This window comes from uncultured Slackia sp. (genome assembly GCF_934630525.1).
Lineage (GTDB): Bacteria > Actinomycetota > Coriobacteriia > Coriobacteriales > Eggerthellaceae > Slackia.
Genome location: NZ_CAKTVX010000004.1, coordinates 115,344 through 173,014, shown reverse-complemented (window position 1 = coordinate 173,014; position 57,671 = coordinate 115,344). Strand labels below are relative to the sequence as shown.

Here is a 57,671-nt window from a genome sequence, read left to right as displayed (position 1 = left end):
ACGGCCGCTCTTCTTGGCAAGCTCCACGAGCTTGGGATCCTCGCCGCACACGACAACGGCGCCTTCCTCGGGCACCGATTGCATGAACCGCAGAAACGTCGCGCGAATTTCTTCGATGCCGCCCGTGTAGTGATCCAAATGGTCGGCCTCGACATTGGTGACGAGCGCGACATAGGGAGACAGGTTCAAGAACGAACCGTCGCTCTCATCGGCCTCGACAACGTAATAATCGCCCTTGCCCGAAACGGCATTGGTGTGATACGCGTCCACGATGCCGCCCACGACGAATGTGGGCTCAAGGCCCAAGGCGTCGGTCGCGGTGGCGAGCATCGAAGACGAGGTGGTTTTGCCATGGGTGCCACAGGCAGCAAGCGTTTTCTTGCCGCGACCAAGCTCGGCAAGCATATGCGCGCGGTGCCAAACGGCAATGCCCAACTCGCGCGCGCGAGCAAGCTCGGGATTGGTTTCGGGGATGGCGGTAGAAATGACCACGGCATCGATGTCGTCGGTCACGTGCTTGGCATCGTGGCCGATGAAAATAGGAATGCCGGCGGCAACCAGGTCGTCGGTATAGCGCGACGACTTCATGTCGGAGCCGCTCACGCGCATGCCCGCATCAGCCGCAACGCGAGCGATGCCGCTCATGCCCACGCCGCCAACGCCGATAAAATGCACGCGTTTGCAATTATCCGTCATTTGTTTATGCCTCCTCGAACCGAACGGGCGCATAAGCGCCCCGTATTTCAGCAATCGGTTATTCTATCGCAGCGCGCCGCGCATCGCCGCATCAACCACAACATCAGCCAATTTCGCTGCGGCGTTTTCGGTCTCGAACGTTGCGGCGGCAGCGCGCATGCGATTGCGCAAATCCGCGTCGGTCACCAGAGCGAGCACCTTGTTCGCGAATTCTTCGCTATCGAGCTCGGAATCGGCCATCATTTCCGCCGCGCCGCGCTCAACGTACGCGCGCGCGTTGGTGGTTTGGTGGTCTTCGGCCGCATAGGGAAACGGCACGAGCAAAGCAGGCAACCCCAGCGCCGAAATCTCGGCGAGAGACGTGGCGCCTGCGCGCGAAATCGTGCAGTCGGCCGCACGCAGGGTTTCGGCCATGCGGTCCTGGTACGGCATCACGGTCCAGCGAGAAGCCTCTTCATCGGTCAAAGCGAGCTCTGCGCGCGTCGCCTCGTATTCCTTCGGCCCCGTGATATGCACCACATACAATCCGTCAATCGCGAGCAGCTGCTTTTTGAGCGACGAGATAGCGGCATTGATGTGGCGCGCGCCCAGGCTGCCGCCGAAAACGAGCAGCATCGTGGCATCTTGCGGAATGCCCAGCATTTCCCTGCCCTGTTCGCGCGTAGCGGAAAGCACCGAAGAACGCACCGGATTGCCCGTGACGATGAGCTTGGATGCGTCGGCGATGTCTTTGCCGGCAACCTCATAGGTGAGCGCGACGGCAGCGGCCTTCTTGCCCAAGAATTTATTCGCCATGCCCATGACGGAATTCTGTTCATGCACAACCACCGGCACGTTCAGCTGCTCGGCCGCCATGCCCACCGGAATGGACACATATCCCCCAAAGCCGACAACGGCATCGGGTCGAACTTCGCACATCCACGCCTTCGCCTTGCGGGCCGAGCGCAAAATTTTCAGCGAAGAGGTGACGAGCGTATGGGGACGCTCGCGATCGAACCCCGAAGCCTCGAAAGCCACGAACGGAATGTCGGTTTGACCGACCAAGCGCGCCTCAACGCCCTGCGGCGTGCCAGCGAAAAACACTTCGTGGTCGCATTCTTGCAAAATCTCAGCCAGCGCAAGAGCGGGGTTGATGTGGCCGGCCGTTCCGCCGCCCGTAAGAACGAATTTCATCGTGAGTTCCTTCCGCTGCCGCGACGATTGGCGCCGCGCTCCATTCCAGAATCATTGCGTCGCGACGCCCGCGAGCCCAAAGAAGCATTTCCCTCTGGGCGAGACGAGCCCCGCGAAGCGTTTCTCGATGCGCCGCCGCGCGGAGCCATAAGGCCGCCAAACGGGTCGCCATGAGAGTGCCTCGAACGAACCGGGGCATCGACGACGGGCGCCGATTCAGACGAAGAGAAGCGCGAACGCGCTGGCGGTTCGTCTTCCACGCGAATATAGTTCAGGTTCGCGCGGCGTCGCTCGGCGCTCGCGCGATGCGGCGTAAGCGCTTCTTCGCCCGCCACACGCGAAACCGACATGATGATACCCACCATCAAAAGCGACGCCACAACCGACGATCCGCCCGACGAAATGAACGGCAGGGGCTTGCCCGTCGTGGGGAACAATCCCGTAGCGCAGGCCATATTCAAAAACGCCTGGCCCACAAGCATGCAGGTAAGGCCGCCGGCAATCATCGTGCCGAAGTCGTCGGCGGCGCGCTTGGCAATAAGCAAACCGCACACGAGCACCGCCACAAAAAGCGCGATGACGAACAGTGCACCAACAAGACCGAGCTCCTCGCCGATAATCGAGAAAATGAAGTCGGTTTCAGCCTCGGGCAAATACAAGAACTTCTCGCGAGAATTGCCCAAGCCAACGCCCAGAATGCCGCCTTCGGAAAACGCGAAGAACGAGCGAATCATCTGGTAGCCCGTATCGTACTGGTCGCTCCATGGGTCAAGCCATACCGAAACGCGGTCGGCGCGATATCCTACGATGCCGAATACGCCGCCCACCACGACAGCTATGCCGAGCACAGCGACGAAACGCCCAGGAAGCCCGCCGAGCCACATAACCACGAACGCTCCCACGAGAATGACGACGGCAGAACCCATGTCCGACTGCGTTTTGTACAAAAAGAGAAGCGGGAGCAAGACGAGCGCAAAAGCGGCAATGAGCGCCTGCTTCATATCGCGAATCTGATCGCGATATTCAAGAAGCACCTTCGCCGCGGCCACCACAAGCATGATTTTGGCGAATTCCGTCGGCTGCACGCTGAAACCACCGATATAAATCCAACGCGTGGCGCCAAGAATGTTCGTGCCAATAACAGGAACGGCCAAAAGCAGAGCGGCGCATATGCCCCAAAACACCCAAAAGTAGAGGCCGCCCTGCAACGATCGGTAATCGCGCGCATACACGAACAGAGCCAGAGCAGAGCCGAACACGGCGAATATCGCCTGCTTCACAACGTACGAGGTAGCCGACTCGCCATTGTGGATCGCCTCAACTGTCGATGCCGAAAACACCATGACAATACCGATGAGCACAAGCAGAACAACCGCGACCAGAAGGCCCAAACGCGGCATCATGATGTCGGCGGGCACACTGCCCCGTGCACCGCCTCTTCTATTCAATTCAGGGAAGCCGGCAGACGAGCCGGCACGCGTCGCTCGAGCCACCGACTACAACCTAGCGGGCATTGTTGGCACGAAACGCAACGAGCTGTTTGAAGACTTTGCCGCGGTGCTCGAACGAATCGAACTCGTCAAACGACGAACAGGCAGGAGAAAGCACGACCTCATCGCCGGGCTGAGCCATGGAAATCGCCGTATCGAGCGCGTCTTCCATATGCTCGGCGCGAACATGTTTCACGCCCGCATTCGCGAACGCATTGAAGAAGCGCTCGCCCGCCGCGCCAAAGCACACCACAGCCTTGCATTTCGCGTCGCACGCCTCAACGAGCTCGTCAAGGTCGGTTCCCTTGTCGTTGCCGCCGAGCAAGAAAATGGCGGTGTGGGGAGCAAACGCCGAAAGCGCCTTCAGCGTGGCGTCCACGTTGGTCGCCTTGGAATCGTTCACGAACTTCACGCCGCCGATTTCGCCGCACGGCTCCAGGCGATGCTCGAGCGGCTTAAAGGACACGAGGCCCTCGCGCACCTGAGCGGCGTCAACGCCGCACGCAAGCGCGGCCGCAGCCGCCGCGAGCGCGTTGGACACGTTATGCTCGCCCTTAATCAGAAGATCGCCTTCGCCCACGAGCTCCACTTCTTCGCCCTTGAAATCGACGCGCAGCATATTGCCATCGAGGAATGCGGCGTTTTCAGACCCGCAAGCCTCCTTCATGGAATGGTCGATGCCCGCGGCGCACCCTACGGGAATGTAGCCGAAAGCTCGCTTGGGGTCGTTCTTGAATTCTTTCAGGCAATCACGCGTCACATCGCACACGGCGTCGATGACGAGCGTGCCCTGGTTCTTGCTCAGGTTCGCATACACCTGCTTTTTCGCCTCGGCATACGCCTCGAACGTCATGTGCCAATACAGATGGTCGGGCGTAATGTTGAGCAGCACGGCGACCTCGGGCGCAAACGCCTGGCAGCTCGCCAGCTGGAACGAGCTCGCCTCGCACACATACACGTCGGCCTCGCCGTTGCCCACGGCCTCGATGCACGTATTGCCGATGTTGCCCACGGCGGCAACGCGCTCGCCGGCGCACTTCAAAATATGCGTGATAAGCGACGTCGTGGTAGTTTTGCCATTGGTTCCCGTCACAGCAACCCAGCGACTATCTGCGGGGCTTTCGCGCCAAGCGAATTCCACCTCGGAAATGACCTCAGTCGAGGCTGCCTTCGCATTTTCGTAAAAACGGGAGAACTGGGAAATGCCCGGGCTCACGATGCACACGTCATAGGTGCCTTTAAACGTATACATGTCGAACACCACATGAGCGCCAAGCGCCTCGCAGTGCGCGGCGAACTCGAGCGCAGCATCGTTTTTCTCGCCAGCCGCGATGGTCACGCTCTCCACGCGGCCACCGAGCAAATTCAAGCAATACGACGCAGCGGCTTTGCCGCTCTTGCCCAAACCCAGAATAAGCACGTCGCCCCAACACGTTGGCGCGGCCTTGGTTCCTTCGATGATAGAAGCGCCCATGACACTATCCCTTTCCGTCGGCGTTTAAGCGACCATGCCCATGACGATGGGCTGAATGAAGAACAGCACGAAGCCAAAACCGGCAAGCGCGCCCGAAACAATCCAGAATCGAATGACGACCTTCGTTTCGCTCCAGCCCTTCTTCTCGAAGTGGTGGTGCAAAGGCGCCATAAGGAACAAACGCTTTTTCGTGCGCTTGTAATGCACGACCTGCAGAATAACCGAGCACGCCTCGGCGACGAACAGGCCGCCGATGATGAGCGAGAACACCTCGGTTTTCGTGATGATGGCGATGCAAGCAAGCGCCGAGCCCAGCGCGAGCGACCCCGTGTCGCCCATGAAAATGTCGGCCGGATACGCGTTGAACCACAAAAAGCCCACGCATGCGCCCGCCATGGTGGCGGCGAACACGGCCATGGGGAGCATATTCTCGCGATACGCGATGGCGGCCATGACGATCATGACGACCATGACCGTTCCGGCGGCCAAGCCGTCGAGGCCGTCGGTCAAATTCACCGCATTGGACATGCCGATGATGAGCAAATAGCAGAACACGAGGTACAGCCAGGGAATATCAAGCGAGCCATCGGGGCAGATGGGGCACGGGATAGACGTGGTGAGCACTCCGAAATCCCACGGCTGCAAAAACGGGATTTGCACGGTGGGGGCAATGCCGAGCCAATTCACGACATAAAGCGTGAACAGCGTGGCGATGGCGAACTGGCCGATGAGCTTGCCTTTAGGCGTCAAGCCCAAAGAGCGCTCATGGATGACCTTTTCGGCATCGTCGAACAGGCCCAAAGCCGCGGTGCACAGCGTCGCAAGAAGCGCCGCGACGAAGCTCCACGAAGGAGGCACCACCAAAAGCACGGTAATCACGATGGCGATGAGCATGATGACGCCGCCCATGGTAGGCGTGCCCTGCTTCACCAAGTGGCTTTGCGGGCCGTCGGCGCGCACCTGCTGGCCAATATGCGTGCGGGTAAGCAGGCGAATCCAGGCCGGCATGAGCGCCATAGTCAAAGCCGTGGCGACGATGAAGCCCAGAAACACTAGAAACGACGGGTATGCGGAAAACAGCGAGCTCAGCATTATTCGATGATCCCTTCAACGACTCGATCAAGGCCCATATAGTGCGAGGCTTTCACCAATACGGCGTCGCCTTCGGAAATGGTTTTTGAAACGTAGGCGAGAGCCTCGTCGGCATCGTTCACGCAGACGATATGTCCGTGCGGCATGCCGGCCTCTTCAGCGGCGCGAGCCATGCCCCGCGACAGGTCGCCCGTGCACACGAGCACATCGATGCCCGCCTCGGCCGCGGCGCGACCGGCCTTCGCGTGGCCCTCGATGCTCGATACGCCGAGCTCGCCCATATCGCCGAGCACCGCGATGCGACGGCCCGCGGTCTCATACGACGCAAGCGTGGCAAGAGCGGCGCACATCGATTCGGGAGCAGCGTTGTAGGCGTCGTTGAACACCACGGCTCCGCACTTCGCGCGCACGAGTTCAGCACGGCCCGATTCGGGCTGAGCCTGAGCAAGGGCTGCTGCGACTTCGGAAAATTCCATGCCCGCCGCCATGCATACCGCCACGGCGCCACATGCGTTCGAAACGTTTTGCGCGCCACGCAAAGAAAGCGCAACCTGCTCGCGGCAACGCTCGCCGCCCACAAGCGCGCCACGCGCGCACAATTCGAACCGCGGACGGCCCTCGGGGTCAATCGCGACATTTTCGGCCCACACGGCGCTGTCGGCAGCCCATGCGCCCAAAGAGGCATCAGGCTCGCCGAGCGCGGAAAACGCGCAAACATTCACACCGCGCTGAAGAAGGCGCGCATGCTCTGCCATAAACGCCGATTTATCGCAGCCGGCATTCAAAAACGCCCAGCCGCCCTCGGGCAGCGCATCGAGCAGCTCCGCTTTCGCGAGCGCGATGTTGTCACGCGTTTTCAGGTATTCCAAGTGCGACGTTCCCACGATGGACACGACGCCCAAGCTCGGCTTCGCCATGGCGGCAAGGTGCGCGATTTGGCCCGGGCGATCCATGCCCATCTCGACGACGAGCATCTGGGTCGACGCGGGCGCCGTAAGCACCGTATAGGGGGCGCCGAGTTCGTTGTTGAAGTTGCCCTTCGTCGCCCAGGTTTCATATTTCGTAGAAAGGATGTCGCGCACGAGGCCTTTGGTGGTGGTCTTCCCCACCGAGCCGGTGACGCCGATCACCGTGGCGGAAAGCGTTGCGCGCCATGCAGCGGCGATTTCGGCGATCGCTTCCGCTGCATCGGCAACCATGAGCACGCAAGCGCCGGCGGCACGGGCCGCTTCAAGCGCCGCATCGTCAAGCTCGCGCGTGCACAGCACCGCGACAGCGCCCGCCTCAATCGCAGAAGCCGCGAATGCATGTCCGTCGACGCGCTCGCCAACGATGGCCGCATACACAAAGCCCGGTTTCACCTCGCGAGAGTCCCACGTAAGGCCCAAGGCCGCGACATCGCGGCTCACGGGTTCCACGAGCACGCGAGCATTGCATGCCTCAATTACACGTCCTATTTCGAGTTCCATTCAATCCACCTCAACGGAATCGCTTAATCAGGCAAAACGCCGCACGAAGGCGGCGTTTACTTCTGCGCGATTTTATATCGGCTACTTGCTTCGGTCATTATATCTTTAAACACCTCGCACGTATTTCGCTCGTAAGGCACATGGTTCACACCGACAAAACACACCAGATTCGAAGTCGCGTTTGGCAGGAAACCAACAAAGTCGAGGTTGTACATGTTCTTCACGTAGGAGCCGGAATCGTCGGCGTATTCCGCCGTACCGGTTTTGCCCGCCGTCGTATAGCCCTCAACAGCGGCCGTCTTGCCCGTGCCGTTTTCCACAACGCCTTCCAGCATGTCCGTAAGCGGAGCGATGGCGTCGGTGTTGTCGATGATCTGCTCGCTATCCCACGTGACCTCTTCTCCCGAAGAGGGCTTCGAGATAAGGAAGTGCGGCGTATGGGCAACGCCCGTGCCATTCGCGATGGCCCCGTAGAAGCGCGTGATCATAAGCGGGCTCAGCGAAATGCCTTGGCCGAACGTCACGTTGTACGACTGGATGAGCGACCATGTGCCCACATTAGTCAAATAGCCCTCGGCCTCGCCGGGGTAGTCGACGCCCGTGGCATCATTGAGGCCGTATTTGCGAATCTTGTCGTACAGGTCGTTGAAGCCCAAATGCTGCTGCACGAGAAGCGACGTGCCGACGTTCGACGATTGCGCGAGCACCTCGGCCGCGGTCATCGTAGTTGCAGCGCGTTCATGGGCGTCAGAGATTTTGTACTCGTCCGCCTCAAGATACACCGGGCAGTCCACCGTGGTTTGGGCGGTAATGCCGCCCGCCTCGAGCATCGCGCAGAACGACGCGGTCTTGAAAATGGAGCCCGGCTCGAACTGCGTGGTAATGGCTTTCACCGACGTAGCGCCCTCTTCGATGTTGCTGCGGTCGGAGGGGTCCAAGTAAGGCGTTGAGGCGATAGCGATAATGTCACCCGTATCGGCGTCGTAAAGCACAACCGAGCCGTCTTCGCCGCCAATGTCGCTCACGCCCTGCGCAAGGCGCTCTTCGACATATTGCTGCATGTCGATATCGATGGAAAGAATAATATCCTGGCCATCTTTGGCGGGCTCGTCGACCTCGGTGCCGCCGGGAATCGGCATGCCGTATGCGCCCTGCTGCAGCACGAGCTTGCCCGGCTCGCCCTTCAAAATGCTGTCGTAATACAGCTCAAGACCGGTTTGGCCGTTGCCGTCGACATCGACCAAACCAAGAATTTGGCCCGCGGTGCTGCCATACGGGTACACGCGTTTCATGTCGTCAAGGAAATAAATGCCATCAAGGCCGAGGTCTTTTACCTCTTCGCCTTTGTCCTGGTCGACCTTGCGCTTCACGTATGCGAACGTGGTGTTTTCGGTCGAAAGGGGGCCTTCATAGATGGACGCGTCGCCGCCGAGCACGCCGGCGAGCTTCTCGGCCGTGCCTTTCACGTCGGTGATTTCTTTCGGATTGCAATAGATGGTCGTCGCCTGCACGTCGGAGGCGAGCACTTTGCCATTGCGGTCGTAAATCGTGCCGCGGCGAGGCGAGAGCTCGACTGACACCGTACGCGAATTGGCAGCCTGGGTGCTGTAATCGTCGGCAAGAATAATCTGAAGCTGAACAAGGCGTCCTACGAGCAACAAAAGGATGATTCCGAAAAAGACCAGGAGCACCCTAAAGCGATTTGAGCCGAAGGAATAATTCGGCGCCTGACGGCGCGCGTCACGAGACACGAAGCGCACCTAGCCTTGGCTTGCCATAGAAGACAAGCTCCCAGAAAGCGAAAGGTTGCCCGAAGCGTCGGTCGCAATGACGTCGGCGCCAAGCTCGATGCTTTCGGTAGCAGCAGGCGCCGCCATGCCGAGGCCCTCGGCCGCGGAGCGAATGTGCGTGGAGTTGGAAAGCTGGCTCTGCTGCACCTCAAGATCGTTGCCGAGCGTGCGCTCGTTGGCGATTTGCGTGGAAAGCTCGTCGGTTGCAATGGTCGTGGTTACGCTCGCCGCAGAAAGAAGCACGCGAGCGCATGCGAAAATCGCAATCACGATCGCCACGGCGAATACAACGCCCACCACGCCAAAGATGCTCTCGGGCACACCGGCATGGTTGACGCCGTTGCGGCGTCCGGGCATGACATTGACATCGGGGTTGCTCTGCCTGCGCAAATCGGGCGCGGCGGAACCATGGACATAGGCCGGCTGGGAGGCGCGGTATGAATCGTATTGTCTCATGCCTGCCTCCTTTCTGTGTTTAGGCTGCGTTTACAGTCGGCGTATCGGCCATCTAGGCGCCAGGGCACCTATCTGATCTTTTCCGCGACGCGCAGCTTGGCGCTGCGGGCGCGGGGGTTAACTTCAATTTCCGCCTCGGTGGGCAGAATGGGTTTGCGAGTAATTACTTTCAGCGCAGGGTTCGCGCCGCACACGCACACCGGAAAACCGGGAGGGCACGTGCATTTCTTCGAGTGCTCGGCGAAAGCTTCCTTCACCGCCCTGTCTTCCAGGGAGTGATAGCTGATGACCGCGATGCGACCGCCAGGATTCAACCACCGAATGGCGGCGTCGAGACCCCGACGAAGCACGGTAAGCTCGCCGTTCACTTCGATGCGAAGCGCCTGGAACGTTCGCTTGGCGGGATGCCCGCCAGCGCGACGCGCCGAAGCGGGAATGGCCGCTTTAATAATGTCCACGAGTTCGCCCGTCGTTTCGATGGGATGGCTCTCGCGGCGCTCCACGATGAATTGCGCAATACGACTTGCCCACTTCTCGTCGGAGTAGTCGCGAATGATCCGGGTGAGCTCTGCTGCGGATAAGGTGTTGACGAGCTCTGCTGCGGTTATGGTTTGTCTACCCGGGTCCATTCGCATGTCCAGCAAGGCGTCTTCCCTAAACGAGAAGCCACGCTGCGGGAGGTCGAGTTGCGGCGAGGAAACGCCGAGGTCGAACAGAATCGCATCGATTCCAGGGACCTGCGCTTCCACCAGCAATTCATCCAAGTCGCCGAAGTTTCCGCGAAGCAGCATGACTTCGCATGCGTTTTCGGCGGAAGCTGAAGAGAGGCGCTTCTTGGCGGCGGCCAAGGCCATTTCGTCTTGGTCGATGCCGATAAGAAGGCCGCCCTCCCCAAGCCGTTTGGCGACTTCGGAAGAATGCCCTGCTCCGCCGAGCGTTGAATCCACGAACGTGTGCTGCGGTTTAAGGTTCAAGTGCTCGAGGCACTCGGCAAGCAGGACCGGTGTATGCCTGTATTGGTTTGTCATTTCTTCCACGTCAGAACTCCTACGAATAGAGCAGGGCATCAAGATCGATGCTCGCCAGCAGGTTTTCACGACGCGTGGTATCCCAAATGTCGAAGTGGCTGCCAGCGCCAACCAGGGTGACTTCCTTGTCGATGCCAGCGCGCTCGCGCAAGCTCTGCGGCAAGGTGATGCGGCCCGCGGAGTCCATGGTCACTGGAGTCGCATTGCCACGAAGGATGCTGTTCAGCAACATGTGCTCACGCTTGTTGGGGTCAAAGCCACCGCGTTTCTCAAACAAGGTGTCGATCCATACGTCGAAAGCTTCGTTGGTATACACCGACAGAAACTCGTTTCGCGCATCGGGAACAACGACCATTTGGGTTTCCTCGGTCAGAAGCTTGCGAATAGACGACGGCAAAGACAGACGCCCCTTGGCATCGAGCTTATGACGATATTCGCCATTGAGCCCAGCCATGGACACCTCCTTTGTTCGTTGTTATTCGCGCGTTTCGTAACCGGTGCCGCCATTTTATCCCACTTTGCCCCACTCCACAACAAAATCGCCCCCAATTCCTCCCCCACCGTCCCCTTCCTTCCCCTCCACTTCCACCCCCTTTCCCTCCACCGGCGTAAGGTCTCAAAGCTATTTCGCGCAAAATAAAAAAGCGGGGCACAACATCTTGTGCTCCGCTTTGCGCGAACAATGAAAAAGGATGGTGGGAGAAAGTGGGAAAAATTTTTGCCGGATGCGTTCGAATTCCGAAAAAACGAGCGCGAATGTGACGAACATGTGGTCACAGAGGACAGCTGCGTCAGAATCGACGCAGAATCGAATTGTGCAACGGCAAAAGAGGCCACCATATATAGTGGCCGACGAAAACCGCCCCTTCCCGCGCGGGCATCGCGCGTGGGGGCTATGCACGGGGATGGGCCGAAAGGTATTCCTCGCGAATATGGGCGCGGCTGACATACGTGTAGATTTGCGTGGTTGAGATATCGGAGTGCCCAAGCATTTCCTGAATGGCGCGCAAGTCGGCGCCACCCTCGAGCATATGGGTCGCGAAGCTATGGCGAAGCATATGCGGATGCAGATCGGCGATGCCCACCGCTTCACCCGCATGCGCCACGATGCGATGCACCGCCTGGCGTGTCATGCGCGCGCCGCGGGCATTCAGAAACACCGCCGGCGAGCCCTTGCCCTTCATGGAAAGCTCCGCGCGAAAGCCGCCATACACATACGTCCTCAGCGCCGTCTCGGCCGTTCCCGAAATCGGCACGAAGCGCTCGCGCGAGCCCTTGCCGAGCACACGCACCACCCCGCCATCGAAACCAATGCAGCCCATATCGAGGCCCACAAGCTCGCTTGCACGCAAACCGCAGCCATACAGAATCTCGAGCATCGCCTTGTCGCGCTGCGCTCGGGGGCCTTCGCCGAAAGGTTGGTCGAGCAGCGCATTGATTTGAGCGATGGAAAGCGCATCGGGCAAGCGATCGGGCCTTTGGGGCAGAGAAATCGATTCTGCCGGGTTCGTTTGCACCAGTTCGTCTGAGACAAGAAAGCGATGGAAACCCTTCACCGCCGAAACGCGACGGGCGATAGTCGACGCGGCATACCCCCGTTCGACCAAATCGGATTCATAGGCAACGATATCGGCTCGCGAGACATCGCATGGCGCAAGCACGCCGCGGCCAAGAAGAAACGCGAAGTAATCGCGCAGGTCAGACTCATATGCCGCAAGCGTGAGACGCGACGATCCGCGCTCAACGCCCAAATGCGCCACATAGTCGCGCGCGTATTGAAGAAAGGGGCGCGCAGTCGCATCCGCGTCATCGAGACTATATATGAAAGATTCCTTTGGCATAAGCAAAGTATACGGCAGATTCAGCGAGCATAGCGCAAGCCCATCGCCCGCCCAATTCAATGCGAAGCAAAAGACCCTATTGAAAAACGCCGCGCGCACGTGCCGTTTGCGAAATCGTTCCGCGCACATCTTGGCCAAAGCGCCGCAGCAACAACCGCGCAGGTGCGCATTTTGCCCGAGCGTTTGCGTGGAACCGACGAATCCACGTACACAAAAAAGAGACATCGACCTGAATCGATGTCTCTGAGCCAAACACGCTATCTACCCTATAGCACTAAAAAAGAGGAGCGCCGCTCCAAGCGATCGCTCCTCATTCTTCTCAGGCCTCGGATTCTTTATTCCTCGTCGCGATGCTTAAGCGCAGCGGCAACGAAACCGTTGAACAGCGGATGGGGCTTGGTGGGACGGCTCTTGAATTCGGGATGAGCCTGGCTCGCCACGAACCACGGATGATTCGGCAGCTCAATCATCTCGGTAAGACGGCCATCGGGCGAGACGCCGGAAATCACCATGCCGGCCTCTTGGAGTTTGCCGCGATACTCGTTATTCACCTCGTAACGATGGCGATGGCGCTCGTAGATGACTTCCTCGCCATAGATATCGAATGCCTTGGTGCCCTTTTCGAGCTTGCAAGGGTACGCGCCCAAACGCATGGTGCCGCCCTTTTCGTCGATATCTTTCTGGTCGGGCATAATCGAAATGACCTGGTACTCGGCGTTCTCGTCGAACTCAGAAGACGTCGCGCCCGACAAGCCGACAACATCGCGCGCAAACTCGCACACGGCTGCCTGCAGGCCCAAGCAAATGCCGAAATAAGGCACGTTATGCGTGCGAGCGTAACGCGCAGCTGCGATTTTGCCTTCGAAAGCGCGCTGGCCAAAACCGCCCGGCACCAAAATGCCGTCCATATCGCCAAGCAGCTCTTCGGCGGTTTCGTCGTCGACCTTTTCCGCGTCAATAAGGTTCAGGTTCACGTTCACGCCGTTTGCCACGCCAGAATGGTGGAGCGCTTCCATAATGGAAAGATACGCATCGGGGAGCTTCACGTATTTGCCCACGATGGCGATGTTCACTTCGCCCTCGCAATCGGCCTGCGCCGAGAGGAACTTGCGCAGCGGAGTGAGGTCGACATCTTCCACGGGAAGGCCCAACTTCGCGAGCACCTTCTCGTCGAAATGCTGGTCGTGCAACGCGAGAGGCACCGAATAAATGCTCGGCGCGTCGATGCATGCGAGCACATTGCCCGGGTCAACGTCGCAGAACAGGGCGATTTTGTCGCGAACGCCCGAGGAAATCTCATGGTCGCTGCGGCATACGATGAAGTCGGGCTGCACGCCAACGCTGCGCAGCTCTTTAACGGAATGCTGCGTGGGCTTGGTTTTCACTTCGTGGGCCGCGGCGATGTAGGGAACCAGCGTCACATGCACGAAAATCACGTCGCCGGGTTCTTTTTCCTTCTTGAACTGGCGAGCAGCCTCGATGAACGGCTGGCTTTCGATGTCGCCCACCGTGCCGCCGATTTCCGAAATAACGATATCGGCGTTCGTCTGGCTCGCGATGCGATAGAGGCGCTCTTTGATGGCGTTGGTCACATGGGGAATAACCTGCACGGTGCCGCCCAGGAAATCGCCGCGACGCTCGCGGGCGATGAGGCTTTGATAGATGGAGCCTTGGGTGAAGTTGGAGTCGCGCGTGAGGCTTTCATCGATAAAGCGCTCGTAATGGCCCAGGTCAAGGTCGCCTTCGTGGCCATCATCGGTCACGAACACCTCGCCATGCTGAAACGGGCTCATCGTGCCCGGGTCGACGTTGAGGTACGGGTCGATTTTCTGCATGGTCACATGGTATCCGCGGGCTTTCAAAAGATGCCCGAGCGATGCCGCCGTAATGCCCTTGCCCAACGACGAAACCACGCCGCCCGTCACGAAAATGTGCTTGGCCATGATGCTCCTTTGCGCTTGTCGTGCCTTCTTCTTGCAACATGCGCCGCACCCAAAATACGCTTGCGCGCAAGCACATGCCTCACTCAAACGTCTTTCTATTTTACGCGCGCAGCGCCCAGGAGCCGCGCCCGTTTTCAAAGGAATGCGGTGTTTTTACATAGCGGAAACACAGTCGCCCACACGCGTTGCGCAGAGCGCTAAAATGAGTCGTTCATGCATACGCGCGCTTCGCGTGCCACGTCCAGATTACCAGGAGGCTTTATGCGCATCGGTTTCGACAATGACAAATATATCGCCCTGCAGGCGGAACATATTCGTGAGCGCATCGGCCAGTTTGGCGGAAAGCTGTACCTCGAGTTCGGCGGAAAGCTCTTTGACGACCACCACGCAAGCCGCGTTTTGCCAGGCTTCCAGCCCGACAGCAAAATTCGCATGCTCAAGCAGTTCGCCGACGACGTGGAAATCATCGTCGCGATCAACGCCAACGATATCGAGAAAAACAAGATGCGCGGCGACTTGGGCATCACCTACGACGAAGATGTGCTGCGCCTGCTCGATATTTTCGCGAACATGGGCTTCGCCACGGCCGGCGTCGTTATCACGCGCTACGAGAACCAGCCTTCCGCCGCGGCATTCCGCCAGAAGCTCTCGTCGCTCGGCGTGAAGAGCTATCTGCACTACCCTATCGCTGGCTACCCCTACGATATCGCGCGCATCAATTCCGATGACGGTTTCGGCAAAAACGAATTCGTGGAAACCACGCGCCCGCTCGTCGTGGTAACCGCACCTGGCCCGGGCTCGGGCAAGATGGCCACTGCCCTCTCGCAGCTCTACCATGAGCACAAGCGTGGCGTTGAGGCTGGCTATGCGAAATACGAGACGTTCCCCATTTGGAACCTGCCGCTGAAGCATCCCGTGAACGTCGCCTACGAGGCCGCCACGGTCGATTTGGACGATGCGAACGCGATCGACCCGTTCCATTTGGAGGCGTACGGCGTCACAACCGTGAATTATAACCGCGACATCGAGATCTTCCCCGTTCTGAAGAGCATGCTCGAAGGCATTTTGGGCGAAAGCCCCTACCAGTCGCCCACCGACATGGGCGTGAATATGGCGGGCCTCGCCATTTGCGACGACGACGCATGCCGCGATGCCGCGAAGATGGAAATCGTGCGCCGCTATTTCGCCGCCGCCGTTGACCAGCGCCGCACGGGCACGCATCTCGACCAGGTGCAACGCCTTGAGCTGCTCATGAATCAGGTGGGTGTCGACGCGAACTTCTCGCCTGCGCGCAAAGCGGCGCTTCTGAAGGAGGAGGCGACCGGAGCACCCGCGGGCGCCATGGTTCTGCCCGACGGCCGCGTGGTCACCGGCAAAACCTCCAACCTGCTTGGCGCGGCATCTTCCCTGCTTATGAATGCCTTGAAGGGCGTTTCGGGCGTCGATGAAGACCTTTTCGTCATTTCCGACGAGGTCATCGAACCCATTTGCAAGCTGAAGAAGAACACCCTGCACGCGAATAACCCTCGCCTGCATTCCGACGAAACGCTGCTTGCGCTTTCCGTGAGCTCTGCAACCGACCCTGTGGCCAAAGAGCTCATCGACCATGCCGGCGACCTGCGCGGCTGCGACGCATTCTTCAGCGTGATTATTTCGGAAACCGACGAGAAGCTCTACCGTACGCTCGGCATCAACGTGTGCTGCGAACCGAAATACGAAAAGCGCCGCTTCTTCCATAAATAAAGTGCCAGAGGCACTTTATTTCCCAAACTTTCGCGCCCGAGCGGGCGCTGCCCGGCTCGGCGCAAGCCGAGGCCGGGCTTTTTTTGCGAAGGCCTGCATTCTCTTCCACTCGCACCCAAACGAACGCTCCCCGCTCGGAACCGTATTGAGCCATAAAAAATGCCCGCATTGCTGCGGGCATTTTGCTTTATTGCTTGCGATCGTCGCGGAAGAATACCCTCGACGCTTCGGCATAGAAGCCATCGCTCTTATAGCGCAACAGAATGGTGGGGTTGTTGCTCTTGCGCACCAGCACACGATCGATGGGCTCGTCAAGAATCACAATCTCGCCGTCGACGAAGTAGCTCGCCTCGCGGCTTTCAGGGTTCTTCGAGAGGTCGATTTCCACAATATCGCTCGGGCCGGTAATGACCGAACGCGAAAGCAGCGTATGCGGAGCCAACGGCACAACGACCAAGCCGCGGAACTCGGGCGAGCACAGCGGGCCGCCCGCGGAAAGCGCATAGGCGGTAGAACCCGTTGCCGACGAAACGACCAGGCCGTCACCGCGCATGTCAACCACATGCGTGCCAGCGATGTTGACGCCGAAATCGATGATGCGGCCCAACTCGCCGCGCGTCACCGAGAATTCATTCAGCGCGAAACGGCTTGCGACCTGAGTCTCGCCGCTCCACAGCTCAATATGCAGGCTCGAGCGCTCCTCGCGCACCACATCGCCCGCAAGCGCAGCCGCGACAATGGGAATCACGCCATCTTTGGAAGAATTCACGAGGAAGCCCAAGTGGCCGAAATTGATGCCCAAAATAGGCACGCGATGCTTGCCCACAAGACGGGCGGCGCGAAGCATGGTTCCGTCGCCGCCAAGGGAAACCACCATGTCGAACGACTTCACATCGATGTCGTCGCACATATCGATGACCGACTCGATGGAAAGCGGCATGGAATCGAGTTCGGTGTGCCCAATTCCCTGCGACTCCAAATACGTCGCAAGCATCATCGACGCATCGATGGCCTCGGCGTTGGAGTTGTTGCGGATAATCAGGATGTTCATGGTGCCTCGTTTCACGATTTGTACCGCGCGCGCTATGATTGCGGTTGATTTGCAATCGACTTTAACCGCATTAGTATACCCAAACATTAAGGGCAACATGACTACTACGAACAATTCCATAACGAACGAACCCAACGAAGACGCAGAAGGCGCTGCCTCCGACGTCGCAAACGTCGGATCGTCCGCCGCGCTCATTTCATTCTTCGTCATTATCTCGCGTATCACCGGCTTCATGCGCACCTGGGCGATGGCCTTCGCCTTGGGGTCCACCATGCTCGCAAGTTCCTATCAGGTGGCGAATAACCTTCCCAACATGCTCTACGAGCTCGTTGTGGGCGGAATGCTGGTAACCGCGTTTCTGCCCGTCTATGTCTCGGTGAAAGACAGGCTCGGCGTTAAGGGCGGCAACGAATACGCGTCAAATTTGCTTTCGCTCACGTTCATTCTGCTTGGTTTCGTCGCGCTGCTCTGCACCATTTTCGCGCCGGCGCTCATTTACACCCAGAGCTTCATGAACGACCAATCGACGATGGGCGACGCCGTCTTCTTCTTCCGATTCTTCGCGATGCAAATTGTGTTCTATGGCATTTCGACTATTGTAAGCGGCCTGCTCAACGCTTCTCGCGATTACCTGTGGTCGTCGGCTGCGCCTATCTTCAACAACATCATCGTAACCGCGACCTTCGTTGCCTACGCCTTTGTGGCACCGAGCAATCCCGAGCTCGCTAAGCTCATCATCGCAATCGGCAACCCGCTTGGCGTGTTCATGCAAATGGCTATTCAATTGCCTGCGCTGCGCCGAAACGGCATCAAATTGCGCCCGCATGTCGACCTGCATGACCCCGCCCTCAAGGAAACGCTTTCGATCGGCGTTCCCGCCGTCGTGGTTATGACCGCCGGCCTCGTGATCGTTTCCGTTCAGAATTCAGCCGCCTACGGCTGCCTTGACAATGGTCCTTCCATCATTGCGTACGCGCGCCTGTGGTTCACCCTCCCCTACGCCTTCCTCACGGTGCCCATCACCACGACCATGTTCACTGAAATCTCGCACATGATTGCAAAGGGCGATACCGACTCCTTCAAGCGCGGCGTAGTCTCGGGCAGCAAGCAGATCCTGTTTTTCATGCTGCCGTTCATGCTCTATCTCATGGTGTTTGCAGAACCCCTGGTCACGCTCTATCACATCGGCGCATTCACGCAGGAAAACATTTGGCAAATCGCAAGCTATCTCATTGTGCTTTCGATTTCGCTGCCGTTCTATGCGGTGAATACCTATCTGCAGAAGGCGTTTTCCGCGCTGCGCGCAATGAAGCCCTATTCGGGCCTTATGCTGTGCGCGTCCGTTTTGCAGATTGCGTTCATCATGGTATTTTCAACGCCGGCCGCAGGTCCGCTCAACCTCGGCATCGTCGCCGTCGCTTTGAGCGAAACGGTCTTCTACATCGTGCTCGATGTAGCATGCTTCGCATACCTGCGCCATCGACTTGGCGCGTTTGGCTTTGGTGGCATGGTCGCATCGGCCGTTCGCTCGTTCGTCCTCGGCGCCGCGGGCGCCTTCGCAGGCTGGCTTGTGATGCAGGGCTGCATGGTGATGGCTCCCATGAACGGCTCCATCGTCAATGCCCTCATCAGCATCGTCGCAGGCGGCCTCACGGCGCTTGTCGTGACCTTCGGCATCGCATTGAAGCTTCACCTTGAAGAAGCGAGCTTCGTGGCAAACATCGCGAACAAAATCGCAGGCAAACTTCGACGATAAGAGCCAAATCGATCTGACTCGCAAGACGAGAACACTTCCCGACCTGTTAATTGCTCGTAGCGTTTAACAGGTCGGGGCCCTCAGACTCCATGGGATATCTACCGACAGAAAGCCGGCAACTCCATAATGCCGTCAAACCTGTTGAATTCCAAAACCTGCGAAATGCTCGTAGCGTTTAGCAGGTTTTGGAAACGGGTCGCGTAAAGTCTGGCTCGGTCGTAATAACCAACGGGCCGTCTTCGGTAATAGCAACCGTTTTTTCGAAATGAGCGCTTGGCTTATGATCGCGCGTCGTCACAAGCCACCCATCACGCCCCACGCGCGTTTTGCGGGTTCCCATGTTAATCATGGGCTCAATTGCCAATACCATGCCAACCTCAAGCTCTATGCCGCTATGAGGGCGTCCGTAATTCGGCACATTGGGATCTTCGTGCATATGGCGGCCTATGCCGTGGCCCACATAATCGCGAACTACGCCATATCCTTGCGCCTCGGCGATGCTCTGAACGGCATGTCCAATGTCGCCAAGATGATTGCCGGCACGTGCGGCCGAGAGGCCCGCCCACATGCATTTCTCAGTGGTCTCAAGCAGCATGGCAACATCGCTCGATACCTTGCCGATAGGATACGTCCAGGCATTATCTCCAACCCAGCCATCAACCGTGGCGCCCGTATCAACCGAAAGAATATCGCCTTCGCGAAGAATCACTTTCGATGAAGGGATTCCATGCACGATTTGATCGTTCACTGAGGCGCAGATGGAACCCGGGAACCCGCCATAGCCCTTAAAAGCTGGAATTCCTCCCTCGGCGCGAATGAGCGTTTCGGCAAGCTCGTCGAGTTCGAGCGTCGACACGCCCGGTTTTGCCGCCTCGCCCACTTTGCGAAGCACATAGGCGGAAAGCCGTCCCGCCTCTTTCATCGCCTCAATTTCTGCAGGCGATTTCTTAATGATGTTCAGCCTCATAAAAGCCTTCTTTCATCGCATATCGCACGTCATGCTACCACAAAAGAAAAGCCCGCTCCGAAGAGCGGGCTTTAAACCATCGCATGGTGGATACGGTGGTTGCAATTCAATAAGGGCTACTCAGCAGCCTGATCGAAGTTGCGAGAAACGGCAGGGTCGACGGAAATGCCAACGCCCATGGTGGAAGAAACCGTGATGGACTTGAGGTACTTGCCCTTGGCCGAAGACGGCTTCATGCGAACAACCTCGTCGTACACGGTGCCATAGTTCTGAGCCAGCTGCTCAGCAGTGAAGCTCGCCTTGCCAATGATGACATGAGCAATGCCGTAGCGGTCGGCGCGGTACTCAACCTTGCCGCCCTTGAGCTCAGAAATGGCCTTGGCAACGTCCATGGTCACGGTGCCGAGCTTGGGGTTCGGCATCAAGCCACGGGGGCCAAGAATTTTGCCCAGACGGCCAACCTTGCCCATGAGGTTCGGGGTAGCCACGGCAGCATCAAAGTTGATGTTGCCAGCCTGGATGTCGGCCACGAGGTCATCGGAGCCAACGATGTCGGCGCCAGCCTCGCGGGCGGCGTCAGCCTGCGCGCCCTCAGCGAAGACGGCAACGCGGACAGTTTTGCCAGAGCCGTTCGGCAGGGAAACCATGCCGCGCAGCTGCTGGTCGGCCTGACGAGTGTCAATGCCGAGACGGAAGTGAACTTCGACGGTCTCGTCGAACTTCGCAGAAGAGCATTCCTTGACGAGGTTCATGGCCTCGACGGGAGCGTAAAGCTTGTCCTTCTCGACCTTAGCGAGGGCAGCTTTGCGATTCTTGGAAAGAGACATGTCTTTCTATCCTTTCGTGGTGATGACGGGTTTTCTTCAAACCCTTCCACATACGTGGTGATGGCGGGCCGTGAGGCCCTTCCACTTACAATGCGCTCAAATGAACGCGATGCGAAGATTACTCTTCGCGGCCAGCGAGCGCAGCAGCGAGCTTCTTGGAAGGCACATAGACCTTCTTCATCTCGCGGCCCTCGATGCGAACGCCCATGGAACGGGCGGTGCCAGCAACAATCTCCATGGCGGCCTCAATGTCGTTAGCGTTGAGGTCGGGCATCTTGATCTCGGCAATCTCGCGGAGCTGATCGAGGGACAGCGTGCCCACGGTCTTCAGCTGCGGAATGCCAGAGCCGCTCTTAATGCCGAGCTTTTCCTTGATGAGAACAGCCGCCGGAGGGGTCTTGCACACGAAGGTGAAGGTCTTGTCCTCGTAGATGGTGATTTCAACAGGGATGATGGTGCCAGACTGCTCCTGCGTAGCGGCGTTGAACGCCTGGCAGAATTGCATGATGTTGACACCCTGAGCACCCAGAGCGGGGCCGACCGGAGGAGCCGGGTTAGCAGCGCCAGCCGGAATTTGCAGCTTAACGAAGCCGGTGACTTTCTTCTCAGCCATTGTCGTTGTTTCCTTACCTTGCCGTTTTGTTATTTCCCATACACAGCCACTGCAAGAGAAGCCCTGTCCACCCAGGCTCACAGCGGCTGGGAATAGCCAAAATTAGATGGTCGCAACCTGGTCGAACGTAAGCTCGACAGGAGTTTCGCGGCCGAACATGGATACCATGACCTTGACTTTGCCAGCCTCAGGCATGACTTCAGAAATCGTGCCATCAAACTCGGCAAAAGGACCGCTCGTAACTTTGACAACCTGTCCCACTTCCAGAGAAGACGACACGGTCTTCTTGGGAGCAAGAACAGACGAGCGTTTCATGATTTTGTTGAACTCTTCACGAGTCAACGGTTCGGGTTTGCCGAGGCTTCCCACGAACCCGGTAACGCCTGGAGTATTGCGAACCGCAGCCCAGCTGCGATCGTCAAGATCCATGCGAACCAAAACGTAGCCCGGGAATACTTTCTTTTCACTCTCAACGCGACGGCCGCCTTCTTTGATTTCGGTAACCGTCTCGGTGGGAATCTCAATCCCGAATACGTTGTTCTCGAGGCCCATCGTTTCAATGCGGCTTTCGAGATTCGTCTTCACTTTATTCTCGTAACCGGAATAGGTGTGAAGGACATACCATTTTCTTGCCATACTAGACACCTGCTCCAATGCTCGAGATGCCTACGACGATCGGCGTAACAATGAGGTTATCGAGCACGGCGACAAAGATACCGAAGAACAGCAAAGCACCCACGACAACACCCGTCCAACGAAGGACTTCGTTTCGCGTGGGCCACGTAACGCGTTTAAGCTCAGAGCGAACCTCTTTGAGGAACTTAAAGCGCTGCTTTTTGGGCTTCGCCTTCTCGACGGCCTTCTTCTCCTGCTTAGCAGCTTCGGCCTTTTTCTGGGCCTCAATCTCTTCAGCGGAGACGCCTTTGGCTTCGAGCTCGGCAGCTTGCGCTTTGCGCGCTTGACGCGCTGCGGAAGCTTTCGCCCTCTGCGTTTTAGACTTTTTCGCCATAGTCTCTTTTTCTCTCATACGGCTTCTTTGGGAAGAAACCGCCGAATCATCCTTGGAAATTAAATTTCCCCAAACACCAAAACAAGCAGCTTACGTACTTAAGCTGCTTGAACAAGCTGGCAGGCCAGGTAGGACTCGAACCCACAACATGCGGTTTTGGAGACCGCCGCTCTACCACTTGGAGCTACTGGCCTGTGTTCCCTATCTTATCGAGTTTCCTTATGCAGGGTATGCTTTTTGCACCACTTGCAATATTTCTTCATCTCGAGTCGATCCGGATTATTCTGCTTGTTCTTTTTGGTCGTGTAGTTGCGGCGCTTGCACTCGGTGCAGGCCAGGGTGACCAACGTACGCATGAACTCTCCTTTAAGAAAAATCGAAATTCAGTTTGAATCTGTACACATATAACAAAGCACTCAGCTGAAGAAGTGGAGCTCGATTGCTCGAGCTCCACTCACAAACTAACCAGTAATCAAATGGCTCTTAAAAGAGTTATTTGATGATCTTAGTCACACGGCCGGAGCCAACGGTGCGGCCACCCTCGCGGATAGCGAAGCGGAGGCCTTCCTCCATGGCGATCGGGTGGATGAGGTCACCAGTGATCTCAACGTTGTCGCCAGGCATAACCATCTCGACGCCCTCGGGCAGGTGGGCAACACCGGTAACGTCGGTGGTGCGGAAGTAGAACTGAGGACGATAGCCATCGAAGAACGGGGTGTGACGGCCACCTTCATCCTTGGTAAGGATGTAGACCTGACCCACGAACTCAGAGTGCGGGGTAACCGAGCCGGGCTTGCAGAGAACCTGGCCACGGACGATGTCCTCGCGCTTGACGCCACGGAGCAGGCAGCCGATGTTGTCGCCAGCCTGAGCCTCGTCGAGCAGCTTGCGGAACATCTCGATGCCGGTGCAGACCGTGTTGGAGGTCTCTTTGATGCCGACGATCTCCAGCGGGTCGTTGACATGCAGAACGCCACGCTCAACACGACCAGTAGCAACGGTGCCACGGCCGGTAATGGTCATGGTGTCCTCGACAGCCATCAGGAACGGCTTATCGACGTCGCGCTCGGGGGTCGGGATGTAGGAGTCAACAGCGTCCATGAGCTCCCAGATCTTCTCCTGCCACTGAGCGTCGCCCTCGAGGGCCTTCAGAGCAGAACCGCGGATAATCGGGGTGTCGTCTCCGGGGAAACCGTACTCGGTGAGGAGCTCACGGGTTTCCATCTCAACGAGCTCGATGAGCTCTTCGTCGTCGACCATGTCGCACTTGTTCAGGAAGACAACGATGTAGGGCACGCCAACCTGACGGGCGAGCAGGATGTGCTCGCGAGTCTGAGCCATAGGGCCGTCGGTAGCAGCGATAACCAGGATAGCGCCGTCCATCTGGGCAGCACCGGTGATCATGTTCTTGACGTAGTCGGCGTGGCCGGGGCAGTCAACATGAGCGTAGTGACGAGCATCGGTCTGATACTCGATGTGAGCAATAGAAATGGTGATGCCGCGCTCACGCTCTTCAGGAGCCTTGTCGATCATGTCGAAGGCAGTGAAGTCAGCGTTTGCGGTGCCATGAGAGCCGTCGTTCATGGACAGCGTCTTGGAGATAGCAGCCGTCAAAGTGGTTTTGCCATGGTCAACGTGACCAATGGTACCAATGTTCACATGCGGCTTGCTGCGCTCGAACTTCTCCTTAGCCATTATTCCTCCTCTGTGGGGGCCTTTCGGCCTCTTTTACTTCATATTAAGACACGCGCCCAAAAGGACGCGTGTTCGTTACAAATGGTAGCGGTGACTGGATTCGAACCAGTGACGCCACGGGTATGAACCGTGTGCTCTAACCAACTGAGCTACACCGCCATATAATCACGACTGCGAAAATCGCTTGGCTTTTTCTAATTGAATCAGCTCCATCGTGAATATAAGCTAAGATGGAGCCCGCGACCGGACTTGAACCGGTGACCTCTTCGTTACCAACGAAGTGCTCTACCGACTGAGCTACACGGGCAAAACTGGTGGGCGCGCTAGGATTCGAACCTAGGTAAGCAGAGCTAACGGGTTTACAGCCCGTCCCCTTTAACCACTCGGGCACACGCCCAGTTCGCAAAGTGCTCGGATACGTTATGTGTACTTATCAAGCTGCGGCTTTTGCAGGGCGGTTTTTCTTTCCTCTCTGCAAGAGCGTGGTTATATTACCGTGACCCCCTAGTCGTGTCAAACGTTTACACGGTGCCGGGCGTATCCATACACATTTCGATCATAAGGCCGCTTTGAACTGGCCTTTTTCTGAGGGTTTCTCGTCCATATCGCCCGAAATCGCCAAATTGGCTAAAAATCTTTTCAAAAAAATTTTTGGCAATTTTTTTCTCCAAGACGCGAAAAAGGGGCGCTTTCTCAAGCGCCCCTTCCCTTTCGGCAAAGCTCCGTTTCGCGATTTTATACCCTAAACGTCCGCCTCCATATAGTGATCGAACTCATCGAGAACTTCCTTAGAAGGCTTGGCCGTGAGCTTCGAAACCACCACAATGGCGATAAGCGCGAAAATAAATCCGGGCAAAAGCTCATATATGCCAAAAATGCCGCCGAGAGGCTTCACCCAAAGGTTCCACACGATAACGGTTGCCGCACCCGTAAGCATGCCCGCAAGAGCGCCCTGCCAATTCGTGCGACGCCAATACAGCGAAAGCAGCATGAGCGGACCAAAGCTCGCGCCGAAACCAGCCCATGCGTATGAAACAACTTGGAAGATCGAGGAATTCTGGTCGAGCGCGATAATGATTCCGAAAATCAAAATCACCGTAAGCGCCACGCGCGAGACGAACATCGCTTGAGCGTCGGTCGCCTTTCGATTGATGAGGCCCTTATAAAGGTTCTGCGATATGGCGGATCCAGCAATGAGCAAATAGCTCGACGAAGACGACATCGTTGCCGCGAAAATGCCCGAAACCACAAGGCCGCACACGAACGAAGGCAGCATGATTTGCGCAAGCACGACGAAAATCGATTCCGCGGCGGACGCGGTAAGGAATTCGGTAGGAAGCGCTGCGCGGCCCACAAGGCCGATGCACACGGCGCTTGCGAGCGACACCACAACCCAAACCGTAGCAATGATACGGCTCTTCTTGATGTCATCGGAATGGCGCACGCTCATGAAGCGCACGAGCACCTGCGGCATGCCGAAATAGCCCAAGCCCCACGCGAGGCACCCGACAATCGTCACCGCACCGGCTCCGTATACCGTCGCTTCGCCAAACAGGGGCATGCCGTTTTCAACAACCTGCAGGCCATCGGCGCCCATAACGGGCTGCGCCGTCATAGTGGCCGAAAGGAAGCCCGGGATATCTTGCAGGAACGCAACGGTGTTTTCCACGCCGCCTGCCATGCCGACACTGCCCACGAAAACCACCACGAGCGCGCAAATCATGATGGAGCCCTGGATAAGGTCGGTCGTGCATACCGAAAGGTATCCGCCCACGAAGGTGTACACGAACACGACAAGGGCGCCCAGAATCATCATGGTGGTGTAATCGAGCCCGAACAACGTGGAAAAAAGCTTGCCGCACGTTACAAAGCAGCTACCGCAATAGATGCAGAAGAACAGCAAAATAATGATGGCCGCAACGCTCATGAGGATGCGGCGATCGTCATGGAAGCGATTGCTGAAGAAATCGGGCAAGGTAATGGCGTTGCCGGCAACCTCAGAATACTTGCGCAGGCGTCGCGCCACGAACTTCCAATTCAAATACGTGCCAATGGCAAGGCCGATTGCCGTCCACATAGCATCGGACGCGCCCGTGAAATAAGCAACGCCCGGCAAGCCCATGAGCAGCCAGCCCGACATATCGGACGCCTCGGCCGAAAGCGCCGTGAGCCACGGGCCCAAACCGCGACCGCCAAGGAAATAGTTCTCGGACGATGAATTCGAGCGCCTTAGATAGAAAAAGCCCACCGAAAGCACGACGATGAAGTATAGGGCCATTGCGAGAATGACCTGGATGTCGCCTGATGACATCGATACCCCCTTCTAGAGCAGCACGTGCCGCAAAATACGAAAATACCTGCCGATTATACGGTATATGCCGCGATACGTAATCAGGAGCGCTTTATTTTGGTAAAGTGGTCGCGCAAACGGCATGAACCCATATAAGGAGCGTGACATATATATGTCATACGTCGATATGTCCACCAGCGAGCTCGAAACGCTGAAAGCGGCCCTCGAAACCGAATACGCGAGCCACTGCGCGAAGGGGCTTTCTTTGAACATGGCACGCGGCAAGCCTGGATGCGACCAGCTGGCATTGAGCCTGCCCATGCTCGATGAGCTCACCTCTTCGGCCGATTTGCTTGCTGAAGATGGTACCGATTGCCGCAACTATGGCGTCATGGACGGCATCGTGGAAGCGAAGCGCTTGATGGGCGAAGTCATGGAACACGATCCCGCCAACGTGTGCGTGTTCGGCAATTCGAGCCTCAACATCATGTTCGACTTAGTTACCGCCGGATACACGCATGGCTATCTGGGCAGCACCCCATGGTGCAAGCTTCCGAAGGTGAAGTGGCTCTGCCCCGTGCCCGGCTACGATCGCCACTTTGGCATCACCGAGAGCTACGGCATCGAAATGATTCCCGTCTCGATGAACGAAAACGGTCCCGACATGGATGAGGTCGAGCGACTTGTCGCCGAAGACGACTCCATCAAAGGCATGTGGTGCGTGCCCCAATACGCCAACCCCACCGGCATCACGTATTCCGACGAAACGGTGCGTCGCCTCGCGGAGATGCCCTGTGCTGCAAACGATTTCCGCATTTTCTGGGATAACGCGTATTGCGTGCACCACCTCTATGACGATGAGCGCGAACATGTCGCCGATATCGCCGCCGCATGCGAGGCGGCCGGCAACCCGAACCGCTATTTCAAATTCGCCAGCACGTCAAAAGTCACGCTTCCAGGCGCCGGCATCGCCGCCGTTGCCGCCTCGGCCGAGAATATTGCCGAAATCAAAGCTCGCGTGGGCGTGCAAACGGTAGGCTACGACAAGATGAACCAGCTGCGCCATGTGCGCTTCCTGAAAAACGCCGCCGGCGTCGACGCGCTCATGAAAAAGCACGCCGCCATCATTCGCCCGAAATTCGAACTCGTGGCGCGCATGCTCGAAGAAGGATTGGGCAGCGAGGGCATCGCAACGTGGACGGACCCCGTGGGAGGATACTTCATCAGCTTCGAGGGATTAGAGGGAACCGCAAAGCGCACGGTAGAGCTTGCCAAAAAAGCAGGCGTTACCATGACGGGCGCCGGCGCGACATGGCCCTACAAGCAAGACCCGCGCGATACGAACATTCGCATCGCCCCCACCTTGCCGCCGCTTTCCGAGCTGCAGCAAGCCATGGAAGTGTTCGTGTGCTGTGTGAAGCTCGCCGCCGTCGAGGTTTTGCTCGCGAAATAATTCGACCTGAAGCTTCGATCCTGGCCCTGCCGTCCGGCATTGACCACAGCTCGCTACCGCTTCGCCCTTCGGGCTTCGCTATGCGCTCGCCTGGCTTCGCTCAATATTTAATGAAAATCAAATTTGAACTCAGACGGTCTATGCCGGACGGCGGGACCAGGAGCGAAGCCATCGTATAGCCATCATCAGGAAATCAAGAGCCTGCCCCTATCGGAATGGCCCCGCGCTCGATTGGGGCCGTCTGAGTTCAAACATGCCCTTCTTCCAAAGTTGAACGAAGCCAGGCGAGCGCATAGTGAGCGAAGCGAACGGTAGCGAGCCGTGGCCCAAAGCGAGCGCGGGGCCATTCCGATAGGATGAAGCGATAGCGAACCGTGACCCAAAGCGAACCCAACGCCATGCAGAGCCGAAAGAGCAGCAAAGGCCCAAACTATGATGCGTCTGGGCCATATAGAAAAGAAAGGAGCCCGAAGGCTCCTTTCTTGTATGCGATATGTCGCGCTTGGCTTAGCCGAAGCGGTACTCCACACCCATGGTAGGCTGCGGGTTTTCCCACTTCTTGATGATGGTGTCGCCGCAAGCGAAGCGGCAGGTGCCGCATTCCAGGCAGCCGGCGTAGTCGAAAGATTTCTTGCCATCCTCGTCGCGCTTGTACAGCGCAGCGGGGCAAACCAGGATGAGCTTGTCGAACTCTTCGTCAGAAGGATCATCAACGAGCTCGATATGTGCATTGGACTCATCGACTTCGTACTTGTTCAGAGACAGGTACTCATCGACGTTCACCGTGAATTTGATATCACTCATAGTGCCTTCATCGCTCCCTTAACGTCTTTGAACAGGTTCATGAAACCGACACCCTTAACGATGGGCATCATGGACTTCTTCATGGGCTGAACCGGGCTGCCGTCGACGACGAACATCGTGTTCATCATGTCGCGAATCATCTCGGGGTAGCCGCAGAACATGCGGTCGAAGTGCTCCATGAAGTTAGGAACGTTCTTGAACTGACGCATGTCCTTCATGACGAAGGAATTCTCGAGAGCGTCGATGTAGCACTTCAGGCCAGCCTTGGAGGTGTCGCCCGCATCGAGCGCCTTGACAGCAGCCTGACCAGCCATCTGGCCGGAAGCCACGGCGTAGTCCATGCCGCGCACAGTGTAGCCGAGGTTGACGCACATGGTGGCGTTGTCGCCAGCAACCATGACGCCATCGGCAGTGAGCTCGGGCATCGTGGTGATGCCACCCTCGGGAACGAGGTGGCCGGAGTGCTCGACGAGCTTGGCGCCCTTGAGCACAGGAGCGATCTCGGGACGATTCTTGAAGTCCTCGAGCATCTGATACACGGGGACGTTGCCCTTGGCCGTAGCCTCAACGCCAGCAACGATGCCAACAGAGATGGAGTCTTTGTTGGTGTAGATGATGCCGCCGCCGAAGGAGCCATGAGTGGCGTCGCCAGCAAACAGCCATGCAGTGCCTTCGCCGGGTGCGCACTGGAAGCGCTTGTCGATTTCCTCTTCGGGAAGCTCGAAGACTTCCTTGACGCCAACGGCCATCTGGGACGCCGGAGGACGCTTAGCGCCCACGGCCTGCTCGACCAGAAGCGAGTTCGCACCGTCGCACAGCACGACGACATCAGCGGTGATCTCGTCTTCGCCAGCGAAAATGCCGATAACCTTGCCGTTCTCATCCTTGATGAGCTTCTCAACGGCGATGCCGCAAATGTACTCTGCGCCAGCGTTCTCGGCCTGCTCGGCAAGCCACTGGTCGAAGGGCGCACGAAGCACGGTGTAAGATTCCTGGCCGTCCTTGAGAAGGTCCTCGGAGGTGAAATCGATGGTGAAGTTGGAGTTGGGGGACATCAGCGAGATGCGCTCGTGCGAAACCTTGCGCTCGAACGGAATCTCGTCGAAGTTGTCGGGGAACACAGCGCGCAGGCAGTGGCCGTAGATACGGCCGCCCGTCATGTTCTTGGCACCAGCGAAATTGCCGCGCTCAACGACCAGGACCGACTTGCCGGCCTTGGCAATCTCATATGCGGCAACGGAGCCAGCGCAGCCAGAGCCGACGACGATTGCGTCGAAGTCTGCCATTGACTCTTCCTTTCCTTGAAAGCGATAAGAAAAACCGGCGCAGGAAACGCCTACGCCGGTTTACGAAGTCGAATTCGACTTAGAGCGCAGCAACAAGCGCGGGCAGGACAGTCTTGATGTCGCCAACCAGACCGTAGTCGCACTGCTTGAAGACAGGAGCGTTCTTGTCCTTGTTGATCGCAAACAGCGTGGTCGCGCGGTTGCAGCCGACCATGTGCTGCATCTGGCCGGAGATGCCAGCTGCGATGTAAACCTTGGGGCTGAGCATGAGGCCGGAAACGCCAACGTAGACCTCGGTGGGAAGCCAGTTGACACCCTCGGTGAGAGGACGGGAGCAGCCGAGGCCGCCGCCGATCTTGTCGCAGAGGTCGCGAGCCATCTGGAGGTCTTCCTCAGCGCCGAAGCCACGACCAGCGGCAACGACAACGTCAGCCTTGTTCAGGTCAACGCCAGACTTCTCGACGGGCACAGAAGAGACGAGCTTGATGGCCTTGGCAGGAGCAACCCAAGCGAGTTCCTCGGTCGCATTGGCGCCAGAAGCGGCAGCCTCAGCGAAAACGCCAGCGCCAACGCCGTAGAAGGCAACGCCGGTGGCCTTCTGCTTCTTCATGCCCACGCCGCCGAAGTACATGTCGACGGCAACGTCGCCGTCGAACTCGATGACGTCAGGGATGATGGAGGCGCCAGCATGAGCGGCAACCTTGCCAGCAACGACCTTCATGTGGCGGGTCGGCTCAACGAGCACAACGCCGGGCTGCTCAGCGTCAAACGCGGCAATCACGGTGTCGGCAGCGTCGTCAACGACAGCGCCTTCGGGAAGGGCAACGTGCAGGACTTTATCGGCGACGGCGGCAGGAACCTCCATGTCGGCGATAGCAACCAGGACGACCTCATCGGCCATCGTGCGAGCGCCAGCGCAGAGCTCCTGGGCGGCGTCGGAATGCTCAGCGAGAACAAATGCTTTCATTGTTTTCGATCCTTTCCTAATTCCGCGAACTACAGAGCGGCCTTGATGGCGGCAGCGAACTTCTCGATGGCGCCATCGTCGGCGGCGTCGATGATCTCGAGCTTGCGGTCGGCCTGCTTGGGAGCCTTGCAGTCGACGACTTCGATGCTGTTGGCGAAGGTGCCCTCAGCGGCGGAGACGTTCATCGGCTTCTTGCCGGCGGCCAGAATGTCTTTCATGCCCGGGATGCGGGGCAGAGCGACGTCGGGAGAAACCGAAACAACGGCAGGCAGCGGGACCTCAACGGTCTCGACGACGTCTTCGAGGGTGCGGACAACGGTCACAACGCCGTCGCCAGCTTCAATCTTGGTAGCGCCATTGACGACGGGCAGACCGAGCTTAGCGGCCAGCTGCACGTCAACCTGCTGAGCGTAGTTGTCAGCAGAGCCGTCGCCACAGATGATGAGGTCATATTCGCCCACCTTGGCAACGAGTTCGGCGAGAGCCGCAGCGGTAGCGCCAGCGTCGAGGTCGGCGCACGCGTCGTCAGCGGTCATGTAGAGCTGATCAATGCCGCGAGCAAGCACGTTCTTCTTGGTCTTGGAGTCGTCGATTTTTTTACCGCCGACCGTGATACCCACGACTTCGGAACCTTCGTTGGCAGCAGCCAGCTGAGCGGCGGCTTCCATCGCGTTCAAGTCATAGGTCGAGACGATCTGGTGAGCCTTGGCGTAGTCGAGGCTACCGTCGCCGGACACCTGGATGTCCTGATCGTCAGGAACGACCTTGAAAGAAACAACGATTTTCATCTTGTACCTTTCCCTTCTCGGATACGTTTCTTAACAGACTGTCTTATGCGTGACTTACTAATTGGCGTACTTCTTGGCAACCTGGCGGCCGGCAATGTAGGCCATGACTTCGTGGGTGCCACCGCCAAACATATTGCCGCGCAGGTCGGCCCAGATACGGCCAATGCGGACTTCAGTAGTATAACCCAAACCGGCGTAGATGGAGAGCGCCATGTCGGCGACCTGGAAGCACTCGGAGCAGCCGTAGCGCTTCAGCATCGCGGAGTCGAGCTGAACCGATTCGCCGTTGTCGAGCTTCCACAGGGTCTTGTAAAGCATGTTGCGGGTGTTCTGGACCTTGATCTCCATGTCGCAGAGCTTCTCTTGAATCATCTGCAGCTTGGTGATCGGCTTGCCGAAGGCGATGCGCTGGTTGGCGTACTTGGCAGCGTCCTCGAGGGCGGCCTGAGCCAGACCAACCTGCTCGGCGACGATGAAGGAGCGCTCGACCTCGAAGTTCTTCATGAGCATCATGAAGCCCTCGCCCGGCTTGCCCATGCGCTGCTCTTCGGTAACGACGACATCATCGAAGTAGACCTCGCAGAACGGAATGCACTGCTGGCCAATCTTGTGCAGCGGAGCGGTGGAAACGCCCGGGGTGTCCATGGGGATGTACCAAAGGGACATGTTGCGGTTCTCGCGGCTGGGATCTTCGTCCTTGGCGACGACGATGGTGTACGGGAGCTTCTCGCCCATGGTGACCCAGGTCTTCTGGCCGGAAAGCTTGTAGGTGCCGTCGGCCTGCTTCTTAGCGACGCAGGTCATGGAGCCATTGTCGGAGCCAGCGCCCGGCTCGGAGATGGACAGAGAAGCGATAGGCCAGCCGGTCTCCATGTAGTGGTCAACGGCCTGCTGCTTCTGCTCTTCGGTGCCGAACTCCATGATGTCGAACATGGACAGGGAGTTCTGATAGAGGATGTGCATGCAGCCGGCGCTGTGGTAAAGCTCCTCGATCATCAGGCCCAACGTGACTTTGTCAGCCGGGATTCCGCCGTACTCCTCAGGAATACCCATCAGGCCAAAGCCAGCGTCGCGATATGCCTCGGCGATCTCGTCGGGCATGCCGCCGTTCTCGTACATTTCCTTCACGACGTCGTCGGTGAAATAGCGATCGCAGAACTCGCGCACGCTTTCGAGCAGCAGCTCTTGCTCATCGGTCAAAGCGAAATCCATTGCTTCCTCCTAGTTAAGAGTCGACTTTTCGACCAACCTGTCCCCTTCGCTACAAGGCGCAGGTTTCGATATCGGCAGAATACGCCGTTCCTGTCCGTTCGAGCATGGTCAGTTCCCATGTTCTGGGTAAAAATAGGCCGTTTTGCGGGACATATAACTAATTCTGTAGCTTTGTGGTTCGATATATAGGATTGGCATATATTTTCACAGGTAAAACCAGGCAAAATGACATCCCTACAAGTGAAATGAGCATGTTTTACTTATAAAACTAGTAGGACATATCGATGCTTGTGTCGGACTCTGATGCTAAAATATGGATAGTTTTACGCGAGGCGCCGTTCCCATGCACATGCTTGTTTTCACCACGTACTCGCAAAACTGTCCCAAATCACTCGTAATGTAAGGAGCGTTATGGCATCTTCCGACACCATGGAGCTTATGGGCGAATCGTTCGTGAGCCTCGCCGAGAAGCTCCCCATTGAAAGAATCTCGGTTTCCGACATCGTTGCCGCATCGGGCAAAAACCGCAAAACGTTTTACTACCACTTCGAAGACAAGGCCCATCTCATTCGTTGGGTCTTCCGCAACGACCTTGCCGAAACGCTGCTTGAGCGCTTCGATTCCGACCATTTGGTATACGAACGGGAAGAGGACGGGGCTATTGCCGACAAACCGTATTACGCCTTTAAGAAGGTCGGCGTGCGCTCACTCGACGGCTCTGAGTTCTTCCAGGCGCTCGCCGACACGCTCGAAAAGCGCCGCGCATATTACGCCAAGGCGCTCCACAGCACCGAGAAAGATGGGCTACGCTCGTATCTCTACAAGCTCTATGTCCCGGCGCTTGAGCGCGATATTCGATTCATTTTGAGCAACCGATCGTTGAGCGATTCAGCCGTGCACTTCCTTGCCGAGTTCTATACGGGGGCCGCAATCAGCTATCTCGTGCATCGAATTTCCGACCCGGAGCTCTCGAACGCAGGCATTTTGAGCGACGTCGAACCGTTCCAAAACATCATTCACTCCTCCCTCGAGAGCGAAATCAAGGAACAGCAGCTACGCCGCGTGCTTTAAACCGCCTTCTTATAGTTCGTAAACAAAAAGCCGTTTGACCACGTCAAACGGCTTTTTTCAATTCACAGATTACGAATTTGTCCAACTATTTTCGGTCATTTTCCCGAAATATTTGCCCGGAAAAAAATTTTCACTTTCGGTAAACGGTATGTTTATAGACGTGAGCGGTCGTGTTTGAATGAATTACTACTTGTTTGCTCACATTTTGTCCACATTAAACCATTCGAGCCGCCCAAAAGCGGCTCGAATTATCGTAGAAACCGGCGCTTAAGACGTTTTTCGAGCCTCAAAACTCGCAGAAATCGCCTAATGCACGGAACACGAGAGGCACGGATCGTACGCACGGACGAGCTTTCCGACCTCCAAACGAATTTCTTCCTCGGAAGCACCTTGCTCGGCCAGCAAATCGGCAAGCGTGCGCACGCTCGATTCGGTATCGCCCAGATTATGGACCGTCGGCGTGATGATGCTCGCGTGCTTGACGCGACCGTCTTCCCCAATTTCCAGCTCATGAATGAGCGTGCCGCGCGGAGCCTCGGTCATGCCAACGCCCCTGCCCGCACGAACTTCGAAATCGACGGGCTTGCTCGTTCCTTCGCCGAATGCGAGCCAACGAAGCATCGCCTCGCAACGAACGCACACATCGACGAGCTCGACGGCCTGCGCAACATTGTTCAAGAAGGGGTTTCGCGCCGGAGGACGCAGGCCCGCTTTCGCCGCAGCCAATCGCGCGGGCTGCGAAAGCTCATTCCAGCTCAAGTTAACGCGCGCAAGCGCGCTCGTCGTGATGTTTTTCTTCGTGCTCGCGCGGCGCGAAAATCGCGCAGCCGAATGATCGACGGCGTATTCCTCAATATGGTCGGCGTAATCGGCCGCGGCAAAACGTGCGCCATCGGATGCGAAAGCCGCAGTATTGCCAACCACGCAATAACGGCCATTTTCCACGAGCGCCATAAAATCGCCAGAGGTTTCAATCTGTGGGACCTTGAAGCTCGCGAAAACATCGACCGTTTTTTCGCAGAATTCACGCGCTGCAGCAACTTTATCGGCCATGGCAAGACAGTCGTCACGAGACGGCTCATGGGTGAAACCGCCCACAACGCATGTGATGGGATGAATGGAGCGTCCGCCAACGAGCGTACACAGCTCATTGCCCAACGCCTTAATAGCCATTCCGCCATTGAAAAGCTCGGGCGCCGATTCCGCAAGGGGGAAAGCACTGTCGAGCCCCTCGAAATCGGGAGCGGCAAAAACGAACAAGTGAGCTGCGTGGTTCTGAAGGAAGCTGCCATACACGAGCAGTTCGCGCAAAACGCGCGTGCGCTCGCTCGTCTTCACGCCAAAGATTTGCTCAATCGCAAGCAAATCGGTTATCACATGGCTCGATGAGCAAATTCCGCAAATACGCGAGGCGATATAGCTCGTTTGGGTGAAGGGGCGTCCTCCCACCATCGACTCGAATAAACGGGCGGGTTCCACCACGTTCATCTTCACATCGGACACGCGACCATCTTCTATGGAAAGCGAGATGTTGCCGTGTCCCTCGATGCGAGCAATATGGTGCATAGAAAGCGTCGTGCGCATGGGCTACTCCTCCCCTTCCGAAATTGGTGAAAGCATAGGGTTCACCAGGTTGAACAATTCAAGCGCCTCGTCAAAGCGGACAGCGCCGACGCCCGTGCTTTCGGCGAACGCGCGCGCCGCCGAAAGATTCGCGTTAGCCGACAGGCCACGGCAGCCATTGCACTCGCGGCCAAGCTGCACGCACTTCGCGCCGCAACCCTCTTGGGTCACGAGGCCCAGGCACACTTTTCCTTCACGCCACAAGCAACCGCTTTCATTGCGTTTGCAGCTGCCGCACAACGTTCCCGTTTGCACCGTGGCATTGCTGCCATATATGGCATGCTGCATCACCGCAACGAAATCGGCGGGGTCAATAGGGCATGCGCGAACTTCGAAATCGACATCGACCACGCTGCTGACCGGCTGGGGAACAAGCATTTCTCCGCAGGCGGAAGGGAGCGCATCGCCATACACGCTTTTCGCGCGCTCATCCAAATGATGCGCTGCAATGGAAGGAATTCCTCCGCATACCGCACATGCACCCATAGCGATCAGGCATTTCGCGCGTTTGCGCCAACGCTCAACGATTTCACGGGATTCAACCGTGGAAACCGCGCCCTCGATAATTACGACGTCGACATCGCCCTCGGGCTCGAGCGCACTTGAGGCCATTTGCCAATACTGCACATCAATTTGGCCCAGAATTTCGAGTAAGTGCGATTCGGCATTCGTAATTTGCAGCTGGCAGCCGAAGCAGCTCGCCAAGCCCAGCACCACCACGCGCGGCGTGGCGTTCCTTTTCGTTTGGCATTCCATCTACATCGACCCCTGAATATTCTTCGCTTCCCAATAATTGAACACGGGACCGTCAATGCACACATACTGATGGCCCACTTGGCAATGGCCGCATTTGCCCATGCCGCATTTCATATGGCGCTCGAAGCTCATGTAAATGCGATCGTAGGGAATTCCCTTCTTGCGCATTTCCTCAACGACAAATCGATACATGACCGGAGGCCCGCACAATGCGCCGAACGTATTGTCAGCATCGACTTCCAAATGCTCGAAAGGCTTGGTGACCAGGCCCACTTCGCCATCCCATCCGTCTTCGTAATTATCGACGGTCAGGTGAAGATCGAAGTCGTGACGGTGGCGCCACATCTCGAACTGGTCGCGGAACATGACTTCGCGCGGGTTGCGCGAGCCATAGATAATGGTAACTTTGCCGAACTCACTGCGCTCATCGTGAATATTGTTGATCAGCGATCGCAGGGGCGCGATGCCCAAACCACCCGCGACAAGCAAAATGTCGTGGCCCTTCATTTTTTCGAATGGGAACGGTCGGCCGAAAGGCCCGCGAATTCCAACCACGTCACCGCACTGCATTTTGTGCAGCTCTTCGGTGAACTTACCTGCGCGTCGCACGCACAGCTCGATGAAGCCCTGCTTGGAAGGCGACGAAGAAATGGAGATGGGAGCTTCGCCCACGCCGAAGATGGACAGCTCGACGAACTGGCCGGGCTGCTGGTGGAACGCTTCGCGAATGCGCTCGTCAATCAAGCGGAATTCGAAGAGCTTCTCGGTTGCGGTGAGTTCCATGATGGATGTGATGCGCGCAGGCCACGGACGATAGGGATTTTCGGCCATCAGCTCTGCGCCCGTTTTGACATGGCCCGCTGCGACGAGCGGAGATACTTCGACCGAAGTCGTGAAAGCATGCCTATTCGCCATTGGTCGCCCCCTTTCCTTGCTGGGCGTCATGCGCGCCGCGCGTTTTCTCGTCAAAGAACTTCAACACTTCAATCGGGTTGATGCCGGTTTTGCATGCATCGACACAGCGGCCACAGCCCACGCAGAGCATGCTGCCGTGCTTTTCCTTGAAGCCATTGAGCTTGTGATACATGCGATGGCGTACGCGCTCGCGTTCGCTCGGGCGGAAATTATGACCGCCCGCAACGGTTGCGAACTGGGGATTCGTACAGCAATCCCACTCGCGCACACGCTCACCGGTCTTGCCGTCGAAGGCAAGTTCGTCGACGATGTCGAAGCACATGCACGTGGGGCACACCGATGCGCACGCGGTGCAATTCAGACAACGCGAACCCAGTTCGACCCAAAACGGATCGGAGTGATACGTGTCCATAAGCATGGCAACATCTTGCACAAAGGGAATGTCGGAAGAGAATGCCTCGTTGCGACGGCGGGTGGCGGCGGCAAAAGCGGCGCGATCTTCGTCGGTAGCTTCACGCAACGTGGTCGATTCTTCCAAAACTTCCGCTGCGGCGACCGAAGAAATGGAGACCCAGAAGCGGTCGCCCAAATCTTGCAGGAACAAATCGTATCCGGCGGGCGCTTCGTCGGCATCCATGCGATGGCAGAAGCACGACTGAGAAGGCGTGCATCCAACGCCCACGATGAGCGTGGCTTCGCGGCGCGCGCGGTAATACGGATCGGGGTACGGCCCTTCAAGAAAAACGGAATCGAGCTTTTCGATGGCGTTCATATCGCAAGGGTGAACGCCGAAAAGAACACGTGGCTTCACGTCGAGCTCGTACGCGTCGACATCGTTTTGCGCCACATCGAATTTGAAAAGGACCTCGCGAGGAGGCAAGAAATATTTTTTGGGAGAGGCGATGGTGGTCGAGTAATCAAGCACCACGTCATTGGGGTCGTCGATGATATCGAAAATGTGGCCCTGGTCGCATTCGACCGGGGCCACAAGTTCGTAAGAATCCATGAAAGCCCGAATGAGCGAAGGCACGTCGCCAGCATCAATGATGCGGTAGAGCACAAGCTCCTCCTTCAATCCGACAATGAAAGCGAGCGGCTTGCCGACGTATTCGCCCGAAAGGCTTAGCGTAGATTATTTATGCACCGAAGAAGATGCCGATTTCACGCTCGGCAGACTCGGGCGAGTCGGAGCCGTGAATAACATTTTCGTCCATAATGAGACCAAAGTCACCACGAATCGTGCCGGGGGCAGCTTCTGCCGGGTTGGTGGCACCCATGAGGGTACGCATCTTCTTGACGGCGCCTTCGCCGGAGACAACCATCTTCACAACCGGGCCGCTGGTGATGTACTCGATGAGGCCGTTGTAGAAGGGCTTGCCCTCGTGCTCGGCGTAGTTCGCAGCAGCCTGCTCGGGGGTAACATTGGCCAGCTCCATGCGCTCGATAACGAGGCCAGCGCGCTCGATGCGGCTCACGATCTCGCCGATGTGATGATTGCGCACAGCGTCGGGCTTGAGCATGGAGTAGGTCTTTTCAATTGCCATGATTGTTCCCTTTCTTGAAGAAAAACGGCTTTCTAACAGGCACGACGCACTCAGGCGACGCACTATATTGCAACCTGGCTACCCAGGCGTTGCAGCATTTATGACTGCTGGGAGGCGAACGTCATTTGCACGCCGGAAACCTTCCAGCCAAGCATGTCGCGCACCATGGAAACAGTGTAGGACACTTCCCCACCCTCGGGCGTGGACGCCGTCACATACACCGTGGAGTTTGACATGGATTTGTCCATGCCATCGATGGCGACATCGGAATCGGACACGACGCCACGCATGGCATCGTCGACTTTATCGGAGCTCATCGACGAAACGAAATAGCTCGAAGCGTTCTCGGTATCGGAGAACAGGCCTTTCACTACGCTTTCCTGGGTGGGATAGCCGTAGCCCTGCGTATACAGGAACACGCCTGCGCCGGCAGCGAGCAGCAGAAGCACAAAGAACGCGACCAGGATTTTCAGGCCAACGTTGCGACGCTTGCGATCTTGGCGCGCAATGCCTTTCGAATAGCGCTCGAGCTCTTCATCGCTCGCGTTGAAGAAACGCTCGTCGCCCGAATTATAGTTATCGACCGGCTCGTAGCCATAGGCCTCGGCCGGGTAATACTGCGGGTCGGCGTACGTTTCCATCGGATAGGCATCGTCTTGCGTGGGCACGCCATCGGCCGGAACGTCGAGGCCCGACATGTCGTTGCCGTCGTTGGACGCAGCCGCTGGTGCGGGCGCTGCCTGCTGGCCAATAGCGGGCATCGCGATGGTGCCCGTCGCCATGCACTTGGCAGCCTGGGCATAGTCGACGCTCGCCGACTCGCTCAGGAAGTATGTTTTGTCGGCGAGAGCCGACTCGAACGCGCTCATAGCCTTCTGCATTTGACCCAGAGCAACGTAGGCCTGACCGAGGTTCGCATACATCTTGTTGCGCGTTGCGGCATCCATGTCGAACTGCAGCGCGCTTTCATACGATGCCACGGCATCGGCCGGACGATTGAGGGCCATGAAGCATACGCCCAGGTTGAGCAGCGCCTTGCTCGGATCGGGGTTGCGCGAATCGAGTGCGGCCTCGCGGAATGCGACGCCGGCTTCGGCGTTTTTGCCAAGCTTCAAAAGCGCATTGCCCATGCCCAAATAGGCCTTGTAAGGAGTGTCGTATTTGGCATCGGAGGTGGCGATTTCAAAATGAGACACGGCGTTTTCGTAATCGTGCTTGAAAACGTACGCTTTGCCCAAGTTGCAATTCACCGCGCCCACGGCATCGTAAGCGGAATCGGCGGTCGCCTGAGTGTACGACTCGATAGCCGAATCGAAATCTTTCAGCTGCAGCAAGCAGTTGCCCAGCTGGTGGTACAGATACCCCAAATCGCCCGGGCCCTTCGGCACGCTGGGGTCTTGGAGCAGCTGGACGTATGCCTGGCTTGCGGCCTGAAAGTCGCGTGCCTGGTATGCGGCTTGCGCCTGGGCTACGTATTGGTTGTCCATGAATTCCTGTCTTCCTTGAATACGCGTGAAAGCTTGTGGCTAGTCGGCGTTTTCGATTTCGATAGTTTCAATGACATCGCCCACGCGAAGCTCGCCGATGACATCTTTACCTTCGATAGTCTGGCCGAACACAGTGTAGCCAGAGTCGAGATTATGCTGGGGACCCAAGCACAGATAGAACTGGGAGCCCGCAGAATCGGGGTTCGCGCTGCGAGCCATGGCCAGTGCGCCGTCTTCGTGGGAGTTGTTCGGGTTGGTGGTGTATTCCTGCTTGATGCAGTAGCCCGGGCCACCCGTGCCAAGGCCAGCCCACGGGTTGCCGGCAGCTTCGATAACCTGCGCGGAATCGAGGTCGCGGGTGTTGGGGCAGCCGCCCTGAATGACGAAGCCGGGAACATAGCGATGGAACTTGAGGTTGTCGTAGAAGCCCTTGCGAGCGAGCTCAACGAAGTTGCCCACGTGAATGGGGGCGTCGTCGCCGGCGAGCTGAACTCGAATGTCGCCTTTGGAGGTTTTGATGACGGCGATTTCCTTGCCGTTGGGCTGATACTCGGGGGTATACAGTGCCATAGTCGATAACTCCTTCTTTATCGTGCGTTGAAACTGCGTCTGGCGCCGGTAATCGGCGCGAAGTCGAAGCATCGTTGCTGCAAGCGGCGCCTCTTTTGCCGCGTTCGGCAGCACATAAGCTTTTGTATGATACCGCTCAATGGCTTTTTGCAGGCCTGCGCCATAAAAATTGCTCATGAACTCGATGGAATTCCAGCACGAAAACGCCTCGAACCTGAAAAAGGCGGACGCTCGAGCACGCGAAGGCGAGCGCCAACGCCGAGAGTGGCTCCCCCATATGCGAAGCGCCCGCGCAAATAAGAGCATTCGCACGGGCGCAGCTGGGGCTTTTCCCTTCTGAGGCGCACATGGCAGCCTCATATAAATCGGCCGTTTTACTGGTTCTTATTCGCGAAAATCGAAACCGTCTCGACATGGAAGGTCTGCGGGAACATATCGACAGGCGTTGCTTGCAAAAGCTCAAAGCCGGCCGCTTCGAGCAGCTTCACGTCGCGCGCCCACGTAGCTGGGTCGCAGCTCACATACGCCACGCGCAAGGGCGCCGCCTCGGCGATGGAGCCGATAATTTCTTTCGCGAGGCCACTTCGAGGCGGATCGACGATGAGCGCGTCAAGCTCACCGAGTTCGGGCAGCTCACGCGTCGCGTCGCCGCCAATAACCTCGACATCGACGTTTTCCTGCTCAACGGTGTGGCGCAAATTGCGCACGCTCGAGCCATACGACTCCACGGCGTACACGCCGCCGCAGCGCTTCGCGAGCGGAATAGTGAAGGTGCCCACGCCGCAGAACAGGTCGGCCGCAACGCAATCTTCATCGAGCTCGAGGCCGTCAAGGGCAAGCTGCACCAGTTTGTCGGCCTGAGGCGTGTTCACTTGGAAGAACGAGGGCGCGCTCACGCCGTGTTCAATGCCTGCGACGGTTTCGCGCCAAAAACCGCGGCCATCGAGAATCTCGAGGCCCTTGAGCTTGCGCGCGCTGCCCGCATCGGCCGTCATCACGCGCACGATTGACGAAGCCTTCACGGCCGTGGACAGGGTTTTCGCCACGGCATTGCGCGGAAACGGACCGGGCGTCGTCCACAAAGCCACTTCCAAATCACCCGAACGGTGAGAATGGCGCACGCCTACGCGATGGATGCCTAGATCTTCGCGACCCGTGAGATAGCGTAGAGCGCCGCGCAGAGCCTTCGGCGTTTTTTGGGCTTGTTTATGCGCAAGCGGGCATGCGTCGGCGGCAAGGATTTTGTCGCTTCCCTTTTGATGGAAGCCCATTTGGAAGCCCTGCTTCGCATCGAAAGCGCAGCTGAACTCGAGCTTGTTGCGATATTCCATTTGTCGCTTCGACGGCACGCATGCGCCAACGATGCGCTCGGCGCGCTCCGCATCGAAGCCGCCGATGCGACGCAGCTGCGACACCACGGCATCGCGCTTCGCAGCAAGCTGACGCTCGTAAGATATATGTTGCCAACCGCAACCGCCGCATACGCTCGCAAGCGGGCATGCCGGCAGCACGCGGTCGGGCGACGGCGCAACGAGCTCGACCACGTGGCCTTCGCAGAAATTGCCCTTGTCGCGATCGATTTCGACCAAGGCGACATCTCCCGGGCACGCGCCGTTCACGAATACGGTTTTGCCATTTTCCGCACGGCCGATGCCCGCATCGCCATAGGCAAGGCGATCAATGGTAATAGTTTCTGGCATAGTTCCTCTTTCTCGCGAGAGACATTTTAGCGTATAATGAACGACTGCGATGTGCCCCAGTAGCTCAGGGGATAGAGCGTCTGCCTCCGGAGCAGAAAGCCGTAGGTTCGAATCCTATCTGGGGCACCATTCCGATTTTCCTCGAACCCGCATGATGCGGGTTTTCTTTTTTCGGCAAAAAAATAGCAGCTGTCTCCCTCCTATCACCGAACACGCCGCAGCGTTATCGCACAAAAAAGCGAGTCCGCATGCGGACTCGCTTGGGAGGGCGTGCATACCTTCCGCCCAATGTATTGTCGCGAACCATACCCAGCTGACGCGAGCTGCCGTTTCTGCAGCTTTTGCCTTTTCGACGAATCTGCGACGACTCTCACCGCCATGCGCCCGAGCCCACCAAAGCGGCAGCCCTCAAGCGACATCAAGCGACAGGCTTATTTCGCGAAACGGCTTGCAGCAAGCAGCATAGCGATGTTCACAACCGCATCGGCGGCGAACCACACGCCGAGCGCCGAGGTATCGATGCTCACGTGATTGAGCGTAGAGAACGTGCCCACCGTGAGCACCATGACCACCAAACCACACACCGCGCACGCCACAAGCAGGTTCACGCAGGCACGCTTCGACGTTTTCGCGCATCGCACGCACGCCACGGCAACCATAGACGCTGCACCAAGCAGCGTTCCAAGAAATGCGGCGAATACGATTGCGGCAACCACGAGCACGCCCGTGCCGGGAAGTTTCGAGCTCATAGAGCCAACCTGCACGGCCGACAGAATGCCGCCTCCAACAATAACCAGGCATACGATTGCGACGAGCGCCGTAGCCCATCCCCACAGAAACGCGCTTGCCGCGCTGGCCTGGCCACCCTCGCGACGAGCGATCGCCGCATACAAAGCCACACCCGCAACCGAAAGCGTGAGTGCGAGAGAGGCGGCGAACATGAACGCCACGAACGCCGAACCCGTGAGAATGGAGCAAATCGTGTCAAGAATGGCGACATCGCTCGCCGAAATGTAGTCGTAGGCAAGCGCGCCTGTGGCATCCATAATACCCAAGCCGATGCGCGCCACGACGGCCACGATAAGAGCCATTCCGAACAAGGTCACATACGGCCTGGCCATGGCCTTCATTTGGGTTTTCATGTCAGGCCTCCCTAAAACTCGTTGTCGATGACCGACGTTCCGCACAAATACCCGCCGCAGAATGCCAAGCCCACATCGCCCATAAGCGAACCAAGAATAGGATCGCCGATATAGGAGTTCTCGCCGCATGCACCGCCAGCGGTATGCCAACCCGCATACAGGCCGGGAATCACGAGGCCATTGGTGCCCACAACCTGCATTTGGTCGTTGATGAGCAGGCCCGCCTTAGTGCCGTACAGGTTTCCGCCAATGCGGCAGCCATAAAACGGCGGCGTAGTAATGGCATGGAGCCATTCAGGAGGCATGGGATAGAGGAAGTCGTCCTCGCCCTTTTCGCAGCATTCGTTCCACTTCGCAACAGCATCGGTGAGCACGCCTTTCGCGAAGCCTAAATCGGCCTCGAGCTCCTCAAGCGTATCGCGGCGCTTGAGCACGTCGGCATCGATGGCGTCTTGCACACCGTGGTGCCAGTCGCGATAGTGCTCGGGCACCTTGTCGATTTGCTCCAAATCGGGCGTGATGAGCTTGCGACAATGCTCCTGCGCGAAGCCCGCCAGGTGATCTTCGTAATTCGCGTCGAAAATGATGTAGGAGCGATGCCCAGGAGGCACCATTTGAATGGTCGCCAAGTCGCCCAGCGCGTAAATCGCGTTCGCGCCGTCTTCGGCCACACGGCTGTCCATATAGCGCAGGCGGTTGCCCGCGCGGTCGATGGTGAGCCACGGCTGGCGCGAGAGCTGCGTCATGCCGTCATAGAGGAAGCGCGCCCATTGCCCGCCTTCAGCCTGCCAATCGACGCCGCCATCGAAACTCGCAGAGCTGTTGAAGCCCGACACATCGGCGCCAACGCCCAAGCCCATGCGGAAGCATTCACCCGTTTCGCCGCCGACGAGATAGCTCGACGCGCAGCCCATGGCCGCCGTGGGAATGTAGCGATCGAGCAAGGCTTTGTTGTTGCAGAAGCCGCCCGCGGTAAGAATGACGCCCTTAGACGCGTGGATATAAACCTCGTGCTGGAAATCTTGCTTGGCGACCAAGCCCACGATACGGCCCGTTTCGTCTTGCACAAGCGCCTCGGCGGGGCAACGGAAAATGAATTCAACGCCCTTGGATACGCCGTAATCGTACATGGCGTCAGTCGCGTCTTTCATTTTCAGCACATGGTGGTCGAGCGTGGAATTCTTCGGCGCAACGTACACCGGCACTTCGCCCAAGCGCCACTTCACACCGCAATCGGCCATCCAGTCAAGCGAGTGGCCGCCTTCGCACGCGATTTTATAGATGAGCTTCGGGTCGGCCGCGTAGTGGTATTCGTCCATCGCCCAATCGGTGAGCGCTTTGGGGTCGAACGGATAGCTCGGGAATGCGAAGCGCTTTTCTTCCTGCTTCGAATAGCCACCCAGAATGCCGCACATGCCGGCCGATTGCGCATTGCCGCCCCATGACGCCATGCTTTCTACGCAGATGACCGAAGCTCCCAGTTCGGCCGCACGCGCCGCAGCGTTCAAACCGCCGCCGCCCGCGCCCACGACCACGACGTCGCATTCGTAATCCCACGCATCGGGAACTTTGCGGGGCTCGATAGCCGTGGCATCGTTCGCAGGAAATGCCGCTGCATCGTGCTCACGATATGTGCCATCGGACGCGCTCGCGTTCGTGCCTTTCGAGGGAGCTACGGCAACGGCTTTGCTGCCGTCGGCCGCCCAGTCACCGATCACGCCCGCCTCTTCGGCATGCGCCGCCGCCGGTATTGCGTTCGCCGCAGCCAAACCGCCGGCCAAAGCCGCCGCTCCGGTCAAGAAATCGCGGCGGGAAACGCCTTTGTTCTCAAGAGCTGCCATGGCTATTCCCCCTTCTGCACTTTGTCGATGGTGGTGCCGCCGCCTACTTCCACGGGCTGCAAGTCGGCGCCCGCCTGAATAAGAGCGTCGGTCGTAGCCTGACGCACGCCGGCGGTGGTGATGGTCGCGCCCGAAATGCAATCGATATCGGGACCCTGCTCGGCGTCGATCATGGCGGCGTACTTGCCGTCGCGAATGGCCTCGAAGCCGCCCACGCTTTGCGTTTCGCCTTCCTGGGTCACCTCAACGCAGTTAATATGGTTATCTTGCACCGCAAGCGTCACCGTGATAAGACCGTCCATACCCAAGCCCGCGCCGGTGTATACGCCATCGACCAGCGTGAAGTCGCTTTGAGCCTTCGAGTTCGCACCTATCTCGACAGCCCATGGATCGTCAGTATGCATGGCGAGCTGCTCGGCGCTTGCCGCGTCTTTGCTGCCAGACCCCTCGAACGATGCACCACAGCCCGTCATGGCAACGGCAAGCGCGCATGCGCCGCATGCGGCAATCGCGCGGGTTCCTTTTGCAGTATTCGTTCGCATCGGTACCCCTTCCCTTATGTCTGAATCCCCATTCATTACTTCATCGAATTTCTTTTTTTGTTACTCCGATGAACTTTTAGCGCACTATAGCATATTTCATAAAGTCTCGATAGTCCCAGTTTGAGAGCGAATACAGAATTGACGCTTTGTCAATTCTGTACATTGACACCCTGTTAAGTTCCGTCGTATTGTGTGCACATCGTGAAGCGGAGATTCCAAAAGCCTCATCTTTAGGGGAAGGAGAAGGGCATGGATCGCAAGCTTGAAATTATCCAGTGCGCACGTGAGCTCATCGAAGAGCGCGGCCTCGCGAAAACGTCGGTCGCCGCAATCACCGAACGCATGAACGTGGCGCGCACGTTGTTCTACCATTACTTCCCCAGCAAGGAAGATTTAGTCGCCGCCGTGCTCGACACCTACGTTGACGAGTTCATCGCAAGCCTGAAGGAGTGGAACGCGCAACGCGTTGAGGGCGATATCGAAGGCGCGCTCGACACAATCGTGGCGCTCATTCGCGACCAGCTTTTCGATAACGACAACGCGCACAAACCGTTTCGCCGGGCGCTCGCCACACACGAAAACGCCTCGCTCTATTTGCGATTCATCAATCGCGTCGCCGACGCATCGGCGACCTACATCGTCGAAACCACCGTGGCCGATTTTGGACGCTTGCATGAAGTGCGCATCGACCACATATACGAAACGTTCTACATGCTCATATTGGGCATCGTCGGCTACATGCGACAGCATCCCGAAGGAAGCGACGACGTGCTGAAGGACATCATCGCGCAAACGCTTCACTTCGAACGCGAGCGCGAGCAAAGCCACCATACGGCGTAGAGCCGAGGGGATAAAGGGGATCTGCTGGCTTCAAGAATGGGAAGCGATTTCAGCCGGCAGATCCAAAGGGTACCAGCGAGGAAAATTCTGGCGATCAGCTCAAGGATGCCACGCGAATTCGCGCGCTTCGATGCGCCGCCGATTCGCGGATGCGAACCGAGATCCGACAGAATCGTCCGCAGCGGCACAGGGGTGCGCGGGTCGTAAGCCCGCGCAGCAAAAGAAAGGAGGCATCCAATGCTGTTTGACGTTTATGGCGACAACGCTGTATACCAATGGATTGGATGGATCATCGTGTTTCTGGCCCTCATCGGGTTCAACGAAATCGCACGACGCACGAAAATCGGCGGCATCACGTGCTTCCTGGTGATTCCAGGAATTCTTACCGCATACTTCATCGCGATTTACGCGGGAGCCGCCGCGGGTGCCGAGTGGGCGCTCAACAACCCCACGTATCTCTACATGAACAGCTGGTTCCACTATGCCAAGCTTTACGCCGCAACCGCAGGCTGCATCGGCTTCCTTATTCTGAAGTATCACTGGGGATCGCTCGGCAAGGCCGAATGGTTCAAATGCTTCCCGTTCGTCATCGTCGCCATTAACATTCTGATCGCCGTAGTGAGCGACTTCGAAAGCGCCGTGCGCGCCTTCGGCACCACGTGGGTTTCCAGCGAAGGCGTCACGCTGTACGGCGGCTGGCACAACGTATTCAACGGCGTTGCCGGCATTTTGAACATCTTCGTCATGACCGGTTGGTGGGGCATCTACGTGTCCAAGAAGAAGCAGGACATGCTCTGGCCTGACATGACGTGGGTTTTCATTCTGAGCTATGACATTTGGAACTTCTGCTACACCTACAACTGCCTGCCCACCCATTCTTGGTACTGCGGCCTGGCGCTGCTGCTCGCCCCCACGGTTGCCAACTTCTTCTGGAACAAGGGCGGCTGGATTCAGAACCGCGCCTACACGCTGAGCCTGTGGTGCATGTTCTGCCAGGTAGTTCCCATGTTCGCGAACGACTCCATCTTCGCGGTGCAGTCGGTGAACAACCCCGACGTGAACCTGGTCGTTTCGATTCTCGCCCTTGTAGCCAACGTCGCCGCCGTAGGCTATGTGATTTACCGCGCCAAGAAGCTCGGCGTGAACCCTTACACTCACGAGGTATTCAAGGGCACGCGCGACTACGAGCAGGCCATGCTGCGCGAGGAGAACGCCGCGTAACGAGCGAAGCGCGTCTCGACATGCGCAAGAGTTTCGAGATGTGCAAAACACACCTCGAATGTGGCATCGCGTCACGATAAAAAGCCGGAAACCCCTGGTTGCACAACATTGCGACCAGGGGTTTTCTTGTTTATGCGTACATTATGCAGAAGAATCGGGCGGAACCGCACGCCTCGCATGCCACATTCGAAGGCCTTTTTGAGCAAAACCAGAAACTCAACGGAATGGGCACGCGAGCCCAGGCATCTTCGGCACCTGGCCGGAAAGGGGCTTTTACCCAGGAGCCGCGCACAAGTCTGGAAACGCCCATCAGAGATTCCATGAGTCGAACCAGCGCCGCAATCGACGTTCGCCGCACGTCTCAATCGACGCTCGCAATACGCCCTAGTCGGCATTTCCCCATGCAACGCAACCAACGCTTCCCTGTGCCCGCAACCGAAATTTCCCTATGCGCCGCGCTCACGCAGGCGCACGCGTCCAATCGCGACGGCGATAATCGCGATTACGAGCGCCCATAAGAACGTGACGCCAACCTCCCCCGCCGCCTGAAGAGCCAACCCCGACGTGATTCGGGAAGCCTGCGAGACCTCGATCATCGCATTGGTCGCCCAATAAAATGGGGTGAACGCCGCGGCCACACGCACACCCTCGCCCACAATCGAGAGGGGAATCCATGCGCCGCTGAAAAAGCTGCACGCCAAACCAACGATGTTGCCGGCGCCATTTGCCACGCTTTCGCTCGCCCCAAGCTGCCACAGCAGGAACCCGAACGCGGCGCCGATAAGCGCCACGCCGAGCTGCCCGAACACCACAATCGCGACCGAGGCAGGCGCAGCTCCGCCGGCGAGAGGCCTGAACACCGCGAGACCCGCCGCAGCAATGACCGCCCAAATTACCAGCGAAGCGAGCACACACGCGAGTCCCACCTGCGCACCATAACTCTCGCTGCGCACGGGACCCACCACAAGACGACGGCGCATTTCGGTTTTGCGCAGCGACGCCAAACCAACTGCGATAAAAATCGCCGACGAGGTGAACAGCGCATATGCCGAGAAGGCAGCGAAGTTGATGTACTTCACCGAAAGGCCTTCTGAATCGACCGAAAAAAGCTCCACAGGCGTCTCGTCACCGCACGCGGCCGTTGCATTGTTCGCAACATCACGGGCGCTTGCCTGAGCATCAACCGAAGCGAAACCATAGAGCGACTGCGCGTATGCTTTCACGCGCTGGTCCATGAGCGCGCCACGCGCGCCCTGGTAGCTCACCACGGTTTCGAGCGTCGGCGCGTCGGCGCCGCTGTGCGCAGCTTCCACGAGGCCCTCTTGGAAACCCTCGGGAATAATGAGCACATAACTCGCAAGGTCTTTCGCCGCGGCATCCTGCAGGGCAAACGTGGAATCTTCCACATGCACTTCTACGGCATCTTTGAGGGCGAAATCTTTGAGGGCGGCCGACAGCTCGCTGCCATCCCGATCGACAACCGCAACCTTAGGCGTATCGTTGGAAAACTCGCTCGCCTGGGGTGTCTCAATGGCGCCCGAGCCAAGAATCGCCATGCATCCCAAAGCAAGCGTATATATAAGCAAATAGCTCCAGTGCCTTGCGATAATCGTGACGGCAAGCTTAAAGACGTTCATAATTCTGCCTCCTCATAAGCAAAGCCGCCACGATGAAGAACACCGCGGCCATCACAGCGAGCACGCACAGCGTCGCGAAAAAGGGCGCGAGCGAATCGTAATAGGTCAAATCGTAGAACGCGTTTGCCGCCTGCGCCGCAGGGTTGACGAGCACAGCCCAAGGCGCACTTTGCGACACGCGGTCGGCGAGCTGCATAGAAGGCTCGCCATACAGGCCGGCGAAAAGCGCACAGAAACAGGTGATTCCCGTCGCGATGCCCGTTTTCCCGGGGATCGAGATTTTCGGAATGGCCCCAATTGCCGCGCCCAACGCCGTCGACATGAGCGCGCATGCGGCAAGCGCAAGCATCGCCAGCCCGTCGCGTCCACCGAATTCCACACCCAGCACGAAGCGCATATAGGCAAATGCCAGAAGCAGACAGAAGAATACCGTGACGAAACTCGCAGCCATGGCAACCGCCAATTGCCTCGCGGGAGAGACGCCCGAAACCTGTCGGCGCGCGCCAACCGCCGATGTGTTCGCACGCGCGGCTGACACCGCGTTAATCGAAACGGTGATGGACATGAGCGCCGCAAATCCCATAAGCGCGTAGTAATAGCGCACCGTGCTGCTCGCCTGCACGCGAAGCACGTCGACCTGCTGGGTTCTCACGGCGTCGGACATGAATGCCGAAGCTGCTTCGCTCATGCCGGCCGAACGGGCAAACTCCGCAAGCTCGCCTTCGCTCGGGGGCGCCTGCATGCCTTGCGCGGAAGGCTGGGATAAAAACGTCTGCTTCATTTCGGCATAGATTTGACGATATTGGTCGAGCACGGCGCGCACGACGCTCTGGCCGATCGAACCCGTCGTAAGGCTCGCGGCAAGCGGAGACACCTGCATGCTTGGCAAGCTTTCTTCATCCACGGTAATGCATGCCGCCGCGTCACCCGAAAGCACCGCTTCGCGCCCTTCTTCAAGCGTCGCAACCTTCGCGACATCGAGCAGCTGGCCCGCGCCCGGCGCCGACACTTCGTCGAGCATTTCACGGAAGAACACGGCCCGTTCGGAGTTGAAGTTGTCATCAGCAACCACCACGCAGCTCGCAGGGTCGACGCGATAGCTTTCGTCGATATTCGAAAGCATCACATGAAAGAGCGTGGCAAGCGCCAACGGAAACAGAATGACCCATATGAGCACGTCGCGCTGCCTTACAAGCATGCGCACGGTGTGTGCGAATAAAGCGCCCATGACAGCCTCCTAATCGCGCAGCTCGCGGCCGGTGATTTCAAGGAACACGTCATTGAGCGTGGGAGGCTCGGAATACACGCGCCCAACCGCCACGCGCGACGACTTGAGCGCCCCCAGCACATCGAGCAAGTTCCGCTCGCTCGCTTCGCACGCCGCGTGCAGCTCGCCATTGGCGAATTCGCACGAGAGCACATGCGGAAGCGCCCCGACAGCCTGAGCCGCCGCACAACCGCAAGCCTCGACGACGCCAGGAAGCTCGATGACGATTTTCTCCCCCACCGCAATGCCGCGCTTGAGTTCATCGGCGGTGCCGAGCGCCAGAATTTTACCGCCATCCATGATCATGATTCGGCTGCAGATTTGCTCGACCTCTTCCATGTAATGGCTCGTGTACACCACCGTCGCACCCTCGTCGCGCAAGCGCACGATGCCGTCGAGGATTGCATTTCGGCTTTGCGGGTCAACCGCCACCGTAGGTTCGTCGAAAAAAATGAGCTCGGGCTTGTGCGCAATGCCGCACGCAATGTTCAGCCGGCGAAGCAGGCCGCCCGACAGTTTCTTGGGGCGCATTTTGCGGTAGTCCTCAAGCCCCACGAATTCGATGGCTTCTTCCACCAGCTGGCGTCGGCGGGTTTTGTCGCTCACATACAAGGCACAGAAGCAGTCGATGTTCTCGAAAACGGTGAGCTCGTCAAATACTGCCACCTGCTGAGGAACCACGCCAATGCGCCGCTTAAGGTCATAACGCGTCGGCTTCATTGCCTCGCCGAACAGCTCGATGTCGCCCTTGTCGTAGACGAGAAGCTGCAGCATGCAATTGATGGCCGTCGTTTTGCCACAGCCGTTCGGGCCCAAAAGGCCGAAAATCTCGCCTTTGCCGATTTCGAGATTGAAGTGATCCAGCGCGAGAATGTCGCCATAACGCTTTACGAGGTTGCGTACAGAAACCACCGAATTCGCGCTCCCGTTTTCTTTCATTGCATGGCCTTCCTCTTTCGCGGCGCATCGCCCACATGCGGCGAGAGGCGAGCCGCCCTTCTTTGTCCCTATCATGAAAGAAAGGCGGCGCACAAACCAGTGACATTTGTCATGAAGTGCCATTTTCCCAGGTAAATTGTGTGACAAGAACATTTCAGGAACGCGAGGGGGCTTTCCGCAAAACACAGGGACAGAAGGGTTTGCTACCATGCAGCCATGGAAAGAATCCTCGACAAAACAATCGTCCTGGCGGGCTGTCTGCTTACGGCAGCCTGCTTTTTGGTCGAGACCGGCAGCGGAGCCGAGCTCGCGGCGTCCGATGCGCGATTGCTCGCGCTCGCCATCGCCATGCTTATCGCCGTTTTATGCTCCGCGCTCACCGAAGCCGCCTCGATGCCCGCGGGCGTGCTGGCCCTTTCGGCATACTGCGCTGCGGCGTGCTTCGTTCCCGCTGCACTCGCCTTCGTGCCACTCGCCCTCTACGACTGCGCGCGCTGCATCCATCGCGCAGACGTTTTGCGATTCTCGGGCGCGCTTGCCCTTATCGCAATCGTCGCGTGCCTTATGCGTGCGACGGTGCCGCCGCTTTCGACGGCATCGCTTCTTTGCTCCGCGGCTGCGGCCTGCGTTCTCTCGGTTCGCACGAGCACAACGCTCGCCCGCCAGCGCATCGCCTGGAGCACGCGGGACGCACTGGCCTCCCAGGCACTTTCACTTCGCAAGAGGAATCGCAACCTTCGAGACTCGCTCGATAAGATGTCGGCGATAGCGGCAAGAAACGATGAAAACGGAGCGACTGGCGGCGAAGCTGCAGAGCAAAAATCAACTGGCGAAACCGCCGCACGCGAATGCGCCCGCGGGATTGTGGCGAGCAAGTCGGGCGGGGTCCCATCAGGCGAGCCATGTGCCGGCGTGACGCGCGGGTCAGACGGTGACGCGAGGCGCAAGCTGGACGGCGGCAGCGAAACAACGGGCGGCGCGAGAGTCGGCTGTGGGGTGACGGACGGCACAGGGGTCGGCGGTGCTTTGAGCAACGGCCGTGTGAAGCGCGAGTCAGACGGCAGCACTTCAGGCGGTTTCGTCCACAGCAACGCATCGCACGAGCAGCTGCGCCCCACCCCGTTCGCCTGCCTGACCGAGCGCGAATACGAAGTCGCGCGCCTTGTGGCCGAGGGACTCGACAATCGAGAAATCGCTGCGACCGCCTATTTGAGCGAAGGCACTGTACGCAACAACATAAGCAGCATTCTCTCGAAAATGAGCTTGAAGAATCGCACGCAAATCGCCGTTACGTACTACAAGAGCAAAGGCTCGACCCGATAAAACCGCAACCGTTTCGGCGGGCACGCAGTCCACTTCAATTTTGTTCAAAACGAGCTTCGAATGTGGTCGAAATTACGGACGGCTTTTTCATGTTGAAATAGCACAACGTCTTGACCAGGCATTTCTTGCGAGAAAGAACTTCCTTTGGTCGTTTTCCGCACACATTAGGCCTAACAATGCCACATTCGCGGCCCGTTTTGGACAAACGAAGACGCCGGCATGCGAAACGCAGGCACCGAAGCGAACGCATGCAAAGTGCAAGCACGCAGCGCGCAAGCACACGAAACGAAAACGCACAGAACGCAGGCACGCAAAGCGCAGGCAAGCAAAGCGCTGGCATGCGAAACGCAAATAGACAGAGCGCAAGCATGCAAGGCAGCCCGAAGACGATAATCGCAATCATCCCTTAGCGTCGCCCGCTCGCTTTCCTCCGTTTCGGCAGGAATACCGCGCCGAAAACAAACCCCACAATAGTCAACGCTGCAAGAATGCTGAACGCCACGCCGAAGCCGTGCGCATCGATGCCCAAATCGCCGCTCGAAGCGAGCGCCATGATCCCGATGAGCACCGAAGAAAGCAGCGCGCTTGAAATCTGGCGAATCGACGTGATGATCGCCGTGCCCTGCGCGACGTCATCACCCGATAACTGCTTGCTCGCGTAGGCCGTCATGGGCATTTGCAGGCATGCGACGCCGCAGATGCGCACGCCATAGAGCACCGTAACCACCCAAAGCGGCGTTTCCGCATCGCATGCGACAAACGCCAGCGTCCCGGCCAGCAGCAAAGCGCAACCCGCAATAAGCAGCGGCCACGGCCCGCGCGAATCGAGCAGGCGACCCGTTATGGGGTTCAAAAAGCCCAACAACACCGCACCGGGCAGAATAACCAGGCCCGAAACGGCCGCCGAAGCGCCTTGCACATCTTGCACGAACAGCGGAACCATGATGGAAGCCGCCATAAACGACAGATTGCCGAGCAGCACGAGCACAAGCCCAACCGTGAATTGACGATTCGCAAAGCACGAAAGCTTGAGAAGCGGATTCGGAATCTTCAGTTGTCGACGAGCGAACGCGAACAGGAGCACAGCGCCCAACGCGATGCTCGCCGCAGCCACCACGCCCTGCCCCGATTGTTCGATGCACGCCGTCGCAACAAGCAGGCATATCGCTCCGAACGAGAACAGCACCGCGGAAGGCGTATCGAAGTGCTGATGCGTTGCGGGCCTGCGCATCACATTCGGCAAAAACGGAATCGCAAGCAGCGTCACCGCGACAGAGACCACACCAAGCGCGACGAACACCGCTCGCCACCCCCACGCATCGACGATGAAGCCCGAGATTGCCGGGCCGATTGCGGGCGCGAACCCGATAATGAGCCCCACAATGCCCATAGCCTTGCCGTATTGGCTTTTGGGATATACCGAAAGCGCCACCACTTGAATAAGCGGAAGCAAAATGCCCGCACCAATCGCCTGCACCAGGCGAGATGCGAGCAGCACCGGATAATTCGTCGCGAAAAGCGAAGCGCAGCATCCCACGATAAAACCGACCATGGCGATAAAGAACAGGCGTCGCGCATCGAATTTGCTCACGAGATAGGCGCTCATGGCGGAAAACAACCCGAGCGTGAAAATGTAGGCCGTGGTAATGAGCTGGGCCAAACCCGCTCCAACCAAAAACTCCTGCATGATGGTAGGCAGTGCCGCAATCATCATCGACTGGGAAATGCACGCCGTCGTAGTACCCGCCATCATAATGCCGAGCACCATATGACGTTGTCGAGGCGGCAGACCGCCGCCTTCCGCCCGATTCGTTTGGATGTTCTCGCTCTTATTCATGCGCGCAATACTACCGCGTTGCGCGCCACGCACAACGCGAGCCACACAAAAGACAGCGAGAGGGGCCGGAGCCCCTCCCGATTCGCTATACGACTTTCGACTTCTCCACTTGCTCCACGAACCAGTTAACAAACTTCATGGTGGGATTGCGCAGCACCAAACCGAGCAGCGCGAACGGCACCATGTAGAGTAGCACGCACCCGATTTCTATCCAGAAATCGCCCTGATACACGCCGAACATCGCCGCGCGCATGGCATTGATCACATGCGTAGCCGGCAACCATACGCTCACATCTTGGAAGAATTGCGGCAAAATGGCCAGCGGATACGCGCCGCCGCCGCCCGCAACCTGCACGATAAGAAGAATGACCGCGATGGCCTTGCCCAAATTCGCGAACGACACCACGAGCGTGTAAATGATGAACGCGAAAACTTGGCCGCCAATCCAATATACAAGCAAGTACAACAGCGGGTTTTCGACCTGCACACCCAAGAAGAACATATTGCCAAGCGCAAGCACGGTGCTCTGAGCAAGCGAGAGAAGCGACACGATGCCAAAACGCCCCAAGAATTGCTGCGGAAGCGAAATGCCCCCGAGTTCTTCTTCGATACGGCGCGAGGGAGTGGGTCGGATGGTGACCATGATGAGCAGCGCGCCAATCCACAACGCAAGCGTGGTATAGAGCGGAGACATGGCCGAGCCGAAATTCTCGACGGGGAACAACGCGTGGCGGTCGAGCTCGACGGGCGCCGATATCGCCGTAGCGAGCTCACTTGCATCGCTGCCGAGCACTTCGCGAAGCAGCTCGGTATCGCCGTTTGCAAGCGCGTCCTTCATATTCGTCGACAAATCATCGAGCTTCTTGGCCGATTCGTCGAGCTCGTCGGCGGAGCTGTCGAGTTTCGACTTCGCATCGCCGAGCTTTTCGGAAACCGCGCCAGCCGAACCCGTAAGCGCGCCCGCCGCATCGTCAAGCTTCGAAGCGCTCGACGAAAGCAGCGACGTCGCGTCGGTCACCGCGCCCACGAGGTTGTCGAGATGCGGTTTCACATCGTTGTTGTACTGATTCTTCGCGTCTTGCACCTGCTGTTTGGCCTCGGCGATTTGCGCGTCGATGTCGTTGCGCGCAACCTCGGCACCAGAAATGCCGTATTCCAAATCGCCCGCCGTGGTGCCGAGCTGACGAGAGAGGCGTTCCATGGTCGTGCTCACAGCGCGCAGGGTGCTCGCCATTTGCGTAAGCTCAACAGAGCTGCCATCGGGCATGTCTTTGGCGAGTGCGTCGAGGGAATCGGCCAGCTGGGCGTAGTTCGCCGCCTGATCGGCCAAGCCGTCGGCGTTCGTGATGAGTGACTGCGAGACCGTTTCGCGGCCATCGTGCGCCGTCGCGAACGCGTCGTCTACCGCAGCCGACACGCCGTCGAAGCTCGCCACGCTCGCATCAATCGCGCTGGCGAGCGAATCGGTCGAGGCGTCCATGGCATCGACGATCGTCGTGGCCGACGCCTTCGCATCGCCTACCTGGCCGGCGACTTCTTCCGCCGACCCCTTCGCCGAAGACAGAAGGCCCGCAGAGCTCGTAATGAGGTCCTGCGAAGACGTGAGCACCGTGGAATACGTGCGCAGCACCGAAGACGCCTTCGTCATTTGGGACGAAAGCGACCCCACGTGGTTGGCCAAATCGCCAATATGGCCATCGACGTCGGCGTTGTCGGCGTAGGTCACAAGCCCCTGTGCCAAGCTCAGCGCCGTGTCGGAAAGCGTTTGGGTGAACACCTGGTTCACCTGCACCGAAATGGCATCAGCGCCTTGGTCGGTCACCTTTGGCGAAATGGCGTTTTTCTTCTCGTTGGAGTAGTAGATGATTTTCGCGTGCTGCGCATCATCGGAATAAAACGTCATCATGTCGCGGCTGAAACTTTCGGGAATCACCACCGCCGCATAGTATTTGCCCGATTTGGCGCCGTCGATGGCATCTTCCTTATCGGTGAAGACCCACTTGATTTGGTCGTTCGCCCGAAGCGCTGAAATCACTTGCTCGCCAACGTTGATTTTCACGGGGATGAGGTCGCTTTCATAGCCCTCGTCAACGCTCGCCACGGCGATTTTCAGGTTGCCCGTATTGCCAAAAACATCCCACGCGGCAATCATGTTGTACCACGAGAAAATCGATGGCAGAGCGATGAGGCCCAGCACGATGATGCCCGTAACCACGTTCGAGCGCAGGCGCTTCAAATCGCCCACAAACAGCTGCCAAATCTTCTTCATCGTGCATCGCCCCCTTTCACGCCGCGCGAGCCTTCGGGCGCATCGTCACCCATGTCGAAATCGTCAGCCGGCTCATTGAAGCCGTCGACGGGTTTGTCGTATTCGCTTTCCACGGCACCGAAGGCGCCCGCAAACGCATTCGGAAAATCGGCGATTCGCGCCTGCCCGTCTTCCGCACCGCGATTGCCCTCAGCGGGCGCGAACGCGGGCTCGGCGGATTCTTCTCTTGCGCAT

General features: G+C 58.0%; 50 protein-coding genes and 5 tRNA genes (2 of these 55 cut by a window edge). 8 read left to right on the top strand and 47 right to left on the bottom strand.

The features are described 5' to 3' along the window. The 12 genes from murC to Q0D41_RS05270 form a co-directional block, all read right to left on the bottom strand. Window positions 1-696 carry the 5' end (the start) of a UDP-N-acetylmuramate--L-alanine ligase gene (gene murC / locus Q0D41_RS05325; protein WP_294376300.1) on the bottom strand. Its footprint begins 696 nt before the window's first position, so the window shows 696 of its 1,392 coding nt (coding positions 1-696); its start codon is at window positions 694-696; its stop codon lies beyond the left edge, outside the window. Between the two features lie 63 nt (window positions 697-759). Further along, window positions 760-1,869 (bottom strand): undecaprenyldiphospho-muramoylpentapeptide beta-N-acetylglucosaminyltransferase, encoded by a 1,110-nt coding sequence (murG, locus tag Q0D41_RS05320; RefSeq protein ID WP_288483295.1) that lies wholly within the window; start codon window positions 1,867-1,869, stop codon window positions 760-762. Then, window positions 1,866-3,287, bottom strand: a complete 1,422-nt coding sequence (locus tag Q0D41_RS05315) for an FtsW/RodA/SpoVE family cell cycle protein (protein WP_294376296.1) — start codon at window positions 3,285-3,287, stop codon at window positions 1,866-1,868. The genes murG and Q0D41_RS05315 overlap by 4 nt, the downstream gene beginning before the upstream one ends. 85 nt (window positions 3,288-3,372) lie before the next feature. Further along, window positions 3,373-4,833 (bottom strand): UDP-N-acetylmuramoyl-L-alanine--D-glutamate ligase, encoded by a 1,461-nt coding sequence (gene murD / locus Q0D41_RS05310; protein ID WP_294376293.1) that lies wholly within the window; start codon window positions 4,831-4,833, stop codon window positions 3,373-3,375. 24 nt (window positions 4,834-4,857) lie between these two features. Further along, complete coding sequence (gene mraY / locus Q0D41_RS05305; RefSeq protein WP_294376290.1) at window positions 4,858-5,925, bottom strand: phospho-N-acetylmuramoyl-pentapeptide-transferase; 1,068 nt, start codon at window positions 5,923-5,925, stop codon at window positions 4,858-4,860. Beyond that, window positions 5,925-7,394 (bottom strand): UDP-N-acetylmuramoyl-tripeptide--D-alanyl-D-alanine ligase, encoded by a 1,470-nt coding sequence (gene murF, locus Q0D41_RS05300; protein WP_294376288.1) that lies wholly within the window; start codon window positions 7,392-7,394, stop codon window positions 5,925-5,927. The genes mraY and murF overlap by 1 nt, the downstream gene beginning before the upstream one ends. Window positions 7,395-7,450: 56 nt before the next feature. Beyond that, window positions 7,451-9,145 (bottom strand): penicillin-binding protein 2, encoded by a 1,695-nt coding sequence (locus Q0D41_RS05295; RefSeq protein ID WP_294376285.1) that lies wholly within the window; start codon window positions 9,143-9,145, stop codon window positions 7,451-7,453. Between the two features lie 9 nt (window positions 9,146-9,154). Further along, window positions 9,155-9,640, bottom strand: coding sequence for a cell division protein FtsL (locus Q0D41_RS05290; protein WP_294376281.1), 486 nt, complete (start codon window positions 9,638-9,640; stop codon window positions 9,155-9,157). 68 nt (window positions 9,641-9,708) lie between these two features. Further along, on the bottom strand, window positions 9,709-10,668 hold the full coding sequence (gene rsmH / locus Q0D41_RS05285) for a 16S rRNA (cytosine(1402)-N(4))-methyltransferase RsmH (RefSeq protein WP_281668047.1): 960 nt from the start codon (window positions 10,666-10,668) through the stop codon (window positions 9,709-9,711). A gap of 19 nt (window positions 10,669-10,687) precedes the next feature. Further along, entirely contained in the window at window positions 10,688-11,122 is a 435-nt protein-coding gene (locus tag Q0D41_RS05280; RefSeq protein ID WP_114615971.1) for a division/cell wall cluster transcriptional repressor MraZ, read from the bottom strand. 439 nt (window positions 11,123-11,561) lie between these two features. Then, complete coding sequence (locus Q0D41_RS05275) at window positions 11,562-12,509, bottom strand: site-specific tyrosine recombinase (protein WP_294376273.1); 948 nt, start codon at window positions 12,507-12,509, stop codon at window positions 11,562-11,564. 335 nt (window positions 12,510-12,844) lie between these two features. Continuing rightward, entirely contained in the window at window positions 12,845-14,452 is a 1,608-nt protein-coding gene (locus Q0D41_RS05270) for a CTP synthase (protein WP_294376268.1), read from the bottom strand. Window positions 14,453-14,713: 261 nt separating this feature from the next. Between Q0D41_RS05270 and Q0D41_RS05265 the strand changes: the two genes are divergently transcribed. Continuing rightward, window positions 14,714-16,195, top strand: a complete 1,482-nt coding sequence (locus Q0D41_RS05265; protein ID WP_294376263.1) for a DUF1846 domain-containing protein — start codon at window positions 14,714-14,716, stop codon at window positions 16,193-16,195. A gap of 187 nt (window positions 16,196-16,382) precedes the next feature. Here Q0D41_RS05265 and Q0D41_RS05260 read toward each other — a convergent pair whose 3' ends face one another. Next, window positions 16,383-17,246, bottom strand: coding sequence for an NAD(+)/NADH kinase (locus tag Q0D41_RS05260; protein WP_294376259.1), 864 nt, complete (start codon window positions 17,244-17,246; stop codon window positions 16,383-16,385). Window positions 17,247-17,343: 97 nt separating this feature from the next. Between Q0D41_RS05260 and murJ the strand changes: the two genes are divergently transcribed. Then, window positions 17,344-19,002 carry a murein biosynthesis integral membrane protein MurJ gene (gene murJ, locus Q0D41_RS05255; RefSeq protein ID WP_294376255.1) on the top strand — a complete coding sequence of 553 codons (1,659 nt, stop codon included), beginning with the start codon at window positions 17,344-17,346 and terminating at the stop codon, window positions 19,000-19,002. Between the two features lie 175 nt (window positions 19,003-19,177). On the opposite strand, the gene map is transcribed toward murJ, so the two are convergent. The 12 genes from map to putP all read right to left on the bottom strand — a co-directional run bounded on the left by map (window position 19,178) and on the right by putP (window position 26,424). Beyond that, entirely contained in the window at window positions 19,178-19,969 is a 792-nt protein-coding gene (gene map / locus Q0D41_RS05250) for a type I methionyl aminopeptidase (protein ID WP_294376252.1), read from the bottom strand. Between the two features lie 116 nt (window positions 19,970-20,085). Beyond that, complete coding sequence (gene rplA, locus Q0D41_RS05245) at window positions 20,086-20,796, bottom strand: 50S ribosomal protein L1 (RefSeq protein WP_294376249.1); 711 nt, start codon at window positions 20,794-20,796, stop codon at window positions 20,086-20,088. 118 nt (window positions 20,797-20,914) lie between these two features. Next, window positions 20,915-21,409, bottom strand: coding sequence for a 50S ribosomal protein L11 (rplK, locus tag Q0D41_RS05240; RefSeq protein WP_114614918.1), 495 nt, complete (start codon window positions 21,407-21,409; stop codon window positions 20,915-20,917). Between the two features lie 102 nt (window positions 21,410-21,511). Then, the gene (nusG, locus tag Q0D41_RS05235) at window positions 21,512-22,045 is read right to left on the bottom strand and encodes a transcription termination/antitermination protein NusG (protein ID WP_294376245.1); all 534 of its coding nucleotides are present in this window, start codon (window positions 22,043-22,045) and stop codon (window positions 21,512-21,514) included. 1 nt (window position 22,046) lies between these two features. Then, window positions 22,047-22,418, bottom strand: coding sequence for a preprotein translocase subunit SecE (secE, locus tag Q0D41_RS05230; protein WP_294376243.1), 372 nt, complete (start codon window positions 22,416-22,418; stop codon window positions 22,047-22,049). Window positions 22,419-22,535: 117 nt separating this feature from the next. Beyond that, a tRNA-Trp gene (locus Q0D41_RS05225) sits at window positions 22,536-22,612 on the bottom strand. Window positions 22,613-22,624: 12 nt separating this feature from the next. Then, window positions 22,625-22,774: a 50S ribosomal protein L33 gene (rpmG, locus tag Q0D41_RS05220; protein WP_114614915.1), complete on the bottom strand. Its 150-nt coding sequence runs from the start codon at window positions 22,772-22,774 to the stop codon at window positions 22,625-22,627. 136 nt (window positions 22,775-22,910) lie between these two features. Continuing rightward, window positions 22,911-24,113 carry an elongation factor Tu gene (tuf, locus tag Q0D41_RS05215; protein ID WP_294376239.1) on the bottom strand — a complete coding sequence of 401 codons (1,203 nt, stop codon included), beginning with the start codon at window positions 24,111-24,113 and terminating at the stop codon, window positions 22,911-22,913. Window positions 24,114-24,195: 82 nt separating this feature from the next. Next, a tRNA-Met gene (locus Q0D41_RS05210) sits at window positions 24,196-24,272 on the bottom strand. A 72-nt stretch (window positions 24,273-24,344) separates the two neighbouring features. Next, a tRNA-Thr gene (locus Q0D41_RS05205) sits at window positions 24,345-24,420 on the bottom strand. Between the two features lie 5 nt (window positions 24,421-24,425). Continuing rightward, window positions 24,426-24,510 (bottom strand) — tRNA-Tyr (locus Q0D41_RS05200). Window positions 24,511-24,855: 345 nt separating this feature from the next. Further along, a complete protein-coding gene (gene putP, locus Q0D41_RS05195; RefSeq protein WP_294376236.1) occupies window positions 24,856-26,424 on the bottom strand; it encodes a sodium/proline symporter PutP in 1,569 nt (522 codons plus the stop codon). 151 nt (window positions 26,425-26,575) lie between these two features. Here putP and Q0D41_RS05190 point away from each other — a divergent pair, with 151 nt between their 5' ends. After that, window positions 26,576-27,856: an aminotransferase class I/II-fold pyridoxal phosphate-dependent enzyme gene (locus Q0D41_RS05190; protein WP_294376232.1), complete on the top strand. Its 1,281-nt coding sequence runs from the start codon at window positions 26,576-26,578 to the stop codon at window positions 27,854-27,856. 507 nt (window positions 27,857-28,363) lie between these two features. Here the strand turns inward: Q0D41_RS05190 and Q0D41_RS05185 are convergent. From Q0D41_RS05185 to Q0D41_RS05165, 5 genes are all read right to left on the bottom strand, one after another. Next, complete coding sequence (locus Q0D41_RS05185) at window positions 28,364-28,660, bottom strand: ferredoxin family protein (protein ID WP_288483261.1); 297 nt, start codon at window positions 28,658-28,660, stop codon at window positions 28,364-28,366. Then, on the bottom strand, window positions 28,657-29,946 hold the full coding sequence (locus tag Q0D41_RS05180) for an FAD-dependent oxidoreductase (protein WP_294376226.1): 1,290 nt from the start codon (window positions 29,944-29,946) through the stop codon (window positions 28,657-28,659). Before Q0D41_RS05180 ends, Q0D41_RS05185 begins: the two co-directional genes overlap by 4 nt. 79 nt (window positions 29,947-30,025) lie before the next feature. Further along, the gene (locus Q0D41_RS05175) at window positions 30,026-30,913 is read right to left on the bottom strand and encodes an electron transfer flavoprotein subunit alpha/FixB family protein (RefSeq protein WP_294376223.1); all 888 of its coding nucleotides are present in this window, start codon (window positions 30,911-30,913) and stop codon (window positions 30,026-30,028) included. 29 nt (window positions 30,914-30,942) lie between these two features. Continuing rightward, entirely contained in the window at window positions 30,943-31,701 is a 759-nt protein-coding gene (gene fixA, locus Q0D41_RS05170) for a putative electron transfer flavoprotein FixA (RefSeq protein ID WP_294376221.1), read from the bottom strand. A gap of 57 nt (window positions 31,702-31,758) precedes the next feature. Then, a complete protein-coding gene (locus tag Q0D41_RS05165) occupies window positions 31,759-32,913 on the bottom strand; it encodes an acyl-CoA dehydrogenase family protein (RefSeq protein WP_294376198.1) in 1,155 nt (384 codons plus the stop codon). Window positions 32,914-33,324: 411 nt separating this feature from the next. On the opposite strand from Q0D41_RS05165, the gene Q0D41_RS05160 reads away from it, so the two are divergent. Beyond that, window positions 33,325-33,984: a TetR/AcrR family transcriptional regulator C-terminal domain-containing protein gene (locus Q0D41_RS05160; protein WP_114614906.1), complete on the top strand. Its 660-nt coding sequence runs from the start codon at window positions 33,325-33,327 to the stop codon at window positions 33,982-33,984. A gap of 306 nt (window positions 33,985-34,290) precedes the next feature. On the opposite strand, the gene Q0D41_RS05155 is transcribed toward Q0D41_RS05160, so the two are convergent. From Q0D41_RS05155 to rlmD, 8 genes are all read right to left on the bottom strand, one after another. Continuing rightward, window positions 34,291-35,568 carry a Ni/Fe hydrogenase subunit alpha gene (locus Q0D41_RS05155; RefSeq protein WP_294376195.1) on the bottom strand — a complete coding sequence of 426 codons (1,278 nt, stop codon included), beginning with the start codon at window positions 35,566-35,568 and terminating at the stop codon, window positions 34,291-34,293. A 3-nt stretch (window positions 35,569-35,571) separates the two neighbouring features. Further along, window positions 35,572-36,363, bottom strand: coding sequence for an NADH:ubiquinone oxidoreductase (locus Q0D41_RS05150; protein ID WP_294376192.1), 792 nt, complete (start codon window positions 36,361-36,363; stop codon window positions 35,572-35,574). Then, the gene (locus Q0D41_RS05145; RefSeq protein WP_294376190.1) at window positions 36,364-37,278 is read right to left on the bottom strand and encodes an FAD/NAD(P)-binding protein; all 915 of its coding nucleotides are present in this window, start codon (window positions 37,276-37,278) and stop codon (window positions 36,364-36,366) included. It lies immediately after the preceding gene. Beyond that, window positions 37,268-38,338, bottom strand: a complete 1,071-nt coding sequence (locus Q0D41_RS05140) for a 4Fe-4S dicluster domain-containing protein (protein ID WP_294376188.1) — start codon at window positions 38,336-38,338, stop codon at window positions 37,268-37,270. Before Q0D41_RS05140 ends, Q0D41_RS05145 begins: the two co-directional genes overlap by 11 nt. Window positions 38,339-38,414: 76 nt before the next feature. Then, a complete protein-coding gene (gene ndk, locus Q0D41_RS05135) occupies window positions 38,415-38,822 on the bottom strand; it encodes a nucleoside-diphosphate kinase (RefSeq protein WP_114614901.1) in 408 nt (135 codons plus the stop codon). 98 nt (window positions 38,823-38,920) lie between these two features. Beyond that, window positions 38,921-40,309, bottom strand: a complete 1,389-nt coding sequence (locus Q0D41_RS05130; RefSeq protein ID WP_294376182.1) for a tetratricopeptide repeat protein — start codon at window positions 40,307-40,309, stop codon at window positions 38,921-38,923. A 39-nt stretch (window positions 40,310-40,348) separates the two neighbouring features. After that, the gene (locus Q0D41_RS05125; protein ID WP_281668908.1) at window positions 40,349-40,879 is read right to left on the bottom strand and encodes a peptidylprolyl isomerase; all 531 of its coding nucleotides are present in this window, start codon (window positions 40,877-40,879) and stop codon (window positions 40,349-40,351) included. 374 nt (window positions 40,880-41,253) lie between these two features. After that, window positions 41,254-42,579, bottom strand: coding sequence for a 23S rRNA (uracil(1939)-C(5))-methyltransferase RlmD (gene rlmD / locus Q0D41_RS05120; protein WP_294376175.1), 1,326 nt, complete (start codon window positions 42,577-42,579; stop codon window positions 41,254-41,256). Window positions 42,580-42,632: 53 nt separating this feature from the next. Between rlmD and Q0D41_RS05115 the strand changes: the two genes are divergently transcribed. Continuing rightward, a tRNA-Arg gene (locus Q0D41_RS05115) sits at window positions 42,633-42,708 on the top strand. Between the two features lie 302 nt (window positions 42,709-43,010). Here the strand turns inward: Q0D41_RS05115 and Q0D41_RS05110 are convergent. The 3 genes from Q0D41_RS05110 to Q0D41_RS05100 are packed head-to-tail and all read right to left on the bottom strand — an operon-like array spanning window position 43,011 to window position 46,104. Further along, window positions 43,011-43,721 (bottom strand): hypothetical protein, encoded by a 711-nt coding sequence (locus Q0D41_RS05110; protein ID WP_294376172.1) that lies wholly within the window; start codon window positions 43,719-43,721, stop codon window positions 43,011-43,013. A gap of 11 nt (window positions 43,722-43,732) precedes the next feature. Next, window positions 43,733-45,562: an FAD-dependent oxidoreductase gene (locus Q0D41_RS05105; RefSeq protein WP_294376170.1), complete on the bottom strand. Its 1,830-nt coding sequence runs from the start codon at window positions 45,560-45,562 to the stop codon at window positions 43,733-43,735. 2 nt (window positions 45,563-45,564) lie between these two features. Then, complete coding sequence (locus Q0D41_RS05100) at window positions 45,565-46,104, bottom strand: FMN-binding protein (RefSeq protein WP_294376167.1); 540 nt, start codon at window positions 46,102-46,104, stop codon at window positions 45,565-45,567. A gap of 249 nt (window positions 46,105-46,353) precedes the next feature. On the opposite strand from Q0D41_RS05100, the gene Q0D41_RS05095 reads away from it, so the two are divergent. Together Q0D41_RS05095 and Q0D41_RS05090 are read left to right on the top strand one after the other, a co-directional pair. Next, a complete protein-coding gene (locus Q0D41_RS05095) occupies window positions 46,354-46,944 on the top strand; it encodes a TetR/AcrR family transcriptional regulator (RefSeq protein ID WP_288483246.1) in 591 nt (196 codons plus the stop codon). A gap of 237 nt (window positions 46,945-47,181) precedes the next feature. Next, window positions 47,182-48,165: a DUF5692 family protein gene (locus Q0D41_RS05090; protein WP_114614894.1), complete on the top strand. Its 984-nt coding sequence runs from the start codon at window positions 47,182-47,184 to the stop codon at window positions 48,163-48,165. Between the two features lie 446 nt (window positions 48,166-48,611). Here the strand turns inward: Q0D41_RS05090 and Q0D41_RS05085 are convergent, their stop codons facing one another. The 3 genes from Q0D41_RS05085 to Q0D41_RS05075 are packed head-to-tail and all read right to left on the bottom strand — an operon-like array spanning window position 48,612 to window position 52,008. Further along, complete coding sequence (locus Q0D41_RS05085; protein WP_294376158.1) at window positions 48,612-49,802, bottom strand: ABC transporter permease; 1,191 nt, start codon at window positions 49,800-49,802, stop codon at window positions 48,612-48,614. After that, complete coding sequence (locus Q0D41_RS05080) at window positions 49,789-51,030, bottom strand: ABC transporter permease (protein ID WP_294376156.1); 1,242 nt, start codon at window positions 51,028-51,030, stop codon at window positions 49,789-49,791. The genes Q0D41_RS05085 and Q0D41_RS05080 overlap by 14 nt, the downstream gene beginning before the upstream one ends. A gap of 9 nt (window positions 51,031-51,039) precedes the next feature. Then, window positions 51,040-52,008 carry an ABC transporter ATP-binding protein gene (locus tag Q0D41_RS05075; protein WP_294376151.1) on the bottom strand — a complete coding sequence of 323 codons (969 nt, stop codon included), beginning with the start codon at window positions 52,006-52,008 and terminating at the stop codon, window positions 51,040-51,042. A 216-nt stretch (window positions 52,009-52,224) separates the two neighbouring features. On the opposite strand from Q0D41_RS05075, the gene Q0D41_RS05070 reads away from it, so the two are divergent. Then, on the top strand, window positions 52,225-53,331 hold the full coding sequence (locus Q0D41_RS05070) for a LuxR C-terminal-related transcriptional regulator (protein ID WP_294376148.1): 1,107 nt from the start codon (window positions 52,225-52,227) through the stop codon (window positions 53,329-53,331). A 406-nt stretch (window positions 53,332-53,737) separates the two neighbouring features. On the opposite strand, the gene Q0D41_RS05065 is transcribed toward Q0D41_RS05070, so the two are convergent. From Q0D41_RS05065 to Q0D41_RS05055, 3 genes are all read right to left on the bottom strand, one after another. Beyond that, entirely contained in the window at window positions 53,738-55,168 is a 1,431-nt protein-coding gene (locus Q0D41_RS05065) for an MFS transporter (protein WP_294376146.1), read from the bottom strand. Window positions 55,169-55,253: 85 nt separating this feature from the next. Beyond that, window positions 55,254-57,437 carry a YhgE/Pip domain-containing protein gene (locus tag Q0D41_RS05060; protein WP_294376143.1) on the bottom strand — a complete coding sequence of 728 codons (2,184 nt, stop codon included), beginning with the start codon at window positions 57,435-57,437 and terminating at the stop codon, window positions 55,254-55,256. Beyond that, window positions 57,434-57,671, bottom strand: partial view of a YhgE/Pip domain-containing protein gene (locus tag Q0D41_RS05055; protein WP_294376140.1) — the final stretch only. The gene runs 2,780 nt beyond the window's last position; only the last 238 of its 3,018 coding nucleotides appear in the window; its start codon lies beyond the right edge, outside the window; it ends in the stop codon at window positions 57,434-57,436. The genes Q0D41_RS05060 and Q0D41_RS05055 overlap by 4 nt, the downstream gene beginning before the upstream one ends.

Excerpts from the sequence above, each read along its gene's own strand:
- Q0D41_RS05155 (WP_294376195.1), bottom strand. The coding sequence starts at position 35,568 with ATGCGCACGACGCTTTCTATGCACCATATTGCTCGCATCGAGGGACAC.
- Q0D41_RS05165 (WP_294376198.1), bottom strand. The coding sequence starts at position 32,913 with ATGGATTTCGCTTTGACCGATGAGCAAGAGCTGCTGCTCGAAAGCGTG.
- Q0D41_RS05150 (WP_294376192.1), bottom strand. The coding sequence starts at position 36,363 with ATGGAATGCCAAACGAAAAGGAACGCCACGCCGCGCGTGGTGGTGCTG.
- rplA (WP_294376249.1), bottom strand. The coding sequence starts at position 20,796 with ATGTCTCTTTCCAAGAATCGCAAAGCTGCCCTCGCTAAGGTCGAGAAG.
- Q0D41_RS05280 (WP_114615971.1), bottom strand. The coding sequence starts at position 11,122 with ATGGCTGGGCTCAATGGCGAATATCGTCATAAGCTCGATGCCAAGGGG.
- Q0D41_RS05065 (WP_294376146.1), bottom strand. The coding sequence starts at position 55,168 with ATGAATAAGAGCGAGAACATCCAAACGAATCGGGCGGAAGGCGGCGGT.
- secE (WP_294376243.1), bottom strand. The coding sequence starts at position 22,418 with ATGGCGAAAAAGTCTAAAACGCAGAGGGCGAAAGCTTCCGCAGCGCGT.
- ndk (WP_114614901.1), bottom strand. The coding sequence starts at position 38,822 with ATGGCAATTGAAAAGACCTACTCCATGCTCAAGCCCGACGCTGTGCGC.
- Q0D41_RS05190 (WP_294376232.1), top strand. The coding sequence starts at position 26,576 with ATGTCATACGTCGATATGTCCACCAGCGAGCTCGAAACGCTGAAAGCG.
- Q0D41_RS05145 (WP_294376190.1), bottom strand. The coding sequence starts at position 37,278 with ATGGCGAATAGGCATGCTTTCACGACTTCGGTCGAAGTATCTCCGCTC.
- Q0D41_RS05275 (WP_294376273.1), bottom strand. The coding sequence starts at position 12,509 with ATGCCAAAGGAATCTTTCATATATAGTCTCGATGACGCGGATGCGACT.
- rpmG (WP_114614915.1), bottom strand. The coding sequence starts at position 22,774 with ATGCGTACGTTGGTCACCCTGGCCTGCACCGAGTGCAAGCGCCGCAAC.
- rsmH (WP_281668047.1), bottom strand. The coding sequence starts at position 10,668 with ATGACAAACCAATACAGGCATACACCGGTCCTGCTTGCCGAGTGCCTC.
- murD (WP_294376293.1), bottom strand. The coding sequence starts at position 4,833 with ATGGGCGCTTCTATCATCGAAGGAACCAAGGCCGCGCCAACGTGTTGG.
- mraY (WP_294376290.1), bottom strand. The coding sequence starts at position 5,925 with ATGCTGAGCTCGCTGTTTTCCGCATACCCGTCGTTTCTAGTGTTTCTG.
- murJ (WP_294376255.1), top strand. The coding sequence starts at position 17,344 with ATGACTACTACGAACAATTCCATAACGAACGAACCCAACGAAGACGCA.
- map (WP_294376252.1), bottom strand. The coding sequence starts at position 19,969 with ATGAGGCTGAACATCATTAAGAAATCGCCTGCAGAAATTGAGGCGATG.
- Q0D41_RS05180 (WP_294376226.1), bottom strand. The coding sequence starts at position 29,946 with ATGGCAGACTTCGACGCAATCGTCGTCGGCTCTGGCTGCGCTGGCTCC.
- Q0D41_RS05175 (WP_294376223.1), bottom strand. The coding sequence starts at position 30,913 with ATGAAAGCATTTGTTCTCGCTGAGCATTCCGACGCCGCCCAGGAGCTC.
- Q0D41_RS05075 (WP_294376151.1), bottom strand. The coding sequence starts at position 52,008 with ATGAAAGAAAACGGGAGCGCGAATTCGGTGGTTTCTGTACGCAACCTC.
- Q0D41_RS05160 (WP_114614906.1), top strand. The coding sequence starts at position 33,325 with ATGGCATCTTCCGACACCATGGAGCTTATGGGCGAATCGTTCGTGAGC.
- Q0D41_RS05085 (WP_294376158.1), bottom strand. The coding sequence starts at position 49,802 with ATGAACGTCTTTAAGCTTGCCGTCACGATTATCGCAAGGCACTGGAGC.
- Q0D41_RS05260 (WP_294376259.1), bottom strand. The coding sequence starts at position 17,246 with ATGAACATCCTGATTATCCGCAACAACTCCAACGCCGAGGCCATCGAT.
- Q0D41_RS05265 (WP_294376263.1), top strand. The coding sequence starts at position 14,714 with ATGCGCATCGGTTTCGACAATGACAAATATATCGCCCTGCAGGCGGAA.
- Q0D41_RS05095 (WP_288483246.1), top strand. The coding sequence starts at position 46,354 with ATGGATCGCAAGCTTGAAATTATCCAGTGCGCACGTGAGCTCATCGAA.
- murF (WP_294376288.1), bottom strand. The coding sequence starts at position 7,394 with ATGGAACTCGAAATAGGACGTGTAATTGAGGCATGCAATGCTCGCGTG.
- Q0D41_RS05290 (WP_294376281.1), bottom strand. The coding sequence starts at position 9,640 with ATGAGACAATACGATTCATACCGCGCCTCCCAGCCGGCCTATGTCCAT.
- Q0D41_RS05125 (WP_281668908.1), bottom strand. The coding sequence starts at position 40,879 with ATGGCACTGTATACCCCCGAGTATCAGCCCAACGGCAAGGAAATCGCC.
- Q0D41_RS05090 (WP_114614894.1), top strand. The coding sequence starts at position 47,182 with ATGCTGTTTGACGTTTATGGCGACAACGCTGTATACCAATGGATTGGA.
- rplK (WP_114614918.1), bottom strand. The coding sequence starts at position 21,409 with ATGGCTGAGAAGAAAGTCACCGGCTTCGTTAAGCTGCAAATTCCGGCT.
- nusG (WP_294376245.1), bottom strand. The coding sequence starts at position 22,045 with ATGGCAAGAAAATGGTATGTCCTTCACACCTATTCCGGTTACGAGAAT.
- fixA (WP_294376221.1), bottom strand. The coding sequence starts at position 31,701 with ATGAAAATCGTTGTTTCTTTCAAGGTCGTTCCTGACGATCAGGACATC.
- rlmD (WP_294376175.1), bottom strand. The coding sequence starts at position 42,579 with ATGCCAGAAACTATTACCATTGATCGCCTTGCCTATGGCGATGCGGGC.
- Q0D41_RS05110 (WP_294376172.1), bottom strand. The coding sequence starts at position 43,721 with ATGAAAACCCAAATGAAGGCCATGGCCAGGCCGTATGTGACCTTGTTC.
- murG (WP_288483295.1), bottom strand. The coding sequence starts at position 1,869 with ATGAAATTCGTTCTTACGGGCGGCGGAACGGCCGGCCACATCAACCCC.
- tuf (WP_294376239.1), bottom strand. The coding sequence starts at position 24,113 with ATGGCTAAGGAGAAGTTCGAGCGCAGCAAGCCGCATGTGAACATTGGT.
- Q0D41_RS05080 (WP_294376156.1), bottom strand. The coding sequence starts at position 51,030 with ATGGGCGCTTTATTCGCACACACCGTGCGCATGCTTGTAAGGCAGCGC.
- Q0D41_RS05070 (WP_294376148.1), top strand. The coding sequence starts at position 52,225 with ATGGAAAGAATCCTCGACAAAACAATCGTCCTGGCGGGCTGTCTGCTT.
- Q0D41_RS05270 (WP_294376268.1), bottom strand. The coding sequence starts at position 14,452 with ATGGCCAAGCACATTTTCGTGACGGGCGGCGTGGTTTCGTCGTTGGGC.
- putP (WP_294376236.1), bottom strand. The coding sequence starts at position 26,424 with ATGTCATCAGGCGACATCCAGGTCATTCTCGCAATGGCCCTATACTTC.
- Q0D41_RS05130 (WP_294376182.1), bottom strand. The coding sequence starts at position 40,309 with ATGGACAACCAATACGTAGCCCAGGCGCAAGCCGCATACCAGGCACGC.
- Q0D41_RS05185 (WP_288483261.1), bottom strand. The coding sequence starts at position 28,660 with ATGAGTGATATCAAATTCACGGTGAACGTCGATGAGTACCTGTCTCTG.
- Q0D41_RS05105 (WP_294376170.1), bottom strand. The coding sequence starts at position 45,562 with ATGGCAGCTCTTGAGAACAAAGGCGTTTCCCGCCGCGATTTCTTGACC.
- Q0D41_RS05060 (WP_294376143.1), bottom strand. The coding sequence starts at position 57,437 with ATGAAGAAGATTTGGCAGCTGTTTGTGGGCGATTTGAAGCGCCTGCGC.
- Q0D41_RS05100 (WP_294376167.1), bottom strand. The coding sequence starts at position 46,104 with ATGCGAACGAATACTGCAAAAGGAACCCGCGCGATTGCCGCATGCGGC.